The organism is Zwartia vadi (genome assembly GCF_030410375.1).
GTDB classification, from domain to species: Bacteria; Pseudomonadota; Gammaproteobacteria; order Burkholderiales; family Burkholderiaceae_B; genus Zwartia; species Zwartia vadi.
The window spans coordinates 1-57,671 of record NZ_JAUHHE010000010.1; the positions used below are offsets into that span (position 1 = coordinate 1).

Here is a 57,671-nt window from a genome sequence, read left to right on the forward strand (position 1 = left end):
ATTCACTATTACAACAACGACCGGATCAAGACAAAACTCAAAGGGCTGAGTCCTGTGCAATACAGAACTCAACCCTTGAGGCCCTAATCCGCTTTTAAACTGTCCAACTTTATGGGGTCAGTTCATTAGGGCTGCTTTTTTTTGGGCAACAAACTAAGCGGTGCTTGCTTTGGTACGGTTAAAACCGCTGTAAATATAGTTGCCCTTGAAAAATTCTTATCGATTATTTAATTTCGATTGGAAATGCGTTGATCTCGGTCATGGCTTTCATCCATTAGTTATTTAGCGCGTGTAGACCCTTAAACCCTTGCATTGATAGTGCCCAACATTTCAATCAGTGAACGCAAGGTGTTTTTTATATCGTAGAACTCTGGCTTGATTTCCAGCGAGGTCTCACACATGTAGAGTTTGCGGTTGATTTCAATTTGAATGCTGTGGCAATGCTCGGCAGGGCGACCATACTTCTTGACGATTTCAACCCCTTTGTACGGGTAGTTGTAGCTGACCGTGTAGCCTTGATCCCGAAGGTGTTCACAGATGCGCTGACTCAAGTGTGGGGCAGCCGTAGTGCCATCGCGATCCCCAATCACAAAATCAGAGTGAACCATACCTGGAAATTCCGTGGCGTGGCTTGAAGCTATAGCTGGCATTGAATGGCAATTGATATGTATGCAATACCCATGATTGCTTAGTGCCTTGTTAATCGCTATGGTCAAGGCTTGGTGATAAGGCTTCCAACAGGTGTCTATACGCTGCTGAACTTCGCTGACAGTCAAAAGCCTCGCATAGATCGGCTCCCCCTCATCGGTCAGCCGCCAGATCAAACTTTTGCCAAGTCGAACTTTGACGTTGGTGCTCGCCGGGTCAGTGGGATAGGGCCATTCGGCATCGAGCAATTCAGGGTCAATCTCGGTCAAGCCGCGATTGGCATCCAGATAACTACGTGGAAATAGAGCCTCCACCCAAGCGGCTCCCACTTCACGCGAAAAACTGTAAAGTTTCTCGACGTGCGTATCTTCGGCCCGCCGGAGCGTCATCAAATCACACGCGTGAGAAAAGTCCTCTGGGTAGGTAGTGCCGCTGTGAGGAGAGTCAAGTACCAGAGCACTTACTCCTGCGTGTGTTTTGATCATTGAATTTTCGTCCAGACTTTCGGCCAAAGACCTGTTATCGCGACTTTGTATCAGTTTCAAAACGGGGTGCATCGAGGTTCTCGTTCAATTTAGGGTAATGTTTGCAAACTTACTGATGCGCTTCATTTTGTCGACCTCTTTGTTAATTTGCGCAGCAAACTCTTCAGGCGTTGAGCCTGATGCAAACAATCCTTGCTGAGCTAATCGCTCTCGTACAGTGGGATCTTGCAGTGCCTTGGCCACAGCCATTTGAATACGCTTCACAACGGTGGGTGGCGTACCCGCTGGGGCGACAAGTCCAAACCAAGAGGGGTCGTTGTTTGATGCCAACCCCAATTCCGCGAAAGTTGGAACCTCAGGTAATTCGGATATGCGTTGAGGCCATGAAACAGCCAGTGCCCTGATCTTGCCTGAACGGATATGTTGCAAGGGTGTCGTCACTTGATCAAAACTTGCATCAACTTGTCCCGATAGTAAATCGATGAGCGCCGGACCTGCACCACGGTAGGGGACGTGTACCATATCCGTATTTGTCGAGCTCTTAAAAAGCTCTCCCCACATGTGCCCAATAGTGCCGTTGCCAGGAGACGCGTAGGTGACCTTGCCGGGATTGGCTTTAAGATAGGCAACGAAATCAGCAAAATTTTTAACCGGCAATTTGTCATTGATCAACAGTACGCCTGGAGCCTTTACAATTTCCGTGACTGGTGTGAAGCTCTTAATGGGATCGTAAGGCAACGTTTTGTAAACAGCCGGGTTTACACCATGGGTTGATAAAGTCGCTACGCCCAAGGTCATTCCATCAGGTGCTGATTTAGCTACTTCGGACATGCCAATCGAGCCACCTGCGCCTGCTCGGTTTTCGACAATAACCTGTAACCCCAGCAATTTTGAAAGCGGTTCGCTCAACGTGCGCGCGGTCACGTCTGTGGCTCCACCAGGAGGAAATGGAACAACCAGCCGAAGTGTTTTAGACTGTGCCAATGCAAGCCCTGGGAGGATTGTAGTGAAAGCCAGTGCGAGTAGATAATTGCGTCGATTCATGTCAGAACTCTTTCTAAGTGGAAGGGTGATGAGACAGAGCTTTTGATGAATTCTGCAACTGCTGTACTTTCAATGAAAGCGAATGGTTGCTATGATTACATTCCATTATGGAATGTATTGCCAAAAAGGTTTTGATTGCGACGACTCACGCCTCCTTTGCATTTGCTGCGCGCATTTGCCACAACCGTAAGGTTTGGCAGCATTACGCGTGCAGCGGAATCACTTCATTTAACGCAAAGTGCGGTCAGCAAACAGATATTGGAGTTAGAGCGCTGGGTTGGTGTGACACTCTTTGAGCGAATTCGCAAGCGCCTCAGTTTGACGCCAGCTGGTATGCGTTACGAAGCCACTATTCGCCCATTGTTGGTGCAGCTCGAGGAGGCAACTTTGGATCTCATCACCAGTATCGATGGCGGCGGAGTATTGAATTTATCCACTTTGCCGACATTTGGCGCTAAGTGGCTCATTCCTCGCTTGCCGACTTTTCAGGCCGCCTACCCCCAATTAACCTTGAAATTTGTGCCTTACGTTCAAGGTTACGACTTTCATCGTACTGACTTGGATTGTTCCATTTTATTTGGAGATGGACATTGGCCTGGCGTAATGTCTGATTACTTAGTTGGACAAGAAGTTGTGTTGATTGCCCCACCTAGGGCATTGCTAAAATCACCATTAAAAAAAGCATCTGACATCGCCAAATTTGTGTTGCTACAGCATGTCACGGTCCCGCAAGCTTGGGTGCGGTGGTGTCAGTTGCACGAAGTTCATGGAGTGAACCCGCTGGCTGGACCACAACTTGATCAATATCACAGCCTGATCCGGGCAGTTGCTGCGGGAATGGGTGTGGCGTTGGTGCCGCGTTGTTTAGTGAATGACGATATTGCCAATGGTCTTGTCACTCTACCACTGGATGATGGGTATTTAGGCGACATGGGTTATTACCTTTGCTATCCGGAGTCACGTGGTCACCTAGAACCATTAGTCAACTTTCGCAAATGGTTGCTAAAGGAATGCGGCGCTGTTTAGTGCTCTGCTGCATTGGTGGGTATCGTTTATCGTTGGCAGGAATTTGCTGATCATATTGCTGGTGTCACGGCAAACGTTAATAAAGAAACGGAACTAGCTTTTGCGGGTGGCTATCACTCTCCTTGAGCGTACCAGCTAATATTGCATTTATTCGTAGTATCACGCTTAATCAATATCGCCGCTTATTACACGTTTCATTGCACGGTTACGTAATTGATAGGTAACGTTTTGAAAAATAAAAGATAATTTGAAGCAACCTACGCTGTTAATCCGCAGGTAGCTGGTCCAACAGCAAAATATTTAAAATTTAAAGGTCACTGCAACAGCGGCACCAAACATATTCAAGTCAACATTTGTATTGTTAGGCTTGAACTGGTAATACACATTTTTAGCAACAAGTGATAGATCGCCCCAGTTGTATGAGCGACCAATTCCCAGATATGCCTGACTGGTAAAGCTTGAACTTTGCCCACCGCCAACATCGACATAAAAGGGAACGAAATAGTTTGAGTCACCCAGATTCCATCGGCCTTTGAGTCCCGCAATGGCGGCCGTAATATTTTGTGTGCTGGTCTGCTTGAATGACAGGCCGAATGCTGGATCAGATACTGTGGTGCTTGCATTGAGCCAAAGATATCTAGCACCGATCAATCCATCTACATATGAAGTCTTCGAGCTGTACAGATTGAAACTTGGTGCTAGAGTGAAGATTGAAAGTTTTGCAGTCGTATTGGCGTTTAGATCTGCGCGTCCGATCACCGCAGAGGAGTTTTTGCCAAGATCTCCGTACATCGCATCCAGATAGACGCCAAATTTATTACTGCGCGCCTCAGCAACGACCATGGCTGCCATTTTGATATCAGACAAAAGATCACCTGGTGTCAGCTTGATCTGACCTGTTGACAAATTATTGTGAGAGAGTGATCCCCTGACGCCAAGCGCCCAAACGTAAGGCGTGATGCTATAGGTCCATTGGTCTTTTACTGAAGATGAATTTGCTTGCAAACTAGCAACAGGCTGCGCACTGGCAAATTGGGCTGACATGAGTCCAGTCAAAAGTAAGGCAAGGGAGAATTTCATTTTGTACATTCCAAGCTAAATCAACAATAAAAAAACGAGCATTTCTGTTGCGAAATGCTCGTCACTCACTGAACGTCTATGTGTTATTTGATGATTTCATAGGTTGTTGTGCCCTTAAGTTCCCAAGTTTTGAGCGTTTTGGCATTCAAATCATGATCCATAAGGTTGAATTTTTTGACATTCATGCCACCAAAAGGTCTGACGTAATAGGCTAAATTTTTTGAGTCAACAACCACGCTTTCTTGCGTTTTCTCCCATCCGGCTACACCACCTGCATAAGCGTCACCTGCTGGAATCATGACTGCACCGGGTGGCATGTCAAACATGTTCAGGATGTGCCAAGCAGTTTCAACTTTGGGTCGATCTGCTGCATATTTTTGTGCAGCTTGAGAGAAAATGAATGCCCGTACAAATCGGCTTGAACTCAGGAAATCTCCGGGAAGTCCGTGCAAGCCACTACCAGAGCTGGGAGGTGAAAAGGTTTGACCATCAATCGTGATCGGTGGTTTTTCAAGAGGGGAAAGATTGACGTAGTTGCCAAGATTGGCAAATTGCCAGGACATCGGGGGATCATTCGCCATGGTGCCAGCTGGGTTATCAGTAATCGTGAGCTTGCCACCTAAGTACTCGATAGTGATACTTTTCCCGGTTTTATCGTGAAGCGTCACATGTATCTTGACGACCCCATTCCATTTACCCAATGTTGAACTATTCACAAAAATTTTAGGTAATGCGGCTTTGACTTCATCGGTCGTGGCAAAGTTGGACAGAATCCACGAGAGTATCTGGTATGAGGCGATACTATTCTTGCCTTCGGCTCCAGTCGGGTTTTGATATTGGGCGAAATTAGGCTGGTTCAACATACCACCGCTCAAGCCTTTTTCATTCATCCCATCAACAAGTATTTCTAGTCCAAAGGCATTGACACCGACTGCCGCATACTTACCGGTCCAGTTCAGACCTGATCCGATCGTGCCATCTGGACCAACACCTTTGTATTCAAAATTTCTTGGAAAGAGAACGAGTCTTTCTTCAATAGATTTGCCGAACTCAAATGTTCGTGCATAGACGTAGTTGCCATCTTTCTCTTTAAGGGTAAAACTTGTGCAAGCATGACTGACCATTGGTGCAAGTGCCATGACCCCAATTTGAAAAGCACAAATTAATTTTAGAACGCTACGTTTCATGGATACTCCTGGTGAGTTGCAAATTTTGATGGATTTATTTCGGGAAAATGAAAGTCATACTTGCTCGACCCCCCCAGCCGGAGGGACCTCCGGGGACGCTGCTTAAGTAATAACGTGCGCCTATTTGAAATGAGACAGGTACTTCACCAATTTTGACCAGTTTCGAAACTGTTGCGTTCAAGGGGTTTTCTGCGCGTCGAGCGTCCCAGTTAAAAGTAGACTGGGTGTTGAGCGAATAGGTCCAGGCGCCTGGCGTAACGTAAGAGACAAATGGCTGATAAAAAAGATTATTAGCCGTGCCATTGACCGCGCTGCCTCCAGCATTCCATGTGTTGTACGTGAGCAAGCCTACCGTCCATGGCGACTTCATCACTAAACCAACCGCGCTCACGCCGACACCCGTCTGTGAAGTGCCGAAATTTGAACCTGAAAGAGATGGGGTGCTGACAACAGGACCAACGCCCCATATCAATCCATTAGAAGAGTTGGGTGAGAAAAAAGTTTCTACAACAATAGGACCGGCTCCAGTGCCGCTATATCCATTGACATTGTTGAGTGACTCGAAGGTCATCACCGGTCTAACAATGTAGTTCCAGCTGCTGTTGAGCTTAAGGGGAATAACTGGCTGAACGACCAAGCTATTGCTCGTGCCTTTTTTGTCTAGCCCAATATTTGCATCGTAGTTGTATTGAAAAGGTACGGATATTAACGAAGCGACAGGGTTGGTTAATTTTTTTGCAAGATCGCTTGTTGCAGTATTAGCGGGCTGTGCGAACGCTGAGCATGAAATGAGTCCGCATAAAAATCCTGACGCAAATAGATGAGTTTTCATGGTTTCGCTATTTAATATTCATTTAACAAAGATGATGAACATTAAACGAGCCAGATTTTCGTTGCCTACGAAAACCTACAAAACCTACAAAGCCTATCTGTTATTTGCCTCAGACAATTTTAATGCGCGGCAGTAATTGGTAGCCCTCTCCTCTGATGGCACGGATCCCTTTACCTTCAATCCCGGCATCGTTGAGCTTTTTGCGAAGACGAACCACGCGGACTTCGAGCGCGGCTTTGGATTGCTCATGCATCTCTACCTCGCCGCAAAGTTCTAACAATCTGAAATATGGAAGATTCCCATTTGGAGATTCATTAAGCGCTTTCAGGATCACTATTTCCTGTCGACTCACTTCGACTGTTTTAACACCAGTCAAGGTCATCATTCGCGGATTAAGGATCACATCTTGCGCGTCATGTTGTTTCAACAATCGTCTGGCAACACTGCCTATGGCTGCCATCAACTCAACACTCGATATCGGTTTGGTGAGGTAAACATCCGCTCCGGAATCATATCCATTGATTCGATCCGATTCCCTACCGCGGGCGGTCAGCATGATGATGTATAGATCTGGATTCGAACGCTTATATCGTCTAGCAATACTCAGACCGTCTTCACCGGGAAGATTAAGATCTAGGATCAGCAGGTCAATGTGGGTATGTGTGACGAGATCATCCAATTCCTCTGCTGATTCGGCAGCATGAACTGTATAGCCAGCCTTTGAGATGTCTCTTTTGAGAAGATCCCTAAAATCATCATTGTCTTCAACCAACGCAACTTTCAGCATGGAATCCATAATTTAAAAATAACTTTTTGATGTTGATACTGATACGAAACAAGACCGCCGATTAACTGAATCAGTTCATAAACAAGATAGAGACCTAGTCCTGAGCCACTAATTTTAGTGGCTGATGAATTTCTGTAATATTTTTTGAAAACATGCTCAGGATCTGGGGCGCCCATTGAACCCACATCATTGATAAATTGAATTTGTACGCCAGACGCACCGTTGACATTTTGATTCCTTGTCTCGATATAAATCTGTGATTCCTTGGGTGAATATTTGATGGCATTTTCTAAGATATTTGAAACGATGATGCGCAAGATATCTTGATCTGTATGCACAATTGGATTGTCATGGTAGGTAAGGGAAGTATGGTTTTTAGTTTTAAATTCGCTGATTATGCTGTTTATAAATTCATCGATCCGGAATGTTATTTTGTGAACTTGCATCGACTTTGCATCGATTTTTCCGAGTTGAAGACAACGCTCAATAATAAAGTCGATATTGTTAACCGCACGGTTTGCATGACCCTCGAGATCGGAGCCAGAAACCTTTTCATCCACGACAAGTTTTAAGACAGAAAGCGGCGTCTTGATTTCATGAGACAACATGGCCAACAGCATGGATTGTTCTTCACGTTGCTGCCGTTCGTGATCCGCCTCTGATTTGAGTGCGATCGCGCGGCTTGATTCAATTTTTAATAATGCTTTTGCGCGGTACTGAAGCAAAAAGAAAAAGACCAGTCCGCTCACCATGCTATAGATATGAAGTGAATGCAGCGCAAGCTCTCCCCCTGGAAGCCAGCCTTGAAGTGGAAAGATGGCGAGCGTCCAAAGCGTTAAATTGAAAATATAAAAAATACGTAATACATTGATTGGCAAGGCGTCAGCCTTTAAGGTCGATTGATGAATATCCACTCCAAACAGGGAAGCAATAAGAAAGAACAAAATAGTGATAAAAACCAAAAGGCTATTCAAATTGAATGTGAGAGGCTGATTGGTCAAGAAATTGAGAGTAATGACCAAAGCTGAAAAAAAGAGTAATAAGTTAAAGACAGAATTAAACGATCTTTTAAGGCCATACTCTCGCAATAGAAATTTATTAGCCAATATTCCAAAGAATGGATATGTCACGACAAGGAAGCTAAAAAAACTATTCATCCTAATCGGATCGAAATAATCATCGAAAAGGATTTTGAATATTCCGCCATGTAATGACGTGTGAAGAAAAGCAAATATCTGCTGAGCAGCAAATATTCCTAGCACTAACTCGCGATGCAACACCCAGCTGACCAATAGCCATAATGCAATCAAGAGTGTCAGTGTCGAATACGCTGCATAGACCAAAAGTTCTTGGCGATCTTTTTTTTGATATTGTGCAAGAGGCATGACTTCAGCATTGACTAAATAGCTTCGAACGGACTTAATCCTAAGATAAATATCTCGGTCTGCAGGCCGGGATACTAATTCGAAGTTATAGCTGACGGCTTCAATATCGGATGCTTTAAGTGGATATTTATTTCCCACTAAAGGCTTTTGTTGTGGAAGTGCGGAATCGAAAAGTTCGATCTCTTCGATGAAAACAGGTCTGATTTTGAGTATGAGAGGTTGTGTGCTCGCTGCGATTTTTAACTTAAGCCAAAAGGTCCCGGTTTTGTAACCGCCTGTGAGGGCTCCTTGATAGGGAATGAATTCTTTTTGTTCAATCTGTGAGATCGAGAGGGAATTGCTTTTGTCTTCAAAATAAGCCTGACTCAGGAGGTATTGGTCTGAGTTTGTTGCATAGGCAGGCTTTGAACCAAGAATGTTCGCCAGTATAAAAAAAAATATTATTGTCAATTTTTTCATGTCTGAATAATTTTAGGCGAGATTTTTTACTGGGTAGATTTTTTCCATTGTGATGTTCAGGGACGTAACTTGGAATTTTTACGTTCTTGTAGGGATTGGTAGGTTTTTTTGATGGATCTTTGACATCATACGTTTGGCAACGACTTTTTCTTTATTGCTATGCTGTTTAAAAAAAATTATGTGTGAGTTCTAGCTATGTGCATGTGGTGTAGAAAGTCTGCGTTTTCAGAACACTTGACCGCTAATTTTTCAGACAAACGTCGAAAGCTTATGCTTTTTACCGGCGCGGGCTCGATAACATCTGCATTTCATGCCAGTTTGAATGCACAGGATGTCGTTCATCCCGACATGGTGTTCCGTAATGGTTCGATTTATACGATGACAGGTAATGCTCAAAAAGTCGAGGCCCTGGCATTAAGAAATGGAAAGATTCTGGGTACAGGCTCGCTTGATCAGGTAATGAGCTTAACTAAAAATAAACCAACGATCGTAAACTTAGAAGGCAGGACTGTATTTCCTGGGTTTATTGATCCACACAATCATGTCGTGCTCAGTAGTTTGTTTGATCAATTGCTCATCAATGTAGGTTTTGCAAAATATAAGACGAAAGATCAAGTTAAGTCTTTCATGAAAACAACCGCGGCTAAAATGCCGGCGGGTCAGTGGTTGGCTTTCGGCTTTTATGACAATCTGCTTCAGGGCGGAGACTGGTCGATGGCTGAAATCAATGAGATTTCGACGAGCCATCCCATCTTTATCTTGTATGTGAATGGTCACGTAGGGGCCGCCAATTCGTTTGCTTTCTCAAGGGCAGATATTCCTCAAAACGTCGGTATGCTGCCAGGTGGCGGATATTTTGGGCGTGATAATAGTGGCCAATTGAATGGCTTGATTTATAACGAACCTGCCTTGATGAAGTTTGCCGATCTCGCTGTGCCTAAACCTTCCCCTGAATTACTCGAGAAGGCGGTGGTGCAATATGCGAAACAAGCTGCTGCATCAGGTTTGACGACATTGCACGAGCCGGGAACTATCAAGCCTCAATGGGTGGAGTCTCTCGCAAAGCTTTCTAACTTCTTGCCGATCAGGATGAGTGCAAGCTTTAGCTCAGAAGCTGTAGAAGAGAGTAAAAAATATACTTCTCTTGGCCCAGCAAATCGGGCGCGCATCTTGCCAAATAGCCGTTTTTCCTTGTATGGCATGAAATGCTGGGTTGATGGCTCAAACCAAGGTGAGACTGCCGCGCAATCGAAGCCCTATCTGAATACCGATAAAAAGGGCATGTTAGGCTACACGCAAATTCAAATGACTGAGATTTGTAAAAAGGCCAAGGAGGCTGATTGGACAATGTTGGCGCATTGCCAAGGGGATGTCGCTATCGAGGAGTATCTCAATGCACTTGAGACGGTGTATGGCGCGAACCCCTCCATGGGTCTCATGCGCATTGAGCATGCGACCATGGTGCGTCAGGATCAACTTGATCGTATGAAAAAGCTTGGCTATGAGCTGACCTTTATGACCGATTTTGTCTATCTCTACGGATCTGCATATAGAGATTCAATTTTTGGACCGGAACGTGCTGCATTTATGGTGCCATGCGCAGCGGCTCATCAGGCGGGTCTTCAGTACTCAGTTCATTCAGACAACCCCGCTGCAGGCATGCCATTGAATCCCTTGCGACACGTACAGATACAACTCAATCGGCAATGTATCGTAGACGGCTCTGTCGTGGGGCCTAATCAGAGGGTGGATTTGGATACTGCTCTTCGCGCGATCACAATCAATCCTTCTCGACATATTGGCATGGAACATATGCTAGGTACCTTGGAGAAGGGTAAAGAAGCAGACCTTACTATCCTAGAAAAAGATCCCTTCACGACTGGAGTGAGTGCGATGAGTGAGATTAAAGTATCTGAAACATGGGTGGCGGGTCAAAAAGTTTTTGGGTGATCGTACGGGCAGCTTTTCTTTGGCTAAAACCTAAGGCCTCAAGCTTTTGTCAATGCGCTTTAGGATGAAAAGATTTCCCTGGCCTTGCGGTAGCCGCCCATTCGCTTTATGTAGGTCAGTAATTCCGCGAAAAATGGATTGAAGCTAAGTGTAGAGGAGTCGCCGACAAGCAACAACTTGCGGCGGGCTCGGGTCATGCCAACGTTCATTCGGCGGATGTCGGCCAGAAAGCCGATTTCACCATCTGGGTTACTACGCGTTAATGAAATAGCAATGATGTCTCGCTCCTGACCCTGAAACGAATCGACTGTGCCAATACTCAGCATGCTGTTCAGTAGTAATTCGTTGAGTGCGCTGTTTTCCTCGATAGCATCAATCAAATAATTAATTTGGGCACGATAGGGAGCAATGACACCAATAGAGAGCGGTTCATGCTCGTGATCGGTGTGGTCGTAGGGCGCAAGGAGTTGAGTGAGCCGCGCGAGCAGAAAGTTTGCTTCTTCAGGGTTTGCCGTTGAACGACTTTCGGGCAGGGTCACTTCAAGAAAGTTGCAACCGGCTGTATCGAGAAATTCTACAGGGCGGTCGGGAGAAAAACGCGGGTCATAAGCATCTAAGCCGGCATCACGCACACTTTGGTGTGCCACCAATTGACCTTCGTAGAATCTCTCTGAGCTGAAACCCATGATTTGCTCGTGCATGCGGTACTGCACGGTCAGCATACGGGCTGTATCAGGCTGCCGCTTAATGCACTTTTCGAACAGGGTTTCGCGCAGACCTTCGCGGGCGGCTTTTTCACTTTTTACTGTAGGTGGTAGTTGATGGTGATCGCCAGTCAAGATAATCCGGTGGCCCTTGGCAATCGGTATCCAACAACCCGGCTCCAAGGCTTGAGCGGCTTCGTCGATAAAGACTGTTTCAAAGGTCAGGTGTCGAATGTTACGGTTGCTGGCGCCCACCAGCGTACAGGTGATGATCTGTACCGATTCGATTACGTCCTCGGTCATCCAGCGCTCTAAATCGTCCGCTGCCTGAAAAAGTGTTCGTGCCTCTTCCTTAAGCAGCTGCCGCTGCTGCTGCTCTTCAAGGCTATAGCGCCAAGATCGCTGACTGGCGGCTTCACGATTCTGGTCCGCGGTTTGGCGCATCGCCCGCATCTTGCTATAGCTGGGATGGGCCATCAAGCGGGCATCAAGAGTGTGCCCAAGCAGCAAGTCTGACACACGGCTTGGGTTGCCCATCCGAATGACGCTGACGCCGCATTCGGCTAACTTTTCTGTGAGCAGGTCTACAGCCGTATTCGAGGGGGCACACACAAGAACGCGCCTCTCACGCCGAACAGTTTCTAGGATGGCATGTACAAGTGTTGTGGTTTTACCCGTGCCGGGCGGTCCATGGATAATGGCGACGTCCTGAGCACTGAGGACATGGCGTAAAGCTGTTAGCTGCGAGTCGTTGAGCAGGTTGGGGTAAAGAAGATCGTCGGCTTTGTGTTCGCGAAAGCTGGCTTGTCGCACTCCCAGCAGGACATCGCGAAGCTCGGCCAACCGGTTTCCATGTGCACCCATGACTTCATTGAGTGCGTTGTTCATTTCGCGGTAACTCACCTCATCAAAGGTGAGGTCAATGCCCATCTTGCCTCCGTCAAAGACCCAGTCGGGAAGCTCATCTTTGGTGGTGGTCAGCTGTAACTTATTGCGCCGTACACTCGTAATGACACCGCTGAGCGTAGGCCGGTCAGATGCTGAATGTGCTGGCGAATCACTGAACAGAGCGGCATTCTTACCAACCTGAAATAAATGGAGTTCCTGTCGATGAGCAGGGCGTTCTACCTCCAATATCACTTTGCCACCAAAACCAATGTCCTCTTTGGTGATGGTGACCGGGTACCAAGTGAAGCCTCGGCGCCGACGCTCCTTGATGCTGGCACTGGTATTTGTAAGTTTGAATTGAGCTTGGTCTTCCTTTTGCTCAAGTTGCATGAGTGCACGCACGTGGCGGAGTTCACTATCAATAGCGCGAGGATCGGTAGGGATAACGTCGAGATCAGCCAAAGGAATAGAGATTTAACCGTTCAAAAATTTGATTGTACAGATAAGCTTGTATTTAACGTAGACTCAGCGCTTCAAACAAATCGCTAGTGCAGGAGTAACCCTCTCGGGCAATCGTATTCAAAAAATATGGGGCGCAGTCGGCGGTGCTGCGATTGGTGCATTGGGAGGCTATGTCTACGACAAGTCAAACCAACAAAACTCAAGTCGTTAGTTTTCTTTTGCTTGTCGCGACACACTGACTGGTAAGGGGGCGGTCACATTGAGATGAACATCCCGCTGTGGATAGGGGATCGCAATGCCTGCTTCTGAGAGTTGTTGATAGATTATGTGGCGCAGATCGCTATCGACGCTGCGTGCAGCGAGTTTTGGGCCGAGTTCAACCCAATAAACGAGGACCATAATGATAGCGTTGTCAGCAAAGTCTTCAAAGAAGACTTCGGGTGCTGGAGTTTTCATGGTACTCGGGTGGTCAGCAGCAGCTTTTAGCAGTAATTGCTCTGTCACTCTCGTATCCGCACCGTAAGCAATTCCAATCCGCAATTCCCGGCGGATATGCTGGTTGGAATAGGTCCAATTAATGACTTGAGTTTCAAGAAAATTGGAATTTGGCACCAAGGCTTCGACACCATCGAAGCCGCGAACAGTGGTTGCTCGCATATCAACTGCTGTGACATGTCCGATTGTGCCACCCAGTTCGATGATGTCACCGACGCGGATCTTGCGCTCGAACAGAATAATGATGCCACTGATAAAGTTTTTAATGATGGTTTGCGTACCGAAGCCGACGCCAATGGCTAGCGCACCGCCCATGAATGCGAATACAGTCAATGGAATGCGCGCCAGATTCAGCACAAATACAATGAGCCCGATCGCTAATAGAATCATGACCCAGCGACGGATGACCGAGGCCAATTGATCGCTAATCCCAAAGCGACGCACCAAGAATATTTGAAGACCTTGTAATGCTTTGGAAAATAACCAATACCCCAGGAGGAACAGCAGTATCGCTACGACACTCTTGCCAAGCGTCACGCCAAAGCTGACTGTGACCTTCCGACCATCTATTTCCGATACATCATCCACTGCAAATAATTCGAATTGCCAAATCCTTTTTATTGCAGAAAAGATGCTTTCGCCAACTTGGTTTGCCTTTAGACTGATCGAAGCATTGGTCGCTTGAGCGGTGTCGTCGTTCCATCTGGCTAACTGCCGCTCAAAGCGATTGGCAGCTAGTTCAAGTCTGTCATACATGGCGGCTCTTTCATTGAAGAGGGCCAGAATCTCTTTCGCCTGATTGTGCTCAGCCGTATCAGGGGCAAGATTAGCCACGCGTGTTTCCTGCTCGCGAATAGCCCCCTGCGCGTAGTTACGCTGTTCCTGTGACAGGCGCTTTCGGTTGATCAAGCCTTGATAGATTTTTTCCAGGGAAGCTTGCGCCTGCCGTCTTTGCTCTAAATTTCCTCCCGAGAGAATCAGATAACGCTTTTCCCATGCTTCATAGACGACCTGAGTCAGTGTTTCCAGAGCATTGAGACCATCTAGAACGACGCCGTCAGTGATCAACGCTTGATCCAGCACGGCCAGTCGCTGCCCTTCCTTGCTTTCGGGCTGGGGTGAGCTGGCTAAAAGCTTAGTGCGTTCCCGTTCGTGATTGCGTCTGCGCTCGTTTGCTTTGGATGTTTCTTGACTGAGTCGTTTGCGCATGGCAGTCATGCGAGTACGTTGGGTATTAAGATCGGTTTCGGTCAACTGCTGAGCAGAAAGAGCTTTTTTCACCAGGCGTGTGAGCTCATCATTCATCACACGCATTTGTGCTGCCTTGAGCTTAAGCAAATCTTCGTCTATGGACAGCACCGCAAGTTCCGATTCGGCTACCCGCTGACGCAATTCAGCCTGCTCTTGTTCCAACTTCGCCTGAGCTTTGGATTCTTCTCCGCGAACATTTGCAAAACGATCTTGGCTCAGTCGTAGCGCTTCATCGGCGCGACGCTTTTTTTCAAGCTGAGTTTGCTTTTCAACTTCTCTGATTTGAAGGCCGCTGAGTAACCCTTGAAGTTTGTTAAGTTGACCGTCTAGTTCGTCACGCAAGGCATCGACGGCTATGGCCGAATAGGGGGGAAATTCACCGAGTGCCTGGACCTGGGGTAGGCTTGATAAAAGCGGGGGTGGAGTTTTTTCAAGGGAGGCAAGTTCATCGAGTTTTTTAATTCTTTCTGCTTGAATAAAAGCAAGTCGGTCCAATAGTCTTTGCTTGTCTGCCTGACTAACGGCTTCAGCATTAGGCAATTCATTGTTAGTCGATTGTCTGGCATCTCGCTGTCGCTGAGTTTCGGCTAGCTGGGTTTCTACCTTGGCACGCTGTTCCGGAATTCCGCTTTCACTTTGAATAGATGGCTGCTTGGGCTGGATGCCTGGCAAAACGATCTGTCCGGACACCAGATTCGGAAGAAATAAGCACGTGATCATTAAGCAAAGGCTCTGAAGAGCCTTTTGCGAAAAGATAGGGAAGGAGAAACGAGTCATGAGCGATCTCTTGCTTCAGGGAACTGCAGAAACAGCATTTGAATCATCATACTGCCGTTGCTTCAGGGAGACTTTTAACCACTTGTATCGGTATGAAGAGTCTTTCTACTTGTAAGTATCAACCAAATATACCCCAGTACTCCTGAGCATTGCGAAGCGATCAAAATGGCGAACTTGGATGGATTGATCATTTCGGTCTGATTTGAGAATGCAAGGTTGGTGATAAATATTGACATCGTAAAACCAATACCGGCAATCTCACCAGTTGATAGTGATCAGAAGACCATAGCGTCAAGCTTTGATTAATTCCACGACCTTCAGGGCAGCGGGGGACAGGGTTCTATTGGCATGGAAAATGATGTTGCAGCTGAGTTCCGTACCTGCAGGGTATTTGAGAGGTAGCTGAACTAATCGTCTGTCTGCTAGCTCATGGGAAATGACTTCACGTGTGCAGAAAAGAACAACATCAGTGTTGAGTGCTACGTTACGAAGTGCTTCTAGGCTATTACATTCTAGGGCCAGGGGTAAGTTATTCCCATCAGTATCGCCACAGAGTTTGGCTAGAAGACTCCGCGCCCGAGGTGGTAAGTGAGTGGCCGCCAGACGGTACTTTGAGAGACTGTTTCTCAGAGTACGACGCGATGCAGTCAAAAGAGGGTGACCTTGCCTGACAAATAGACCGCCATGTTGCGATGGTAGTTTAATGACTGAGAACTCAGCGGATGGTGGCAAGCTTTGGGTAATGGCGAGTACGAAATCGAGTGTATGACGCTCCAGCATATCCAGCAGGCGTTTCCAGCTTTCAATTTCGACTCGCATGCTGATGCCTGGATAATCTTTAGCTAATTGAGTGAGCAGTGGAGGCAGGTATGTGGCTGCCGGAAAAACACCAACTCCCATCGCGACTTCACCACTCTCCAGGCCGCGAATCATATGTGTTTCATATTCAAGCGCCTGCGTTTGAGCCAGTACCTGCCTGGCTCGAATCAAGACTGTCTCTCCTGATTTAGTTAAGAGCACGCTTGAGGCCGTGCGATCAAGGAGTTTTAAGCCCAAGGCACCCTCGAGAGACTGAATGCTGCGACTCAGTGCTGACTGCGTGAGGTGCAGTCGCGATGCTGCTCTTGAAAAATGAAGCTCGTTAGCGGTCACAACGAAATGTCTAAGCGCACGTAATGTAAGCATCATGAGTTTTTATCATTAATAGTACGCATAATATGCATTTGATTTAAATCAAATGCAAGCCTAAATTGCATTTCAACATTCGTGTTGTTCATGAATGAAAAGAGCTAACAGGTGAACCGGACAAGGATTCGACCGTTAAACAGCCACTTACCAGGAGACGTGATGAAGAAAATGATATTTGTGCGAGCACTAGCCAGCCTGTTTGGCGCACTGGCGAGTATTGCGATGATGAATACTGCTGTGGCATCACCGCCAACCTGGCCAGCCAAGGATAAGCCTGTCACTCTTGTCGTGCCGTTTCCTGCCGGATCGGGGTCCGATGCACTGGCGCGTATGCTGGCAAAAGAGGTAACAGATCAAACAGGTGCAACGGTGATTATTGAAAACAAGCCTGGCGGGGGAACGGTGATCGGGGCACAACAGATCGCTAAAAGCCCGAATAATGGAAACTACCTGCTTTACACGATTGTGGTGACACACACCCAAAATCCCCATCTTTTTGAAAAGCTGCCTTACGATCCATTTAAGGATTTCACGCCCATTATTCAGTTAGTGCGCTCAGCAACTGTTCTGACAGCCAATAAAGACGCGCCATTTAGCCAGACAAAAGAGTTGATTCAGTATGCCAAGGCGAACCCTGGGAAAGTCAACTTTGGTTCATTTAGCATGGGTTCAACTTCTCACCTGAATGGAGAGATTCTTAAGCGAGCAGCTGGGATTGACATCGTCCATGTTCCCTACAAAGGTACAGCGGATGCCAGTCGGGCGTTGATGGCGGGAGAGGTCCAGATTTATTTTGATGGTACAGCGACAGCAGTTGAAAAGTGGCGAGCAGGACAGGTCAAATTACTCGGACCTGCCACGGATAAGAGACTCAGTGTTTTGCCTGACTTACCCACACTTGCGGAGCAGGGTTTAGCAGGTTTGGATATTGTTGGCTGGCAGGGAATATTTGCACCAGGCAACACTCCACCTGAGCTCGCGAATCAAATAGCGGCGGTATTTCGCAAGGCCTTGAATACGCCTAAGATCCTTGAATACATCAAAAATGGCGGTAATGAAGTCAGTGGAGCTGGGCCTCAGGCGTTTGCCAAAATCGTACGTAACGACTACGACAGATGGGGCGAAGTGATTCGAGCAGCCGGTATCCGTCTGCAATAACTAACAACGTGACTGAGATCCAAAAGGTATTGACTATGCATGACCTCGTAATTCGTGGCGGAACTATTGTTGATGGAACTGGCAAACCTGCTTTTACAGGTGATATCGCTATCAGTAAGGGTCGTTTGACTGAAGTGGGCGGGAAAGTCGGTGAGGGTCGCCGGGAAATAAATGCCGAAGGGTGTCTGGTCACGCCTGGATGGATCGACATACATACTCATTATGACGGTCAAGCGACATGGGATCCGTATTTGAGCCCCTCAACCTGGCATGGTGTGACCACTGCGATCATGGGCAATTGCGGTGTAGGATTCGCGCCCGTCAAACCTGAGCGACGGGAGTGGTTGATCAAGGTGATGGAGGGCGTAGAGGATATACCTGGCACGGCCTTGTCTGAGGGCATTCAATGGGAATGGGAAACTTTTCCTGAATACCTGGATGCGCTGGATCGCAAACCCAAGGCGCTTGATATCGGTGCGCAGGTTCCGCATTCAGCGGTACGTGCGTATGTCATGGGTGAGCGGGCGATTAATCACGATGAAGCGAACCCAGCTGATCTCTTGGCAATGCGTAATCTGGTCAGGGAGGCAATTGATGCAGGGGCCATGGGGTTTTCAACTTCAAAAACATTTCTTCACAAATATGATGAGCGAAAGTATCCGCCCGGAACATTTGCGACAGAGGAGGAGTTGATGTCGCTTGGGACGGTGCTTGGTGAAGCTGGCCATGGTGTATTCCAGATGACGGCTAATCATCCCGCGATGGAGATGGAGATTCCTTGGCTCAATGCATTAGCACGTCACAACAAACTTCCTGTTTTGTTCAATCTGCAGCAGACTGACGTCGCGCCTGATATTTGGAAAAGTTTGCTTGTGAAACTGGAGCAGGCGCGAAAAGAAAATGTCCCTTTAATGGGCGGGATCAGCGGTCGTCCCTTAGGTATTTTGTTCTCGTGGCGAAGCAGTTTGCAACCATTCATGGCGCATCAGACGTTTAAAGAATTACAGCATTTACCATTTGAAAAAATGATCGAGCAGCTCCGCAAGCCTGAGATTCGAAGCCGGATGTTATCTGAAAAACCGGGCCTGCTTGATCGAAGAGCAACAACATTATTCAGTAGTTTCAATAAAATTTATCCATTGGGTGACAACCCGGACTATGAACCGTTGCCTGAACTAAGTGTCGCGGCGGTCTCTGCCCGGACTGGCGTTGCACCGCTGGAAATCATTTATGACATGATGATGGAGCAAGAGGGAAAAGCAATTCTTTATTATCCATCATTCAACTACTCTTACGAAAATTTAGATCATCTCCACGAGATGTTGCAACATGAAAATACTGTAAATAGCTTGTCGGATGGTGGTGCGCATTGTGGCTACATCTGCGATGTCAGCATGCCAACCTTTATGCTCAGTTATTGGACTCGAGACCGAACACGAGGCCCTAAGCTGTCGCTTGAGTTGATGGTCAAGCGTCAAACATTAGACACAGCGCGAATTTATGGTTTGAATGATAGAGGCGTGCTTCGCTCGGGCATGAAAGCAGATATCAATATTATCGATCCTGAGAAGCTTCGCTTATTTTGTCCAGAGATGATCTTTGATTTGCCAGCAGGCGGCAGACGTCTAGTGCAGCGTGCCGATGGTTATGTCGCGACCTTGGTCAATGGAGAAACCATCTTTGAGAACGGGATCGCAACAGGTGCTCTACCAGGTCAGCTCCTGCGCAGCCGGGCTGGAGGCTTGTGAAAAGAGTCGCCAATCAGTCTTACAAGGTTTTTATAGAGATTTAATTTGCTAGTGAAGTTGTTCTTACAGACTATTGCTGAAGACTGAGTACCCAAATGGGCATCTCAAATTGGGAAACAAGTCGGTCGATAAGAAACCATAAAGCTGGGCGGTTATCCAACTTTATGGGGTCAGTTCAGGACTTGAGTTTGAAAAATTACTTTAAAAGCTCTGCTGTTAAATCATTTTTCGGGTAGGGTAATTTATCAATGACCCACGTTCTTGATTTGCCAGATTTAAACACCTGATTGAGATCAATCTCTATAAAGTTTGTACGATTAGCGTAGTTTGTAATCTTCATACGATTATTGTTCAAATCTTTCAGATTTACCCATTGTGTGTAGTCGGAAACAACCTGTTTACCATCTGTAGAACGGGCAACGCCAGCAGCCATGTCAACGTTATTCAAGAAATGCCCAGCCAATTGAACCGCTTCAGTACTATTTGATGCTTGATAGGCAAACTGCTTGAGATAGGCTTGTCTGACAAAACGGGAAGGTGGTGTGTAATCTGCTGGCAATCCCATCAAGCCTCCACCCTGTCCAAGCTCCGTCACATTTGTGCCGTTTACTTGGACAGACGATCTTGCAGTAGAGGTAAGAGATATATAGTTTCTAACATTGTTAAGATGCCAGTCATAGGTTGGTGCGTTGGTCAATACGCCCGCTACATTTTCATGAATCACCATTTGACCTTTCACAAACTCGACGATGATGCTGTCACCGGTCCGATCTGTTAATACGTAATGTAACCATGGAGGCGTTGGAATACCTTTGACCTCGCTTGCGTCATACCAGACTTTATATTTTGGAATCTCAGTGCGCAGCTCTTTTACTGATCCAAACATTCCCAAGATAAAGCCTCCAAAATTAATCACAGAAATATAATTTTTATCTTGGGGGGTAACGGTTTGGTACTCAGTAAAACCAGGTAAAAAATTACCGCTGATGGCCAGGCCCGCCTCATTTTGTCCTTCTAAATATGCAGGTGAACCCTCCAAAACCCCAGGGGCAACTCCAACGAAAGCATACTTGCTAGGTAAGTTTTTTGCGGGTAGTTTCATTGAAGCTGGCGCAGTCAATGGGATGTTCGTTCCCTTTGGGTTTGCAATCAGCTCCCACTTCATATCAAAAGCCCACTCCATTGTTCTTCCTGCAACAACAGACCCATCTTTTGCGATGACATTAACAGCCGTACATGCATTGCCAATCATTGGAGTAAAAGCGAAGGTCGTTGCAACGAATGCCGCGACTAATTTTTTGATCATTTGTTGTTTCATAGAAAATCCTTTAGGCGGGTGGAGTTGGAACTCAAAATAGTATCGTGAAAAAATTTAGTCATGATTTAAATCACTTAGGAAACGCAAAAGTCGACCCCGTAATGTCCATACATTCACCGTTCAAACCGGATAACTTTTAATCACCCAGGGTCGCCCAGTCACGATATAGGTTGTAAAGATCGATCATGTAGTTTTCGACGTTTGAAAAAGCAATGATTATTTTTTGATTCTTATGATTCCATCCTATTCTTTGTCCTCCATGACCGATTGCCCAGTAGCTATCTCTTAGTCTGAGATTATCTGTCCAGATAAAGTACCCATAACCATCAAAGGATTGCCCTGTTTTCTTTGACTTATTTTCAATTTGTGTACGACTAGCTTGACGTACATAATCACCAAAGCAACCACTCGACATCTCGTTACGTTTGACCCAAACAGCCAATCTAACCCAGTCATTCATAGTTAATGCAATATCTCCAGAAGCTCTTCCAAAGTTAAATCTATCTTGCCCGATAATCGCCGTCCCTTCTATTCCTGCAGGCAAAAGAACATTATTTTCTAACCAGCGTGCATAACTCATGCCAGTAGTTTTATTTATGATGACTCCGATTGTGAAAGGATCCGTACTTCGGTAGGCGAAGTATTCGCCCGGTTTTCTGCTGACACTTAAAGGACCGATATGCGCCGAATTTACTAAGGGTGTTTTGAGAACATCAAGTAGACTTATTCGACCGGCATTAATATCTGCATTTTGATTTTTTGTTGTAACAGTCGAGTCAGAGTTTCCCTCCCAAGTTCCAGACGACATCATTAAAAGTTGACGAACCGTTGCTTTTCCTAGATCGGTGCCTTTAAGTTCGGGAACTAAATCTTGTGTGACTGAACCTAAACTGAATTTTTGGGCACAAATTGCTTTGCCCACAGCCATCGATGTGACTGTTTTGGCAACGCTGTAACTCATAAACGTACTTTTTTCATCACTCCCTCCTTTGTATCCAACCCACACAACCTCATTTCCATTGATAAGAGCCATTGATTTAGCTGACGATCTTTGGAACAAATGAATTGCTTGATCAATGATCGGTTGTTCTTTTTCTGTAGGATTTCGAAAGGTCAAGGAAGCCGGCTCAAGGGAAGCAGATGTTCGGTAGAACCAAGTCGGTCCTTTCGACAACAACCAGCTGTCAGGTGCGGCAGCAAAGCCTCCCACCGTAGGCATCTGAGCACCGGCAATCTCAATCAAGGAAAAAAAAAGTAAAACTAGTGTTGATGTTTTAATCATTATTAAATTTGGTGGTTTCAAGTATGCAGTGCAACGTTGATTCGAGCCAATATCATTTTAATTAATAGGGTCGTTTTAACTGGATGCCACCCAATACATTATCGTGACACCAGCTTGATAAAAAATACCAGTTAGGTACTGCATGAGCAGAGATATTTGTCAGAACCGCCAAAACCGGATCGTTTGCAAGCAATGCTGGATTTAATTCCTCTTTGAAAGCTGCAGAGTTTGCAAATGAACTCGGAGATATAAAGCTGTAAAGTAATAAAACAATAAAAAGACAGCTGGTCACTAACCGAATTTGTAAAGAAGATATGCCTAGTCTTGATTGAAAAATACGCAAATTCATGCCCAGCCACTGTGCCAGATTCAACAGCGCAAAAAAGATTGATATCCCGAGCGTCAAGGGTGGAATAATCAAGTTGCGGTATGCATTAGAAAGACGAACTTCGGAGTCATTGAGCGCTAACAAACCCTTGATTTGGCCTGGACTCATTTCACTCCACGTCGAGACTTGTTCTATTCGATTTGGAGCATACAACGCAAGGGCTGGAAATAAAGAAGCGGCGATCTTGCGGTCTTGTTCTTGCGCAGGTTCAGTAAAAAAAGTATTAGCTGCTTTTGTTTTTAATTTTCCCTCTGCTGCTTTTGTGCTGAGCATGGCCAGTATTAAGGATACTTCTTTGTCTTCGATTGATGCCTGAGTCACGAGATAATCAGTGATCCATTTTTGAACATGCCACATTAGTGCGATACCAATCACCAGACATAAGGCATAACGCAATCCATTGGAAATCTTGACTGCGGTTGAATTTCGATAAAGGACAAGGCTTAGTCCTAAACCTGAAAGGATGCGTCCCCAGAACTCCAGTCCAAGCAAAACATCGTCAGAGACCAGATCAACTGAAATATTTAAAAGCTGAAAATTGAAGGCAAACTCAACGCTTGTATATGCCAATGTAAAGAAATATAGCAGCCACCAGTTTGAAGTAACCTTGGAAGAAGGTGATGATGAGACTCTCATTATGAATGTAACAATTCGTTATCGGTCGCTGCAGTTGGGGCATTGATATTCAGCACTGCACTTGTACAAATCTGACCCTCGAAGCCGAGCCGGATGATCAATCACTATGCGCCGAGAGGATTTGGTTATACGATCGCAAGACCGATGACGTTCGACTAGCTGGACAGGCACTTTAACAACCCATCATAGTTGAAAGTCTGGCAGTTGCCTACGGAACGTTGGTGTCTAACGTTGTTGCAAAAGCTAGTCCTGACGGTTATACGCTTTAAATCGTCAAGCTTGTTTAACTCCCCGTGGACTAAAATTACTTCTTAAGATGTTTTCCAAAAAATTCACAGGGATCGATTGAGTTTTTATGAGTATCCATTCGCTCTATGAGGCCGTTATTGATGCAGGAAGTAGCGGAACTCGAATTTATCTCTATCAAATTACCCTTGACACAAGTTACCCGGAAGTCACGCTTCTTGCGCAAAATGAATTTTCCACAACGCCAAGCGGCAACAAAGAAGATGGGATTAACAATTACATTCATCCGACTCAGCCCCGACTGATTGATGACGTATGTGGGGAGGTGATCGAACCTCTTTTAAATAGTCTTGATCCTTATTTGCAAGAATTGCGCATATTTAGAAATGATGTCGTTGTTAATTTGTTTGCAACCGCAGGAATGCGTTATGCAGAACGTCACTTTGGTTCTGGCGCAGTAGGTGATCTCTATCGTCGAGTTAAAGATTTTGTTGCCCAATCCGGATTCAAGGTCGGTGAAATTCGAACCGCAGATGGCAATAGCGAAGAGGGGATCTGGACCTGGGTCAACCTAAACGACGTGCACAGAAATATTTTCAATAGTTCCACGTCGCCGCTCGGGGTCATCGAAGTCGGTGGGTCTTCGGCTCAATTAAGTTTTCCTGTGGGCGATGAGCAGCTCTTTGAGGACGTGTATCCAATCAGAATCAATGACCGGGAATATCGCGTCTTTTGCAAAACCTATCTCGGACTGGGTCAAGACGACGCGCGTAAAATGATGCGTCAATCCCTTGGGCCGGTTGGTTCCAATGTCTGTTTTCCAAAAGGATTTCCCAGTCATTGTGACTTGGGAGATACCTTGGATGGATTTGGAAGTCTAAAACTTGAATGTGATGGCGGTTATGACTTTGATGCGTGCATTGATTGTTATGTCAAACTAATTGCTGACGTCACTCGAGACCGTCCGTTACCAGATATCCACAAATACCCTGTTGAGTTTGTCGGAATCGACGGGGTTTTCCATGCATTGAAATTCTGGAATATTCAGGACAATCCTACCAAGCTCGCTGATCAAATTAAAAACCGGGTGATCGACTGTAGCGATTTCGAAAATATTTTTGAAAATGAGTATGTGCAAGCACAAAGCGCGAATGCTACATACATTCACGCGTTGCTTTTTGGCGTTAATGGGTTGTTGAAGGATAATCCTCAAAAAATGATATCCGCTTTACCGAACTCCACAGATGAAGGCAAGACATTAACTTGGACGAGAGGATTTTTATTGCTCAAATATGCGAGCACTTGAGGATCTTAGTGTTTATTATCTTTTATGCTCCAGAGTACTACGTTGCTCTGAATGCTTGCTTCATGCATTCCACAAAAAAATCCGTATGTGTGTCTCTTGGGGCCAATTGCGGTCTGAGCAAATAGCTCTTAAAGAGAATATCAGGCTTAAACGGTACGGAAACAATACTTGGGAACTTTGTGGCTCGGCTCACGATGGGGTTCACAAGACTGACTCCCAGCCCCTCATTGACCATCCTGCATATCGTCACTGCGTAAGCTGTCTCAAGGGTCATGATTCGCTGAACAGTCCCAAAGACCGCATCGATCGAAAGGCGTGAATGGCTTCCTGAAGGAAGAGAAATAAAGCGCTCCCCCTCGAGATCCTTTGGGACAAGGTATTTTCTTTTAGCTAATTTGTGTCCCATAGGAACAACGCACACTGCACTCTCGGTGTGAATCAATGACGGGATCACGCCCGGCTTATCATTCACATAAGCCACAAAGCCAATGTCGGAATATTGGGTCGCGACCCAATTCGCAATAACGGAAGACTCATTGGTCTGGACGACAACCCTAATGCGGGGATAACGCTCATAGAATATCCGTATCGCAATCGGTAGAGCACTCATGGCAATGGATGCTGCAGTTGCAACCCTCAGCACTCCTTGGCCCAAATCTTTAATTGCTCGAGCAGACTCGGCCACGCTGTCCAGCCCCATGAACGCTCTTTCTACCTCTTTAAAAAAAACTTCGCCCGCCTTTGTAGGTTGAATGCGACCTGCAAAACGATCAAAGAGCTCAAAACCAATTTCAGTTTCCAGTTTCCCGATGACACGACTGACATTTGGCTGCGAAGTATGAAGCTGCTTAGCTGCGATCGTCATTGACCCAGTGAGCATCACCGCTCTGAAAGTCTCTAGTTGCTTGAAATTCATAGGCTTCCTTTTTGGCGATGAAACACAGACTTCAGTGCAAAGCAATACTTTATGTCATATCAAAAATTTATGGAATAGCTAATTTATTTGATTTGACCGGTATGAGTTCGGCTTGGATACTGAAAATATCGTAGACGGAGCGTTGGACATGGAATCAAAAGTAAGCAGTCGGCTCAAAGAGCCTCTTGCAGCAGAAATCTGTGAACTCATTTACGCACCCCGCCTCGCACGTGATTTTCTGAAGCAATTTCCCCACATCACACAGGTGAACAAGGCGCACCTGCTGATGCTGCATAAGACTGGGTTGCTTAACGATGAGACTGCCAACAAGCTCGCCAATGGCCTAAAGCAGATGGAGTCCGAAGGTCCTTCAGCAGTCGAGCTAGACCCTTCAAGAGAGGATCCCTATTTCAATTATGAAGCGAAATTAATATCCATCACTAGCCGCGATATTGGTGGAAGGCTGCACATGGCGCGTAGCCGAAATGACATGGGCGCAACCATAGACCGGATTCGGGCACGAGACGTCGTCTTTGATACCTTGGAAGCGGTCGGTCGTGTTAGGAAAACCATACTTGAACGCGCAGACATTTTTGCCAATACCGTCATGCCCGGGTACACCCATCTGCAACCTGCGCAGCCCATCACTTTTGGTTTTTATCTGTCGGGAGTCGCTGAGTCTTTAGGGCGGGACATGGATCGCCTCCATAACGCCCTAGTTAGAATCGATATGTGTCCGCTAGGTGCTGGGGCATTTGCAGGAACACGATTTCCCATCGACCGAAGTATGACTGCGAGACACCTTGGATTTACAGGCGTAGTAGCAAATGCGCTGGATGCGGTTGCCTCTCGTGATTTCGCATGGGAGGCGATGTCTGCAATGGCCATGTTGGCCGTGACCTGGGGACGCGTTGCTCAAGACCTTCATATCTGGTCCTCCCATGAGTTCGGTCTTGTGTCTTTCCCGGATCGCATCGCCAGCACGTCAAGTATCATGCCGCAGAAAAAAAACCCAGCAGTGCTGGAGTACCTGAAAGGAAAGAGTGCACACGTCCTAGGCTTGCTCAATACAGCGCTGGTAACCGTGAAAGGTACTTTTTTTTCGCATGCGGGTGACAGCAGTCGCGAAAGCATGAGAAATTTCTGGGAATGCTCTGAAGAGGTCATACGGAGCCTCTCTCTGTTCGATCTGATTATTGCTAGCGTCGAGCCACGCAAGCAAAGCATGCTTGCACACGTTAGTCGAGATTTCTCTGTGGCAACAGACTTGGCTGATGGCTTAGTGCTTGACGCCAACATACCCTTCCGTGAAGCACATCATATCGTGGGTACGCTGGTACGTATGGCCTTGGATGCGGACAAGTGCGCAACTGAACTGACTAGCGACATGCTGGATCAGGCGTCCGTTGAGGTAATGGGCATCAAGCTCGGTTGGTCTGAAACTAAGCTGAGTAAGTACATAGATCCGACTGAAAGCGTCAATGCTCGTCAGTGGGGAGGGCCCGCACCCGATGCAGTTCGTCAATCGGTTCAATCGCAGCTACAACACCTAGACAACTCACTGTCTGTTGTCGCTGCATCAAAAGTAAGAGTTGAAGTAGCCAGCCGGACAATGGAACAGGAATTCGACACTCTTGCTTCTCTCTAATCATCACTAAAAAGTTTTGGAGGAACACAACATGAGAGCACTTGTAAAAATATTTTCCGCTGGTATGGCAATTGCTTTTACTTTTGGATCTGTAATTGCATCTGCATCTGCGGAAACGTATCCAAATCGATCGATTAGACTTATTGTGCCATTCGCCCCAGGCGGTACTGTGGATATACTGGGTAGAATGTTGGCCGACAATCTCTCTAAAGCCTTTAAGCAACAAGTCATCGTCGAAAATAAGCCAGGGGCCGGCGGAACTCTGGGAGCAGACATGGTCGCTAAGTCGCGCCCTGATGGCTATACGTTATTGCTAGCTTCGTCTGCCCATCAGACCTTCCATGGTCTGTTGTATAAACGATTGCCCTATGATCCACAAAAGGATTTTGTTCAAGTCGCGCTATTTGCCACTGTGCCCAATGTTCTTGTCATTTCTAAAAAAACACCAGCAAACAGTGTCAAAGAATTAATAGCCCTAGCCAAGTCTCGTGAAAAAAATCTATTTATGGGCTCATCTGGGGCAGGAGGTGTGAATCACCTGATAGGCGAATATTTTCAACTCAAGACAGGCACCAAATTTGAACACGTTCCGTACAAAGGTGCCGGCCTCGCCAATAATGACCTTATTAGCGGCCAAATCGATCTAATGTTTGTGAACATGCCCACTGTCCTGGCTCAAATAAAGGCAGGTAAACTTCAAGCATTGGCCGTTGCCAGCCAATCGCGGTCGGCACTGCTTCCCGAAGTGCCTACAATGGCCGAGGCTGGGATCCCCGATTTCATTGTTGACTCTTGGTCAGGCATTTTGGCACCAGCCGGTACGCCTTCGTATATCGTAGAAAAGCTCGCCCAAGCCATCATTAAGATTGCAAACAGCAAAGAGATCGCTGAAAGCCTCGCAGGTATCGGAGCAGAGCCTCGTCCGGGTAACAGCCAGGACTATCACGCTTTGGTCGACGATGAAATGAAACGCTGGAAGTTCGTCATTCAGAATTCAAGCATCTCACTTGAATGACGCCTTTCCGAAATCTTAATAGTTGAGTCCAGCTCGGGGATCCGAGTTCACGAATAGCAGCCTTCGGGCTGTTTTTTTTACTAAAAATTAATCTGACGGTTGTTATACAGCCAAGTTCATGCCTAATTTTCTGATGAATTAGTTTGCGATCGGCGCCGGCGTGACGCGCATTGGCTTACTTTTAAACTGGAGATCAGCTTGCCAAAGGTCGTAAGCGGATTGCTGCGCTAGCCATAGACGCGCTTCACCACCCCGTTCGATGCCAAGCCACGCCTCGATGCGTAGCGCCATTTCGGGTGAAATCGCTGCATGTCCGTTGATCATACGAGAGAAGGCTACGCGCGAAACACCAAGTTGTTCAGCTGCCTGAGTGACGTTTAGACCTAGTGCAGGTAAAACATCATCCCGAATAGTGAGCCCTGGGTGTGGAGGATTATGCATACGCTTCATTTATCTTTCCTAATATTGATGCAGGATGCTACAAGTTTATTGAGTATCCGAGGTGCAGTGAATCAGAGAGTTACTTCACTGTAAGAGCAGGGAGATCGATAAAATATTTTCAAAATTTGGTTACAGTGTTCAGCTAAGTTACCAAATCATTTTTGCTCACCGGAGTCATTGCTATGCGCTTAAAATTTGTTGTCCTGCTTGGTAGCTGCATCGCGCTGTTCTCTCCTGCACACGCACAGTCAGTTGATTTCACGCATTATGGGAATTTCAAACACATGATGCACACGGGTGATACCAAGGGTCAGGTGCTGTTGTCCGCAGTTCCAGCCGTTCCTGGCGTATGGGGCGTGGGAGCTTTGGCTGGGCTGAAGGGGGAAATCATTCAGGTCGATGGCAAGCTCTTGGTGAGTTTGGGCACTGATCCCAAGGGGGCTGTCAATCCTCCAGCTGCTTCAGATTCTGCTGTACTCTGGGCAAGCGGTCAGGTGAAAGATTGGGATTCTGTGAAAGTGCCAACGGATATGACACAAGCGCAGTTTGAATCCTTTTTTACGCAGCAGGCGACTGAGAGAAAAATTGATTTGACCAAGCCCTTTATGTTTAGGGTGACAGGAAGCTATGCCCACCTCATCTGGCATGTCGTGACGGGAGAAACGCCTTTTGGCGCACATGGTGCGAATAGTCAGCATGGTTCTACTTCGGGACAAACCGGACATGGAGCACATGGCGGTCATGCCAATCAAAAATCAGGAATGAAACTATTTCGTCAACCTGTGGCAACGGGTCAATTGGTAGGTGTATATAGCGGGGACAAACTAGAGGGTGTTGTTTCTCACCCAGGTGAAAAGTTTCATGTTCACTATATTGATAATGATTTAAAAGTCTCTGGTCATGTGGATCAATACAACATAAAAGCGAATTCAGTGCTTTTGTTGCCAAAGTAGTTATATTGAGTAAGGTTGTATTTTTACTAATTTGCGTGCGCTATATTGTCAGACTAAAACGGTCTTAAACCGCCGCTTCAAAACATCACCTTACAAGCTCCAAAGGAACACCTCGATGTCTGACCATGTTGATGGACCCAGAACCATGTCAGATCCATCAATCGATTTGACAGACATATTCGCGTTTACGAGCCCTGAACATCCAAATCGAACGGTACTTGTCGTCAATGTTTTCCCTGGAGCAGGGGAATCGGCATGGTTCTCAAATGCAGCGTATTACAGCGCAGTATTAAAAAAAATCAACATTGAGGGAATCGGTGCCAAGGCAAATTTCAAAGCCTACGGTGATGAAATTCGATTTCAATTTAAATTTGATCGCTTACAGCGCACTCAAAATGGGGGCAGGCCGTCTCAGACAGGCCATTGCACAATCCCAGGTGGCGAAGTTTTGACTGTCAAAGTAGGTGACATCCAAGGCTCTACCTCCTCGAATGGAAAGGTTCGTGTTTTTGCAGGTCTACGCTCGGACCCATTTTTTATCGGATGGTACAACTCGCCTACCTTGCAAGGTGGGAAAAACCTCACACAAGATGACAATGTGTTGGGGCTAGTCGTTGAGTTTGAAACTTCCTCATTCTTACAGCCTGAGAAAGGGTCACTTTTCGGTGTGATTGGCGAGTCTACGCCAGTCGATACGACGCCAACTCTCAATAGTATTCCGCGCTTTGACTGGGCGGGGCGCCCCGAACTCGCTAACTATCTCATCACAATCCCGGGTGAGGTGAATCTATTGGATCTTTGGAACCAACAAACTCCTTTTGCTGTGGACCCGGCTGTCTTACCCATATTCCGCGATCGGTTGGCTCGACATTTACATATTTGGGATATGAAAGACGGCAAACGAGACTGGTCCGACGGAGATATACATGCCAATGTAAACGTTTATCTAAACGATTTTTTATTAATTGATGTGTCAAAAAAAATCGATGACCAAAGTCATCTTGAAATTGAAAAAAGTGTCATCAATGGTCAGCCACATCAAACGGGTGGAGGCAGGACGCTCGACGCCAACGCAGTCGACATCCTATTGACATGGATTATTAATCGTGATCATGGACCTTTTTTGCAAAGTCCAGCCACGCAAGCCACAAAAAAAAGCACTCAAGCATTTCCCTACATGGCTTCACCCAATGTCAGTTTATTAACCATAGATAAAAGCATTCGGGTTGCAGCATCAGCAGACGAACTTTGGGCTATGGTGGGAAACTTTGACCAGCCATGGACGCCACTCGTTGTAGAAACAGAGATGGCAATCGCTGGTGCAGAGCATGTACGTACGACGCGTTTGATTGACGGAAAAGTCTTAGTTGAGCTTTTGCTTGAAAGAGATCCGGTGCGTAAATTTTTAAAATATAAATTAATCAGTGGCATCTCTGCACAACCCTTGGTGACAACACTTCATGTCAGACCGGACGGTCTAGGTTCAGAGCTCTCATGGAAAATTGAATATTTACCTGATGGGCAAGGGGAGTTATTTGTAGGCTTGATTCTTAATACTCTTGTGGATGTCGGCATGACTGACATTAAAAGAAAATTCAAGCACAGGAACCCTAGCTGATGAAGGGCATGTTTACTCGACTCCCCCCTGCGACCGATGGCGAACTGGCAAGATTGAATCATGAAAGCATTCTTAGACGGTGTCGAAATATTTTGAATGTATCTTTCGAACGTACGGGCGTCCTTGAAGCATTGATTGACGAAGAACAGAAGCGTATTCAGTTTTTGGGTGATTATGCGGCATTAGACCGACTTTCAATTCTGTCCAAGGAAATCCTTTCAAGCGAGGGCGTGACTGGAAACCACTATTTGGCTGCCGCGCAGATTGCTTCAGCGAGACATCATTTTTCCGATTCAGTAGACTTGTTGAGTTTGGCGGATCGTCACGGGATTGATTCTGATCTGATCATCCCTGTTAGTCTAAGCATTGATCAGGCGACAGGAAAAAATCTGGATTCTGTTCTCAGCACGCGCATCGCTCGAGCCAATCAAGAAAGTAGTATTCAAAATCTGGTGCCTCTGGCTGCCTTGTATGCAGATCTAGGGGAGTATGACAAGGCACATCTTACGTATTTGAAAGCAATACATGAGTATTCTGATTTATCTCCTTTTGCCTTGGCCTGGGTTTGTTTTCACTTAGGTATGCTGCATGGTGAAATCGTTCCTGAACCGGACTTAGATGAGGCGGCGGGTTGGTATCAGGCCGCGATTGCTTACATTCCTGATTATGTTCATGCAAGAGTTCATCTTTCTGAAATCTATATTGAACGTAACATGCTGGATCAGGCAGCAGCTTTGCTTAATCCAATTCTCGATACGCATGATCCTGAGGTTTTTTGGCGTTATGCACAACTTCAGGAGGGGTTAAACAACCCTGTTGAATGCGATAATTTTTTGCTTAAGTCTAAAGAAAGATTTCAAGATCTCACCAGTCAGCATGAACTTGGGTTTGCTGATCATGCGGTCGAATTCTATCTAGGCACCAATCAGGAAAGTGAGCATGCAATCGAATTGGCGAATAAGAACTTACGTAATAGGCCTACGTTGACCGCATTTGAAGCAGCGTATGCTGCGGCTCTTGCTGCCTCAAAACGCGATGACGCCAATACCTTAGCAGCGCAAGCCCGAGAAAAGTGGGGTTCAATACCAGCGTTTAAGCACTCTATTTTTATGACGGATGAAGGTAAAAATGAATGATCAGCCGTAGAACCTTTATGCTTGGCTCAGGCTTGGCGGCTGTTGCTCCGCTTGGCAGCCTGATGCACGCTTCTGAATATACCTCAGAGCGTGCAACGGGCATCAATCTGCTCGTTGATCCAACGTTGGATGTGATTCAACAAAAATATCCCTATGCCTCCACAGCAATATTGAAATTAGCATGTTGGGACGATTTTCTTGATTCTGATAGTCCCACTTCGGAGGCATGCCAGTTGGTGCGTGTCTCCACAAGTTGGAAGATCGTTTGAATGATTAACGGCCATAGGGATGTTTGGTGTTAAACCATTTGGGATCTTCATTTGCAATCAATGGATTTGCGGGACCACCAAACGGCGTGACACGACCTGGGACATCCGGTATGGACTTGAGATATTCAATCAATGAGAAACGTTCATCGGGAGTGAGCTCGGGACCAATGATGCCTGGACCCTTGCCGTTAGCAAACAAATGACCTTCGTTTGAGTTGCCAATCAAACTGGTGTCAAACAGAAAGCCTGTTTGACTTTTCTCCGTATCCAGACCAAGTTTGACTGGATCAAATTCACGATTGATATAGAACGTTTTGGATCGCTCGGATTGGGGCGATAGTAATTCGTACATATTGGGTATGGAACCATTATGTAGAAACGGAGCTGTAGACCATGCACCGTCACGCGGAGCAGCTTTGTAGCTATTAATGGGCGCTCTTAAGTCAACGCTTGCATCGATATAGCCATTCATGTCGAGAATTTCGTCAGGCGTGAAGGGACCCGCTTGCTTTAAAGCATACTCAAGCATTGGTTTTTCGAGCGCATCGAACAACTCTACGGCTGTCACCGCTGATTTACCCTGTAATTTATCTGCAAGGTGCTTGGTCAGTATCGTTGGCTTTTGATTGAATAAGATACCCAATAAGTGTTGTTTGTCAGTACCCACTATGTCTTGCGGAACCATGGCATTTTCAATCATCCTGACACCCTTTGCGCGCGGAGCACTCCAGCGATAGGGATAGACTGTATGGCACTCGATGCAGTGCTTTTGAAACAAGTTAGCACCATCTTTCACACGGGCTTGATCCAATTTTCCTAATATTTTCTCTGGCCATGCGGGTGGTGCAAGGCGCCGAATAGATTGTTCTATTTCAACGAGTCCTTTTAGATCAATGGTGGATTCAACTTCACTGAAGTTTTTTTGAGATGCAGAAACATCGTATCTGGCAAAGACACCAAGCACTTCACTGAAATTTCTGACAAGAGGATTGAGTGCAACGCCAGACCATTCGACCCATGCAGATTGCGGGGTATTCCATAAGAAGGGTGGTTTTACTGGAGCCAATGCAGGTCGGGCATTTTCACTGATCCCGGTGTGAATCGCGATGACTGTATTGCTTTCTTCTGTGAAGGCATCCGTGCGTCCTGGTCCAGGTGGATGTGGAACGATAAATGACTCGCTTAATTGAAGTCTGATGAATTCAGCATCCGCTTTTAATCTGGCTTTTAAATCTGCTTCGTCAACAGGACTACGTTCTCTGACGCGAGAAAGTAAAGAGGCAAAAAGTTTTGGGTCATTTAGCGGCGCATCGACAGAGCGCGAAAGTGTTTGCAGCCATAGTAATAAGTCAAATCGGCTAGCGTTACCGCCATCGATTCTAATTTGTGAGCCTTTATATTGAATCTGGTTGGTATGACAAGCTGCGCAAGTCAATCCTGCGTAAGTACCTTTTAGTGATCCGGAAGTCACGACTGATTTCGCGACACCAACCGGCAGATCGTCTGGATTAACTTTTTTATCGATCGGCTCTAACAATAGCCCCATTCGATCGGAATTGGCACGGGAATTAAATAATTCATTTGTGCCAGGAAGTGTTAGCGCAAGATATATATCGTAAGAAAGTAGTGCGGATCCCTGCGGTTTCCAGTAAAAATTTGCCCGGTCTTGGGCGCTCCATGCTTGATTCAGATAAATGATTTCAGAGGATGGTTTTTTTTCCTGAGCACTGGCAGCGAAACATGGCAAGAATAGAGAAAGGACAATCGCAGTAAATTTAAAATTTAAAAAGTTATTTTTAGTGCAAGTAAACATTAAAAGATACCTGTTGATTAGTTTTTTTCACGGTCCGCACGTTTCAAGCCGATGAAATGTTCTGGCAATCTGCACTTTTTAAATCAAGTGAGTTGATGCAACCTCGTAGACCGTAAATTACAGGTTTTTGATTAATTAAGTAAGCTTTTTTGTGATTCACACATGATTTTCACAAAGTAAATGTGCGTTCTCGTACAGACAGATACTTTTCAAATAAATAAAGTAAGGTTTTATTTGGGAGTATCAGCATGTCACTCGCCACAATTATTCTGATCGTAGTCGTGTTAATGCTGGTTGGCGTGTTGCCTACTTGGCCCCATAGCGCGAAATGGGGCTATGGGCCGAGCGGTCTATTGGGCATGCTTTTGATTGTCCTGCTTGTTTTGATTCTATTGGGCAAACTATAGCCCCACTTTTTTAAAGCGCGGTTTATTTAGCGACTTCGTGACCAACCACGCCGCCAACGGCTGCACCGCCAATTGTGCCCAGAGCACTTCCGCCTGTTAAGACTGCGCCACCAACTGCTCCGACACCTGCACCAATGGCGGTGCTTTTTCCCTGCTCAGACATGCCAGAACACCCGTTTAACACAATGAGTGTAATGAGCGCGATCGTTGGAATAAAAAGATATTGATTTGATTTCATGATAGTTCCTCGAGTCGATTCAAATCAGTTTGATTTGAACAATTCAAATTACTGCAGTTAAACGAGGAAGTCTGTCTGTTGATCCACATATGTATCTGGTTGATCTATCGCTCAAAGTATGCGGCCTGTTCGTGCGAGGGAGCTCAGCGTCGCGCCCAAGATCAAGAGCAAGCCCAGCCCGATCAGGAGCGCCGTGACTTCAGTTGATTGATGCTTCTGTACCCGAACGGTAGTTGATAAAGATTGATAGATTTTTTTTAAGTCAACGCTGTTCGATGCGCGGTAATATTCGCCTAGAGTGATTTCAGATATTTTTTTAAGTGTCGACTCGTCAAGTTTGACCCGCATCGACACGCCTTGCGCTTTTAAAATGGTGCCCTCTGGCGTGCCAATACCCACAGTATGGATCCGAACCCCAAAGTCGGCAGCGAGTTGCGCCATTTTGATTGGATCGGGCCCGAAATTGCTTTGCCCGTCGCTCAGCAGCACGATTGCCGAGGACTTGTTTGAACCGGGTGCAACTCTAGCTGCTGCATCGGGACGTCTCGTCATGTCCAGAGGTCGTCCCGTATCGGTAGGTGGTGAGGGACGGTCCGCTTCAGTCAAAATCTTTTGTACATCGATGCCTGTGCCTGGGATGAGTTCGGTGAGTGCGATCAGAATGCCGCTACCTAGAGCAGATCCCGTTTGTAGGGGGAGGCGTTCGGCAATACTTTTAAGGTGGTCTTTATCGGTTGTAGGCGCTTGAGCGAGTGCGGCAGTACTGGCAATGGTCACGATCCCAATTTTGACCTGTGGAGGTTGCATTGCAATAAATTGATTGATCGCTGATTGTGCGGCTTCGATTCGGTTGGGTGCAATGTCGTCAGCACCCATGCTGCCAGAGGTATCGACGGCGAGCATGATGCTTTCCATTCTGGTTGGCAGCATTAAAACAGCTCTGGGTCGCGCCACACTAATCAGCAGGCAAATCAACCCAAGCAGGAAAATCATCGCCGATACATATTTTTTCCAGTTTTTAGACTGTTTGATCTTTGCATTCAGTGCGATATTCAGTCGTGCGGCGCGCGTTTGACGCAAGGCGAGAACGAGATATAGGGCTGCAAGCACAGGAGCTAGCACCAGAAGCCAGAGCATGGAGGGCCAGATAAAACTGATTGATTGAAGCGTCGGCATATTCAGCTGTTTTTGACACGGGTGGATTGTGTCGAGAAGTGATTGAAGGTATTACCTTGCCTGACCTGAGCTCTTTTTTTACGTAATCGTAAAAAGCGGAGCAACGAGCGATCAACGGTTTCAGTGGTGTCGAGCTCAATACAGTCAATGCTAGCGTTATTAAATACCTCGTAAAGAGCGTGTTCGACTGCTAAAGCTTGTTCAGCATAACGTTTGCGAAATCCAGCATCGTCTGAATCCAGTAATACCTGTTCGCCTGTTTCGATGTCTTCGACCAACAGCATGCCATATTCTGGCATCGCCCCTTCCATTGGATCCATGAGCCTCGCTGCGATCATATCGTGTCGACTCGCTAGGGGCTTGAGTGCCGACTCCCACCCCGGGACACTGATGAAATCAGAGATTAAAAATACCGTCGATCTTCTTTGGATGACGCTTTGGGCGAGTGCGAGCAAGTCTTTGAGATTCGTTTCACCTCGTTCCTTCGTCACACTTTGCTTTTGCATGCGGTGAATCAAGTGCAAGATATGTGCGCGACTGGAGCGAGGGGCGATGATGCCGCTCGAGAGCGAACGAGGGCCTTCATACAAAATCGCACCGACACGATTGCCATGGCGTGTAAAGAGGCGCGCCAACGTCGCTACATAATTCAAAGCCAGCATCCGTTTGGTGACGGTACCCGAGCCAAAGTTGATCGAACCTGTGAGATCGACAAGAAACCATACTGTGATTTCACGTTCTTCCAAATGCTCACGAACAAAAGGTGTGCGCATTCTTGCGGTCACATTCCAGTCGATGTGCCGAATATCGTCGTGGGCTTGATACTCTCGCAGATCAGCCAGCATCAAACCCGAACCTCTAAAAAGGGTTCGAAAATCTCCCTGGAGTTGCCCGTCAAGTCTGCGGATGGTCGTCCACTCCAGTTGTTTCAATAAAACCTCTGGCTTTAAAAGAGGTGTTGTCCCTGCAGTCACATTGGACTGAGAAACAGGCGAAGCCGACTGTATGCCGCGTTTAAGAAATTCGAACATGACTCTCCAGTGGTTTGTCAGGCACTGGTATGGTCTTCATGATCTGATGGATGATTTCATCGGCGGTCAGACCCTCTGAAAGAGCTTCATAGGAAAGGACAAGTCGGTGCCTCAATACATCGGGTACGAGATCCAGGACGTCTTGTGGAAGCGCATAGGGCCTTCCTCGTAAAAAACCGAGTGCACGCGCACCTTCAATCAGTCCAATTGTTGCGCGTGGACTGGCTCCGAAGGTCAAACTATCCGCCAGGTGTGGAAGTCCTGCGCGTTCCGGGTCTCTGGTCGCTGCGACGATCTTGACAGCATATTGGATGAGGGCTGGATCGACATAACCTGAACGAGACTGTTTCTGGAGGTTTTGGATTTGTTCGATTGTGGCGACTGGCTTGATATCGATTGAGGGACCAATCACGCGTTGAACGATGACAAACTCTTCGTCGTCCTTGGGATAATCGATCAGTATTTTCATCATGAAGCGATCGACTTGAGCCTCAGGAAGGGGGTAGGTACCCTCTGTCTCGATCGGATTCTGTGTGGCCATTACCAGGAATGGCGCAGGTAATGGATGGGTATGACCTGCGATAGTGACCTGGCGTTCCTGCATCACCTCAAGCAAAGCGCTCTGCACTTTGGCAGGCGCGCGATTGATTTCATCTGCCAGGAGTAAATTCGTGAACACGGGCCCTAGCACTGTGCTGAATTCGCTGGTTTTTTGATTGTAAATCTGAGTGCCCACAAGATCAGCAGGCAGAAGATCGGGTGTGAACTGCACGCGCTTAAAGGAACCCTGAATGGCTTTTGCGAGAGTGTTGACTGTGAGGGTTTTAGCAAGACCAGGCACACCTTCAATTAAGAGATGACCCTGCGACAGTATTGCGATCAACATGCGCTCAAGAAAGACATCCTGACCGACTACGACACGTTTGACTTCATACAGGACACGTTCCATCAATGAGGCTGTTTGCGTTGAGGACTCTAAAGCTCGACCGCCAATCCAGGCTTGTGTATCTTGCATCGTTCGACTCTCTCTACAAGGTTAAAAAGGCGGGATGCCCAGCGCGCCACCAGCGCTTTCAATCGTGACTGCGAATCCGATACCGATAAAAGTGTTCGTTTGACTGGGGTTCATAATTGCAGTCACTATTCCGAGCACCTCGCCGGCCATGTTGATCAGAGGACCTCCAGAGTTTCCGGAATTGGCGGCTGCATCGAACTGAATGAGGCCTTTTAATACGGGACCTCCCTCTGGTTTGTATTCGCGATTAAAGCCAGAAATCACACCAGCAGAAATCGAGGGACCGTATCCAAAGGGAAACCCGATCACAACCACCTCATCGCCTACGCTAGTGCCCTGACTCGAGCCCAGGGTGGCGGGTTCAAGATCATCCGGTATGAAAAGAGGCTTGATTGTGGCGAGGTCTTTATCCTTTTGAGCGGATACTAATTCAGCGGGTGACTCCAAACCGTCAGCGAACGTGACGATTAGACGTGGCGCGTTTTCGACGACATGAAAATTTGTCAGGATCGTCCCGTCCTCCTTGATCACGACGCCTGTACCAATGCCCAGATTGCTATCGGAAATTTGAGTGCCGCCCAGAGACGAGAGGATATCCGTGCGGATGCGAACGACTGCCGGGGCTGCGATCGCGGCTGCCTTTGCCGCTCGGGAGGGAAGGTCTTTGGAGGAGAGCGTGTGCAGAACAGCCGCATCAATCTGTTCTTGCGAGACACTTTGCGAGGCTGGAGCGTTTAGATTGAGTGCCAAGAAAAAAGCAGCGCAGATCGCTACGCCTGACACTAGCATGACGAGTCGTTCCGTCAAGCGCCTGTTGAAGCGCGTCTTTGAGTTTCTATGGACAGGGGAAACGATTTGGGCTTGCGTGTCAGAAGGGCGAGCTAAGTCTACCTCAGTGTGATTGGGGGATGAAGATTTGCGACGACTGTAGAGTGCAACGCGTTTCATCTTGAACTCATTATCAGCAAGCGGTGATAAAGTGTGACTTATCATAACGCTGAGAACAGATTCATGCGCCTTATTTGGCCAGAATTTTTGTGGTGTTTTGTTTTGATCCTGCTTGTGCTGCCTTTGGCCTATATTTGGCTCTTGAGGCGTAGGCGGCGGGTGGCGTTGTCTTTTTCTAGCGTGACTGTCATCCGACAAGCGCTTGGCCCATGGGGCGTATGGCGCCGTCACATCCCACCTGTTTTACTGTGGCTCGGCCTGTTGCTCGGGACCTTTAGCCTCACGCGTCCGACTGCGCAGATCACGCTTCCAGCGGATTACATGACGTTGATATTGGCTGTGGATGTCTCGCGGAGCATGCTTGCCGAAGATGTCGAACCTAATCGCATCAAAGCCGCTCAAGCGACAGTCAATAGCTTCTTGCAAGATTTACCAAGCAATATTCGTGTTGGTATCGTGACCTTCGCGGGTACCGCTCAGCTCGTTCAGCAAGTCACGGATAATCGGGATGACTTAATTGAGGCGGTAGATCGTATTCAAGTGCAGAGGGGGACAGCGACAGGTAGCGGTTTGTTGTTAGCACTCGCTACGCTATTGCCTGATTCTGGTGTGAATGTTCAGGCGGCGATTTATGGAGGCGATTTCGCACGAAGGGGAATGAGTGGCGGTTTGCCTTCGGCGCCTGTTCCTCTCGCGCAAGATGCAGGTACGCCACGTGCAGTGGTGCCCCCGGGATCTTATGCCAATGGTGCGATTATTTTATTGTCTGATGGTCGACGAACGAATGGTCCCCATCCTCTGGCTGCAGCGAAACAAGCCGCTGAGCGGGGCGTTCGTGTCTACACGGTCGCCTTCGGGACGCCGCATGGATTTATACCGGGTTGGGATGGGAATAATTTTTATACCCGAGTAGATGAGCGATCTTTACAAGCGATTGCGGCGCTCACAGAGGCTGAGTTTTTCCGCGCTGAAAATTCGAAATCGCTCGAGCAAGTGTATAAACACTTGTCGAGTAAATTTTCCCTCGAGCGACGAAATACCGAGGTGACGGCAATCTTTGCCATAGCAAGCCTTTTATTGATATTGCTCGCGGCTGCACTATCGCTGATCTGGTTTCGCCGAGCGGGCTGAGGCGAGTGAATTCTCGCCTCGTTTAATTCAACGCTTAATTAACGATCGAAATTAAACTGCTGTAATCGTCTTTCCATAGTTTAAAGTTTTTAGGTGCCTCGATGTTTGTAGCATCAACGAGTTGCACGTTCTTGAAAAAGTTTTTGTCCTTGCTGATCAAGGCCCATTCGGAGCGATAGCCCTCGTTTCCGTCTGTGCCTTCATGCGTGACAACTTTGATGTCTTGACCAAAGGCATCCGCTGCGGACTTCACTACCGGTCTCAAATTCAAAAAACGATTGGTAATATGAAGAGCCAAGACCCCATCAGGCTTGAGATGTCTGAAGTAGTGGCTAAACGCTTCCTGGGTCAAGAGGTGAACGGGGACAGAATCTCCCGAGAATGCATCGATCACGAGCACATCGAATTTTTGCTCAGGCTCTTGCTCGAGTTGAAGGCGTGCATCACCTAAAACATACTCCATTTGCGCAGGGCTTTTAGACAGGAAAGTGAAGTTTTGCTTGGCAACTTCAATCACTTTTGGGTTGATTTCATAAAAGCGATACGTGTCTATGGATCTACCGTAACCGGCAAGCGTTCCAACCCCAAGACCCACCACACCAACTTTTATTGGATTCGAGGAGTCTGATTTAATGAGGATTGCTTTGCCGACTCCACTTTCACGAACATAGTAGGTTGTGGGTTCGAGTGCTTTCTTAGGATCAATGAACTGGCTTCCGTGACTGATTTGACCGTGTTGCATGGTTTTATAGCCACTTTTTTCATCGGTATACACTTTCAACGTACCGTAAAAGTTTCGATGACTGAGTTCGATACCAGTCGAGTCATGCATATGATCATTGATGCGGATTGCGCTGATCAAGACTAGAAAGCCCATCATGCCTAAAGCGGAAGCAGCCCACAAGCGTGAATCTTTGAAATTCTTTTTTGATAAAAATACGAGTGCGATCACCAGACCGGATAGGATGATTCCGATCGACAACTCATAGTTTTCGGTGAAAAAAGAGGGCGCAATGATCCCTACAAAGAAACCGCCCATGACGCCGCCTACTGCCAGCATGAGGTAGTAGGTGGTCAGATAACGCGAGTTTGGTTGCTGTCTGGCAAGTTCGCCGTGGCACACCATGCAGACAATAAAAAATGAAAAGAGGTTAATGCCCATCGACGCGAGCACGGGCAACTGATTCAAGCCCATTGTCGGTAAGTATGTGAGTACAAACAATGCCGCGACAAACAAGGGTAGAAAAATTTTACGCTTGTACCAGCTGCTACTTTCAAAACAGATTATGAAAGACAGCAGGTAGAGGGCGAGCGGTGCAACCCAGATCATTGGGATCGGCGCAATGTTTTCCGTTAGAAAACTCGTATCTGCCACCATCAGGATGGATGGACATGCCGCCAGCAAGACCCACATCGTTAACTGTGAAGCTTTAGGTGGGGGCGAATGGTCAGAGTCTGTTTGAACCAGAGCCTTGCTGTTGCGATTACGCCAAGCCAGCAGGCCGCATGCTGCAACAAAGATTAAATACAAACCGGACCAACTGTAGGACTGCCATTTTGTTGGCAGAGCGGGTTCGAACGCAATTGGGTATGCAAGCAAGGCGAGCATGGAACCAAAGTTTGAAAGTGCGAATAGTCTGTAAGGAATACCTCCAGTTCTTTCTCTTGCAAACCAGGCTTGAATCAGAGGGCCTGTTGTAGACAGAACAAAATAGGGTAGACCAATCGACACAAGCAATAAGCCAAGAATTTGAAGGGTCGGGTCTTCGCTGCCGTCTGGTTTCCAGAGCTCGCTGGCTGCAAGAGGAAGAATGCTCAGGCTGACTAAAAGTAAGGTGATGTGAAGAATACTTTGTTTAAATGGACTCAGTGCTTTAACGATCCAGTGGGAGTAGACATAACCGAAAAGTAAGATCGCTTGGAAAAACAACATGCAGGTCGTCCAGACTGATGCCGATCCGCCAAACCATGGCAAAATCATTTTGCCAATGAGAGGTTGGACTTGAAACAAGAGAAAAGCACTCAGAAAAATCGTCAAACCGTAATGGAATGTCAGTCGAAGGTTATATTTCATTTTTATTTTTTACATTCAATTTGCAAATTTAAGGGACTCTGGCAAAGGATACTCATCCTCATTACAGACTTTGCCAGTTAGAAGCGAAAAATCCTTTCGTGGTGGTGCGAAAACCTCAACAAGCCTGGTTGGCGCCTGGCCAATGGCCTGACTAGTATGGATCACTTTATTGGGAATGATAGTCATCGAAGGCGCCTCGAACAGCAGGTGTTGATCCTCTTTCCAGTCCGTATAGTCGGGTGTCCAGGGATAGCGCAGATGATGGACGTGCTGACCGGCAAGTGTGATGGCAGCTTGTTCAAAATCAGCATGGGCATGCGGAGTCATTTTTCGCAGGTCCCGAGGCTTTGTTTGCGTGGTGAAGGCATTGATCATCAGGCAACGGGTTCTGAAAAGCCTCATTTTGTCATCAGGCTTGATGTAATCCGGTAGGTGATATTGGCGCAAGCGGTAGCCATTCACCGGCATCGGCCAGTCTTCGAGTGGGGCTACATCAGGAGCAGGCTCAGAATACCCGTCATGATTGATTGCGATGTTTGCCAGGTCAGTGCTGCGCGAAGTAAAGAATCTATAGAGGTAGCCCTCAGACAACATTTCGATGCGGCTGTTGCCTGGCGGAACAATGAAAAGATCGTCACCAGTCGATTCGAGCGCATCTCCGCTCGCACTAATGTGCGCTGCAACATTTTCAGGTAATAGAACAACATGTTCGTCTGGATCATTTTCACGTAGCAAAATGCTGCCCGCATTTGCATGCGTCACAACAACAATAAAGTTATTTGCTCGAGAAACCCAATGCTTGATGCCTGACTCGACCAGTGTTGGCGGAGTGTCGTAACACGCATGTGTATGAGCGGTCCGTATTGGTTGCGACATTGTGCGTTGTCCTATATTTGAAAACAGGATAAGGTAGAGCAATGGATTGTCTAATCATCGCCCCGGCAAAGCAAGCGACAAGTCCGACCTCTAAAAGGAAAATAAATGAAGTCAAGATTTGCTTTAACTTTTCTAGCAGTTTTGAGTGTATTGGGTGTAAGCAGCGCAACAGCGCAAGCGCCTGCAAAAGAACCGATTCGTTTAATTGTCGGCTTTGCACCCGGAGGACCTTCGGACATTGTTGGGCGAATTGCGGCTGAAATATTGAGTGCCAAACTCGGGACAACGGTTGTCGTTGAAAACCGCGCCGGAGCAAGTGGTGCAATCGCTGCGGATGCGGTGGCCAACGCCAAGCCAGATGGTCAAACGCTTCTCGTGAATGTCACTGCAGATATCGTGAATCCCGTGATCAATAAAACCCCCAATCAATTTATCAATAAACGTTTTGAACCTGTCGCGTTACTTGCCACGGCTCCCAATGTACTGGTAGTCCACCCAGACGTTCCAGTTAAAACGGCAAATGAATTGATCGCTTTTTTAAAAAGTGACAAGGGTAAAAATTCATTGAGTTACGCTTCGGCGGGCTTGGGTACCGTGAGTCATCTGTCCGGATTGCTGTTTGCGAATGCCGCAGGCGTTCCGATGGTCAATATTCCGTACAAGGGAACAGCCGCCGCACAAGTTGATTTGCTAGCGGGTAGGGTGCCGGTTATGTTCGACAGTCTAAGCAGCGGTTTGGTGAACGCAAAAGCAGGTAAGGTAAAGGCGCTGGCGGTGACATCACCGAAGCGTTGGCCGTTGGCGCCTGAGCTGCCTACGCTCGAGGAAGTCGGTCTGCCTGAAACTGACATGATGGCGGTGTTTGGTTTGCTTGCGCCAGTCGGCACACCCAAACCTGTGGTGGACAAAATTTCGGCTGCACTTCTGGAGGGGATGCGTTCTCCAGAGGTCCGCAAAAGAATCAACAATATGGGAGCTGAGCCTGGTGATTGGAGTCCACAAGAGTATGGTGCTTATTTGAATAAGCAAGTCGATCGCTGGCAATCATTCGCGGCACAGGGCAAGCTTGATATCAATAAGTAGTCCGAACTGATTGAGGCAAAGTGTGCGGCAATGATTAAGATTTGAACCTGAGAGGAATAACTGGCATGACAGGGCTGGTAAGATCCTTGCAAGGCCGACAGTTCCGTAGGTTATTTTTAAGTTTTTTTGGAGAATATATGTTTAGTCACGTAATGGTAGGCACCAACGATTTAGATGCGTCGAGAAAATTTTATGATGCCGCTTTGGGCGCCTTGGGTATCAAGCCTGGTGCCTTGAATCGTGATACGCGATGCTTTTATAGAAGTCCCACAGGCGTATTTGCCGTGACGTTACCTTTAGACAATAAACCAGCTACTGCTGCAAATGGCGGCACAATCGGTTTTGCTGCCCAGTCTACCGAGCAAGTCGATGCTTTTCATGCCGCGGGAGTGGCTAATGGTGGCGTCACTTGTGAAGATCCCCCAGGTTATCGTGAGGGCCCTGCCGGCAAAATGTATCTGGCCTATTTACGAGATCCGGCTGGAAACAAAATTTGTGCGATGTTCAGAGCTCCTAAATAATGAAACCAAGGCGCAGCTCAATTAGATTGTTGCGCCTTGCACCTGAATTAAATCGCGTACATTAAATTTTTAAATCCATAATCTCCAGCCTTATTGCTGCTGTTTGAGCAAAGGAATATTGGCATCTTTCAGTACTTTCTTTGAGGTCGCCAATTCAGTATGGACAGCTTGCGTCAGTTGTTGACTATTCATCGGCTCCGCATTTAAAAATGCAGTCTCAAACTGACGTTGCAAGGAAGGTTGCTGCAGCGATTTTTCCAGTGCAGCGCCCAGCTTTTGTAAAATTGGTTTTGGTGTGCCAGCCGGCGCCATGATGCCGTTCCAGACGTAAAAGTCGAACCCGTTCAAACCCGCCTCACTCAAGTCAGTGAGTTTGCGCTGATCCGTAATAGGCGTTTTGCGAGTCGTGGCTAAGATTTTCACTTTATTACTGTCCGCCAGCGGAAACGCGAGTGAAGGGGCAACCAACGCCATATCCAGTCGACCTGCGCTCAAATCATTGATCACTCCTGCTGCGCCTTTGTAGGGGATGGGTGTGATGTCCATTTTTCCTAAACTACTCATCCAGGCCAGCGCGATTTCATTACCAAAGCCCACACTCGCGGAGTTTATTTTTCCGGGATTGGCTTGAGCAAAGGCAAAAAGCTCTTTCGCGCTGTTGAATTTGCTATTAGCAGAGACAATCAGGACGTGTGGATAGCCCGCAACGCCACCTACTGGAGTGAAATCCTTGTCATAGTCATAGCTCACAGACTCGTAGCGAGCCGGCCCATGACAGAAAAAAGAGTTGGAGGCTAAATATAGGGTGTATCCATCAGGCTTGGCGGCCATCATTTCTCTTGCAGCGATTAATCCACCCACGCCGGGCTTGTTAGAGATGATGACAGGCTGGCCGAGTTGCTTACTCATTTGTTCGGCAACTGCTCTGGCCGCGCTGTCAGTCGGACCGCCTGCAGAGAAACCAACGAGAAGAGTAATGGGTCGGGTCGGGTAGTCTTGTGCATGGACCAAGTTAGAGGTTGTCATCCCGGTAAAAATAGTACCTGCGATGCCCGCCCATAGAACCATCCGAGAGAAGTTGCGTCGTGAAGTCATACATTGTCTCCTGTGTTTTTAGATAATTTAATACGGCTCCTCGGATTAGTCCATTTGTTCCGGTAATCCCCAAGCAGCTTGATATTTTTGGTATTCGGCCCGGGGTAGTAATACGTAAAGCGGACGTTTGTCAGGGTCTAGCCAAGACATGATCTGGTCAAGCTTGTGGGCATCCATTGCTGTGCAGCCAAGAGTCATCCCATTGGGCTGGCTCCAGACATGCATGAATACGCAGCTACCAAGTCCCGATTCGTTTTTAGGGTTTTGCTGAATCACCAAGCCTTTGACATATTGCTGGTCGCCTTTGTTGGTCAGATCCAGGCGCATCGGCTCGGTGCTGCCTTTGATCGCCTCAAGTCCAACTTTACGAGTGTCGACTATGGTGTTGTAGAGGGGAGAACCTATTACATCGATGCAGTAGTTTGATGACTCCATACCCTGATAGGGCATCTTTGTCTGAGCTGTGGCAGCGTATCCAAATGCCAAACCAAAATCAAAGATTCCGGCGGGCGCTTTGCCGTCACCTTCACGCTTGAGGACACCCATGGGTTCTGGGTGTAGGCCGCGACCCCAGGCGCTGCCACTTTTACCCAGGATAACTGGAACACCATCCATTTTTTTAACCCACTTTCCACCCATACGTTCGTATGTTGAAAGAATGGCTTTCTTGGACTTCCAGTCGGGAGCTGTCGCGATGACTAATTGGAAGCTACCTAAGCGATCGACTAACCGAGCAGGATTGTTTGATAAAAAGTCGAAATACTGATTGGGAAAGGGCTCGTTTTTAAAACTAAAGTGCCACCACTCTTTGGAGTAGGGCGTAAAACCATGTTTGACCATTACCTCGCGCAGTCGCTGTCGATTTTTAACTTGGGTTGGTGTCAGCGAGGGATGTTCGGCACCTGATTCAGGTCCAAAAAAATCAAAGACTGAACCCATATCAAGCTCACCATCAGGAGCGTTTTTTGCAAATAGCGTCAGGTCAACTGTGCTGCCACGGCTGTGCCCCGATCTGCCACTGATATAGCCTAGCGCACGAAGATCTTTTTTATCCAATGCAGGATAAAAAGTGGCTTTGGCTAATTGATCGTTCGGATCGGCCATCCACCGCATAAAATGCTCGACCGCTCTTTTAGGGCGATAGGTATCAAATATCAACAAGCCATAACCCTGCCGATCCAGATCTTGTTGAACCTTTGCAAGTGCGAGCGTGGCAGGTCGTGTCAACACTGCCCTCGCATCCGCATAGCCATCGACCGGTGCGCCAATGAAGTTATTTTTTGAGGAGTAACGCAGGTCGATTTTGAGTGCGGGAATCCATTCGTCTAGATAAACAAATTCATCCGGCATAGTTGTCTGAGCAGCAACCGCACTGCTGAACATCAAGCACAATCCAGTCAGTGCGCCGAACAGTTTGTTAAGCAAATGAAATTATTCCTTTGAGGGTGTGAGTCTGACGCCGCGCAAATTTGTTTCTATCTTGGAAAAAATCAATAGTAACGCGAGCGACATAAAAACGCCGAACGAAATCAGCGCGCCCCACAACATTTGCACCCCTTCCATTCTTGTTGCCATGGCGCGTTCTTCTGCGGCCCTCTCTTGGCGAACGACACGGTTTTGTTCTTCGCGGTTAAATTTGGCGGCGGCCTCAACAGCGTCCGCCCATTCTTCCACGTGCCAATTCAACGCACCACTGAAAACACCGCCTCGACCTTGCTTGTCAATACAGATTTTGATCACGCTTGGATTGGCAAGCACAGTGCTGATGAACTTATCCTGTGACTCTGCAAAGTTTGGCCCGAATTTACGAAACCAGTTACGAAAAGAATTTCGAGGAAAATCGGAGGTCATAAATCCGTCTTGTTCGATTTTGTTTGGCACATTGCAAGCCTTTTGATATGCGTCGTAATAGCCCCATGCCTTAGCAAGATGTGCTGCTGCGAGCTCATCCATCGGATGTGCACGAGGCGCTTGTGGAGCTGGTGCGGCGGGTGTCGGGGCAGGTGGCTCATCACGCTTTTCAAGAGCCTTGATGAATGCATCGACGTCCACTTTAGGTTCTGGTGCAGTCTGCGCTGGAGCAACGGGTTCAGGTTTGGCGCTGAAGTCTACAAGCCCTTTTATCACCGTCACAATTGCAGCCAACAAAGCAAGCGTCAGAATCAATAGCAAGACGATTTTGAATAGTTTTAGATAGGTTTCTTCAATTTTTACTAAGGCGCTCATTTTGTTTTCCTTGAGTTACATACTTAAGATCTGTTGATTGGTTTCGCGTTGCTTGCGTAGTTTTTCTTGCCGCTCTTTTTCGGCTTTATCAGCACGCACTTTGTTGATTGCAGCTAGGCTGCTTTTAGCCAGTGAATTTCCCTGATCAGCCGCGAGTTTGAACCATTTCAGCGCCTCGTCTTCATCGGCAGTGACGCCCAGACCAAACTGGTAGAGCTGTCCCATATTTGATTGCGCAGTGGCAAAGCCTTGGTCGGCCGATAGCTTGAACCATTTATAGGCTTGCGCATAATCACGCTCGACACCCTCGCCAATCTTGTATTGCTCACCAAGTTTATTTTGAGCAAAGCGATTACCTTGTGCTGCAGCCAGCCTGAACCACTCGATTGCCCGGTTGATGTCTTTTTCAACGCCTTGTCCCGTCATGTACAGCATACCGAGTCCGACCTGAGCATCGGCATCGCCTTTTTCAACAAGCTCTTTGTATGCCGTAGCGGCTGTTTTATAGTCTTGCCGCTTAAGAGCCTCAAGCGCTTCAGCAAGTGTGTAAGGCTCAGTGCGTGGTGGAGGCGGTGGTGGGGGAGGTGGTGGCTCTGGTGCGCGAACCGGTTCGGGTCCTACCTGCGGTGCTGCTGATGGTGGAGACGTGATAGGTGCCACAGGCGCTGCGGAAGTGGCAGGCATCTGAATCCTATCCATGGTCCACGTTACGTTTTTATCGCCTTGAAAGAAGAGTCGACCATCGGGGCGAAGTGAAGCAATCACTCGATAAAATTTACCATCGCGATATATTTGTTTGCCGACATATTCTCCTGGTGCAACGTAGGTAAGTTCTATGATTCGGTCGCCAGGCGCAAAGTTTGGACTGTTACTTTGGGTCGCAATACCTATGCCGTTTTTGAGCTCGTAACCATACTTCCATTGACTGCTGTACCAAACGCCATCGATCGCTGCAATTCCAGGTGGGGCACTGGCAGGTGGATTGGCGCCGCGGGCTGAAGCCGTCCTTTGTTTGAGCTGATTGAGGTTCGCGACACCTTCAGGAAAGTTCTGAGCAGCGGAAAGTGAGAAGTAGGTTTCGGCAAGAGGGAGATTGCGGGCGACGCCTTTGCCATCGCGATACAGCTCGCCCAGATTATTCAGCGCACCGGGGTGATTGAATTTAATTCCTTCGCGGTAGCTCGTAATCGCATCATCGAGTCGATTACCTTTTTCTAGCGCGCGACCAAGCTGAAACCATAATTGACCATTTTGTGGTTCAGCGCGAACAGCCGCAATACAGGCGGCAATCGCTTGCTGAGCATTGATTCGGTCGTAAGGCACCCCAGCCGCTTTGCGATTGGGATCGGATGGTAAAGCTGCCAGTGCATGGCAAGTGCTGACTTGAGCATATGCACTCGCCATCATGCCTAGTGAGAGCGAGTTGAATATTACTAGCGCAATAAGTAAGCGTCGGAGGACATGAGGCATTTTGACTCCTGATTTTATCTATATGCCAATTTTGAGATGATAATCTAATTGACATATAAATAAATCTGAGTCCTTGCGCTTGCCCAGCAAAAATAACGACTGGGCAAGTTTTCCTCTTAAAACTTAATCAACCTTCATATTTGAAGATTTAACGATCCCGGCGTATTTGGCTACCTCTTCACGCAAGTGTTTACCAAACGCATCGGGTGTTCCACCGATAATTTCAATGCCGCGTTCGGCTAGATTGCGCTTGACGGCTGGATCTTGGAGCGCCTTGTTCAAGGAGGCATTCATTTTATCGATCGCGATTTTAGGCGTTGAGACTGGAGCGATGATTCCATACCAGGAGTCAGTCTCGAAGGTCGGTAATCCTTGCTCGGCGATCGTGGGGATTTCGGGTGCGAGGGGCGCACGCGTTAAATAAGTTGTGCCAAGCGCCTTGATTTTCCCGCTACGGATGTGGGGCATGAAATCAGGCAGGTTTCCAAACATCAAATCAATATTGCCAGCAAGCAGGTCTGTTAACGCAGGTCCTTGCGCCTTGTATGGGACATGAACCATATCGATGCCTGCCATGGATTTGAGCATTTCACCGGCGAAATGCGGTGTGGTGCCATTGCCAAAGGAGCCATAGGAAAGTTTTCCTGGATTTTTCTTTGCGTAAGCGATCAGTTCCTGGAGATTATTGATACCGAGGCTTGGTTTGATTGCCAGTACGTTAGCTGTTCTGGCGAGCAAAATGACCGGTGCCAGGTCATCGAGGGTTTTGTAAGGGAGTGCTTTGACAAGTGTCTGATTAACCGTAAAGCTGTTTGCGACACCACCAAAGGTGTGTCGATCGGTCGCTTTCGCCACGGCGTCAACACCAATCACCGTTCCTGCACCGGGCTTGTTTTCAATAATGACGGGTGTGGCCAAGTCTCGATTGACCTCTGTGCCGAGTAAGCGTACGACCGCATCGAGCGTACTGGCTCCGCCGGGGAAAGGCACGATAATCCTAATCGGTTGAGTTGGCCAGTTTTGCGCCGGGGCGTTCTGAGATTGGACGGGTGCTAAACATGCTGCAAATAAAGCGAGCGAGGCGATAAAAAATCTGTTCGTCATTGCATTTCCACCGTATAAAAGAACTTGTTATTTGGGTCGAACATCACAAAACCAAATAAATGTAACAGCTAAGTCAGACTAATTGCTAGTATGAAGGCGTCGCTCGGAGAAGCGATTTTGAAATTTTAAAAAGGGTGAGACATGAGACACATTGATATGTATTTGAAGCAAATGGGTAGAAGTTTTGTCAAGATGACTTCTATCGCTTTTCTTGGAGCTGTTCTTTTATCAAGTCCTGATGCGACACAGGCTGCTGAGGTATTTCCTAATAAGCCAATCAAATTCGTTGTGCCTTATGCCGCGGGTGGTGCCACGGATACGACTGCACGGCTGATTTCAAAAGAGCTCACGTCCATATTAGGGCAGCCTGTTATCGTAGAAAATAAGGCAGGTGCCGGTGGAAATATTGGTACGGATTCAGTTGCCAAGTCGGCTCCAGATGGCTACACGATGCTCTTGGCATACACCGGCCCGATGGCCATTAATCCATCCCTATACGACTCACTTCCCTTTAAGCCCAAACAGGATTTCGCACCTGTCACGCTACTTGCTCAAGCACCTCAAATTCTAGGAGTGCACCCCTCCGTGCCTGTGACAACAGTTGAGGAGTTGATCACTTACGCAAAAGCCAATCCCGATAAATTATTTTTCGGTTCATCGGGAAATGGTGGCGCGGATCACCTTGCTGGCGAGCTTTTTAAAATGCGGACGGGTACAAAAATTACCCACGTCCCATACAAAGGTGGGGCGCCTGCGCTCGCAGACTTGGTCGCTGGACGCACCCAGATGCAGTTCATGACGATTCCTGCGAGTATTGGGCACATTCAGTCAGGACGCATTCGACCGTTAGCTATTCTCAGCAAAGAACGCTATCCGCTTTTTCCTGATGTACCAACCATCTCGCAAGCAGGTGTAAAAGATTACGACATCAATAATTGGTATGGTGTTGTCGTAGCTGCCGGAACACCTCCTGACATTGTTAATAAACTCAATGGTGCTTTGATTAAGGCTCTTAATTCCGAAGAAGTTCAGACGCGCTTCAAAGGTCTCGGATTGGTGCCTGTTTCAAACAGTCCAGAACAATTCAAAATTTTTATCGATAAAGAATCAGATCGTTGGGCGGAAATCATTCGCGTGTCAGGCGCAACATTGAAATAGTCTGGATGTATACGGACTATTCTAAGACTTGACATCTCCTGATCGCTGACCTACTGTGGAACGCAGACACTTGCACTGAAAAAAACTTACTGTTTCAGTCAGTGCAAGTGAGACTATAAAAAAATACGGAGAAGACAATGAAAGTGATGAATCGATTGATTCAATCGGCTATGGTGGTGGCGCTTTCTTTATCAGCATTGCCACTCGTTGCTTCAGCACAAAAATTTCCCGATAAGCCAATCAAAATTCTCGTACCGTTTCCTCCCGGAGGTGGTACAGATTTTGTATCGCGTATTGTGGGTACGAAATTGGCCGAGCTAACGGGCTGGCAAGTGATTGTTGAAAACAAGCCCGGCGCAGGGGGAAATCTGGCGATTGAATTCGCATCCAAAGCTCCTGCAGACGGCTACACACTCGTAATGGGCCAGACTGACAACATGATGCTGGGACCTTGGCTCTATAACAACCTGACATATGACAGCGTCAAGAGTTTCGCGCCCGTTATCCAGGTCTCCGTGACACCTGCGGGTATTGGGACCTCACCTTCATCCGGAATCAAAACACCTCAGGACCTTGTGACCAAGGGTAAATCCAAAGAGGGCTTGCGATGGGGAACGGCAGGACTGGGTACCCTTGGACACATCATTGGCGAAGATTTTAAAAAGCGGGCTGATATTAACCTTTTACAAGTGCCCTACAAAGGCGCGGGTCCGGCCATTATTGATGTAATGGGGGGTCAAGTTGATATTTACATCGGCACGCTTGCGTCACTTGCACCACACGCCAAAAGTGGCAAGCTAGTCGCTGTCGCAGTGTCTTCCGCCAAGCGATCATCGGAGTTTCCTGATGTTAAAACTCTCGATGAGACTGTAGCGAAAGGTATGGACTTCAGTATCTGGACGGGTCTGTTTGCTCCAGCAGGTACACCTCCCGCCACGATTGCGATTTTGAACAAAGAGCTTAATCGAGTGCTGGCGTCACCTGATGTCATCGCAAGGATGAAGGCTGGTGGTGTCGACCCTGGCGGTGGCACGTCAGCCCAGTTCGCTGCTTTTGTCACAAAAGACTATGCGAATTGGGGACGTATTATCAAAGAGTCAGGTATCAAGCTTAATTAAGAAAATCGTGTCCTCGGCCAGACATTGACAGGTAAAAAATGAAATCAAATATTCATTCCATCAGCAAGTGTCTGGCCGTTTTATATGCTTTCACATTTGCTTCAGCCGTTTGGGCATTAGAGCCGACAGTCAAAACTCCTCAGGTGGATACGCCGAAGCGCGTACTCTTAATCGGCAACAGTTACCTGTATTACGGAGATAGTTTGCACAACGTTTTACGTAATCTCGTTGTGGCGGACAATCCTGAAATTTCGAAGTCATTGCAATACAAGTCAGCAACGATTGGTGGTGCAAGTCTCGATCATCACAACATTGATTGGTTAACCAAGCCCGGGCAGATTGGTGTCCAGGAGCCTTTCGAGTTGGTCGTTTTGCAAGGGCACAGCGCTGCGGCAATTCAACCTAAACAAGGTGAAACTCATATCAAGGCGGCAACGCAAGCGGCTGCCTTGATTGCCGAGCGGGGCGGGAAAGTAGCGCTGTATATGCCGCATTCCTACGTCCCTCCCCACAAGCAAGCTGCGCCTGAAAACGTTCAAAAGAATCGTGATTTTTACGTCAAGCTCGGCAATGATTTGAATGCGCTCGTCATACCCGTTGGATTGGCATTCGATTTAGCCTATCAACGCGATCCAACTCTCAAGCTGCACAAAGCTTACGACGGAAGCCATCCTTCTAGAGAAGGAACCTATTTAGCTGCTGCCACTGTTTACGCAGCCTTGTATGGTAAATCTCCCGTGGGTAATACCTTTGATGCGTTTGGAGAGGTCGACCCCAAAACAAGACTGCAGCTGCAGCAAGTCGCTTGGGATACGGTCAAACAGTTTTATGGACGTTGACCCATTTTTTATAAAAATGTGAGATAGGAATTAAATGATTAATCTAGTCTTAAGTGCATTGATCCCTGTAGCGTTTGTCGTGTTGCTCGGATGTCTTGCTGGTCGAAGTAAATTGATTGGTGCGGAGGGGGCGAAAAGCTTGTCCACGCTGGTTGTGAACTTTGCGCTGCCTTGTATTTTGTTTGTTTCCGCCTTTGGTTTCAGTCCGACTCAGTTTGAAAATATTGATTATGTTTTAACTCTGCTGATTGGTCTGACCATTCCTTTCTTTGCCGCGCTTTTTCTTGCGCGATTCATTTGGAAAAAAGAATCGGGAGAGGCTGCTTTGTTTGCCAGCAACAGCGGCTTTCCTGACATGGCTTATTTCGGAGTGCCAGTCGTGCTGACTGTGTTGGGTCAGCAAGGTATGCTGCCTGTGATTGTGGGCAATATTATCAGCAGCATCGTCATCGTTCCTGTGGTCATGGCGATGTTACGCAATTCGCGAAATGACGCACAGTCCCCAGGTGTGTTTTCCATTATTCTCAATACGATCCGTCAACCGATCGTATGGGCACCGCTGATTGGTTTGTTCCTTGTTTTATTTGGAGTCAAGCTGCCTGCTCTGGCAGAAGAGTCTTTAAAGCTGTTAGGCAATGCATCGGGAGGGGTCGCATTGTTTACGCTTGGAATTTTATTGTCCGCTTTAGCGCCGCGAATCGATCTCGAGGTGATTGTCGTGGTCATTGTGAAAAACTTCGCGATGCCGGCACTCGTTTTGATGTTGGTGCTGCTGTTCAAACTCGATCCTGTTTTGGCTAAAGGAGCGATTATCATTGCTGCATGTCCTGCAGCGACAATGGGCGCACTATTTTGCGCGCAGTTTGGGGTCGCCCAGGACAAAATCCCAGGTCAAATTTTGGCGAGCAATATCGTCGCTATTTTCTCGATGGCGATGTGGATCGTCATCGCTGAAAAGCTCTTTTAAGACTATCTTGTTTTAGCCCGGCATGCAGCTTGCATGTCGGGATCCCGAATAAAGCCGCACTGGCCTGAGCCGCCTCCTGTCTCGGCGCGGCACATTGCTTGTAGATCACTGTTGCGAATAAAACCGCATTGACCGCGACCCCCGCCTGTCGTGGCTCGGCAATAGGCTTGCCTGTCAGGATCCCGAATAAAGCCACACTGTCCTGATGGGCCGCTTGATGAACTACTCTTTTTTTGAGTGCTTGCCCGACATGCGGCTTGCATGTCGGGGTTTCGGATGAAGCCGCACTGACCAGATCCGCCACCTGTTTCCGCACGGCAACGGGCTTGAAGATCATTATCACGGATAAAGCCGCACTGTCCTGACCCACCGCCGTTGATCGCGCGGCAATAAGCTTGCTCGTCAGGATTTCTAATAAAGTTGCAATTGCTTGGCTGCGCTTGAACAAGTGGTGAAAGAAATACTCCGAGGAACCACACGAGAGCAAAAATATAACGTGAGTATTTTAGTTTCATGTCAGCTCCTTAGAAGTTAAGCATTTCTCATCCACCTTAGAGCAATCTTTCCATCCATTCTCTGGTATCGGGAACCAAGCCGTATTGAATATCCGTAAGTTGTTTGCGCAACCCGAGCGTGATGGGACCGGCTGTTTGGTTTTGAACGTCGTATGAAAAATTACCGCTTTTTAATGTGCTGATTGGAAAAATGAGTGCAGCAGTGCCGCACGCAAAGATTTCTGTGATTTGTCCTGAGGACAGTCCGTCACGGACCTTATTGATGCTAATTGGCCTTTCTTCAACGTGATGGCCGCCTGCGCGAGCAAGCTCGATGACGCTCGCTCTTGTGACGCCAGGCAAGATGCTGTCAGAGAGTGCTGGTGTGATGAGTGTTCCATTTTTTTGAACGATAAAAATATTCATCCCGCCAAGTTCTTCTAAAAACTCTCCATGCTCTGAGTCGAGAAACAACACTTGAGGACAACCGTTACGGCGAGCTTCGTTCAAAGGAGCGAGTGATCCGCCGTAATTGCCGGCGCATTTGGCATAGCCGGTACCGCCACGGGCTGCACGGGTGCGTTGGGTCGACACCCAAATCGGCACCGGACTGACACCGCTTGCAAAGTAGGGGCCGGCAGGACTGCCGATCACATAGTAGGCAACCTTGTCGGCTCCTTTGACGCCAAGAAAGCTCTCGTTCGCCATCATGAACGGCCGCAAGTAGAGACTACTTTCAGGTGCGCTCGGTACCCAGTCATGATCCATCTGAATAAGCTCTTTAAGCGATTGCACGAACAGTTCTTTGGGTAGTTCGGGCAGGCCCAAGCGTTCAGCGCTATTGATCAGGCGTTGCGCATTGATTTCGGGTCTGAAAGTCCAAATTGAGCCGTCCGGGTGGCGGTAGGCCTTGAGCCCCTCGAAAACTGCTTGAGCATAATGCAAGACGAGCGAGGCTGGGTCGAGTACGAGGGGGGCATAGGGCACCACTCTTTGGTCGTACCACCCTCGGTGTATATCCCAGTCGATCGCAACCATGTGGTCGGAATAGTATTTTCCAAAGCCTGGATTGTTGAGAATGGTTTGACGTGTCAGAATAGGGGAGGGTGATTGAGCGCGAGTTTGAGTGAATTGCGCGATCTTGGCAGTGTGCATAACTGAATCGGTATCCAAATTGCTGAAATGAAATATTAGCTTTTGATGACTGTACGCTGCTTTTCATTATCCTGCAGTCTTTCTAAATAATACTCAACGCACAGAGATACTCATGAAAAAAATTTTTATCTGTCTTTTTACAGCGCTGGCTACGCTGTCCACGGCATCTTTCGCCCAGAGCTCTCAGGGCTATCCAAATCGCCCGATCAAACTGATTGTGCCTTTCCCTGCTGCGGGTGGAACGGACAACGTGGCACGAGTCTTTGTACAAGAAGTTTCTCAGCTATTGGGTCAACCGATTGTCATTGAAAATCGTGCGGGCGCTGCAGGCATGATTGGTGCGGATCTTGCTAGCAAGGCCGAGCCTGATGGTTACACCTTGCTCATGACCACAAACAGCACGCACGTGATCGGTCCGCTGCTGAATCCCAAGACACCTTACAATCCGGTTAAAAGTTTTACTCCGATCATTTACCTTGTGCACTCGCCCTCGATCATGATCGTCCCTTTAAACTCACCAGCGAAAAACGTTGCTGAGTTTATTGCACTCGCAAAAGCAAACCCTGGCAAACTGAATTTTGGTTCTGCCGGTATCGGCGGTATTCCCCATTTATCCGGTGAACGTTTCCAAGCTCTATCTGGTGCGAAAATGACGCATGTTCCATACAAAGGAACCGCTCTGGCGATGCCTGATTTGGTGGCAGGCCGTCTGGACGTGATTTTTGATAGTTTCTCTTCAGGCTACCCGCAGGTGCGTGACGGTAAAGTTCGCGCGTTAGGTGTTTCATCGGCCGAGCGCTCGCCACTGGTGCCTGAATTGCCAGCAATTTCTGAACAGCTGCCAGGTTTCGTTTCCTTAACCTGGTTTGGAGTGCTTGGACCTGCAGGTTTGCCAGCACCGATTGTTGAAAAGCTCAGTGCTGCCTTCAACACCGCAGTGAACAACCCAAAGATTCGCGCGCAGCTTGCTGGGATGGGGATTGATGCTGTGGGCGGCACACCCGCT

Annotated in this window: 52 protein-coding genes (1 of these 52 running past the window's edge); 21 read left to right on the forward strand and 31 right to left on the reverse strand. The window is 47.4% G+C overall.

Annotated elements, in window-relative coordinates; translation table 11 throughout:
• Positions 1-87, forward strand: an 87-nt coding sequence (locus tag QWY27_RS09745; protein WP_290195450.1) for an IS3 family transposase, incomplete at its 5' end; no start/stop codon positions are given.
• A 212-nt stretch (positions 88-299) separates the two neighbouring features.
• On the opposite strand, the gene QWY27_RS09750 is transcribed toward QWY27_RS09745, so the two are convergent.
• Both QWY27_RS09750 and QWY27_RS09755 read right to left on the reverse strand, forming a co-directional pair.
• Positions 300-1,205, reverse strand: a complete 906-nt coding sequence (locus tag QWY27_RS09750; RefSeq protein WP_435433475.1) for an N-formylglutamate amidohydrolase — start codon at positions 1,203-1,205, stop codon at positions 300-302.
• Positions 1,206-1,217: 12 nt separating this feature from the next.
• Positions 1,218-2,177: a tripartite tricarboxylate transporter substrate binding protein BugE gene (locus QWY27_RS09755; RefSeq protein ID WP_290197149.1), complete on the reverse strand. Its 960-nt coding sequence runs from the start codon at positions 2,175-2,177 to the stop codon at positions 1,218-1,220.
• 135 nt (positions 2,178-2,312) lie between these two features.
• On the opposite strand from QWY27_RS09755, the gene QWY27_RS09760 reads away from it, so the two are divergent.
• The gene (locus QWY27_RS09760) at positions 2,313-3,203 is read left to right on the forward strand and encodes a LysR substrate-binding domain-containing protein (RefSeq protein WP_290197151.1); all 891 of its coding nucleotides are present in this window, start codon (positions 2,313-2,315) and stop codon (positions 3,201-3,203) included.
• 300 nt (positions 3,204-3,503) lie between these two features.
• Here the strand turns inward: QWY27_RS09760 and QWY27_RS09765 are convergent, their stop codons facing one another.
• The 5 genes from QWY27_RS09765 to QWY27_RS09785 all read right to left on the reverse strand — a co-directional run bounded on the left by QWY27_RS09765 (position 3,504) and on the right by QWY27_RS09785 (position 8,933).
• Positions 3,504-4,283, reverse strand: coding sequence for a hypothetical protein (locus tag QWY27_RS09765; protein WP_290197153.1), 780 nt, complete (start codon positions 4,281-4,283; stop codon positions 3,504-3,506).
• An 83-nt stretch (positions 4,284-4,366) separates the two neighbouring features.
• Positions 4,367-5,470 carry a linear amide C-N hydrolase gene (locus tag QWY27_RS09770; protein WP_290197155.1) on the reverse strand — a complete coding sequence of 368 codons (1,104 nt, stop codon included), beginning with the start codon at positions 5,468-5,470 and terminating at the stop codon, positions 4,367-4,369.
• Between the two features lie 34 nt (positions 5,471-5,504).
• A complete protein-coding gene (locus QWY27_RS09775) occupies positions 5,505-6,302 on the reverse strand; it encodes a transporter (protein WP_290197157.1) in 798 nt (265 codons plus the stop codon).
• A 109-nt stretch (positions 6,303-6,411) separates the two neighbouring features.
• A complete protein-coding gene (locus QWY27_RS09780; protein ID WP_290197158.1) occupies positions 6,412-7,089 on the reverse strand; it encodes a response regulator transcription factor in 678 nt (225 codons plus the stop codon).
• A complete protein-coding gene (locus QWY27_RS09785) occupies positions 7,083-8,933 on the reverse strand; it encodes a sensor histidine kinase (RefSeq protein WP_290197160.1) in 1,851 nt (616 codons plus the stop codon). Before QWY27_RS09785 ends, QWY27_RS09780 begins: the two co-directional genes overlap by 7 nt.
• Before the next feature lie 270 nt (positions 8,934-9,203).
• On the opposite strand from QWY27_RS09785, the gene QWY27_RS09790 reads away from it, so the two are divergent.
• Entirely contained in the window at positions 9,204-10,883 is a 1,680-nt protein-coding gene (locus QWY27_RS09790; protein ID WP_290197162.1) for an amidohydrolase, read from the forward strand.
• A gap of 59 nt (positions 10,884-10,942) precedes the next feature.
• Here QWY27_RS09790 and QWY27_RS09795 read toward each other — a convergent pair whose 3' ends face one another.
• From QWY27_RS09795 to QWY27_RS09815, 4 genes are all read right to left on the reverse strand, one after another.
• A complete protein-coding gene (locus QWY27_RS09795) occupies positions 10,943-12,865 on the reverse strand; it encodes an AAA domain-containing protein (RefSeq protein WP_290197164.1) in 1,923 nt (640 codons plus the stop codon).
• A gap of 279 nt (positions 12,866-13,144) precedes the next feature.
• The gene (locus QWY27_RS09805; protein WP_290197166.1) at positions 13,145-15,460 is read right to left on the reverse strand and encodes a mechanosensitive ion channel domain-containing protein; all 2,316 of its coding nucleotides are present in this window, start codon (positions 15,458-15,460) and stop codon (positions 13,145-13,147) included.
• 74 nt (positions 15,461-15,534) lie between these two features.
• Positions 15,535-15,717 carry a Na+/H+ antiporter NhaA gene (locus tag QWY27_RS09810; RefSeq protein ID WP_290197419.1) on the reverse strand — a complete coding sequence of 61 codons (183 nt, stop codon included), beginning with the start codon at positions 15,715-15,717 and terminating at the stop codon, positions 15,535-15,537.
• A 34-nt stretch (positions 15,718-15,751) separates the two neighbouring features.
• Positions 15,752-16,648 carry a LysR family transcriptional regulator gene (locus QWY27_RS09815; protein ID WP_290197168.1) on the reverse strand — a complete coding sequence of 299 codons (897 nt, stop codon included), beginning with the start codon at positions 16,646-16,648 and terminating at the stop codon, positions 15,752-15,754.
• Between the two features lie 159 nt (positions 16,649-16,807).
• On the opposite strand from QWY27_RS09815, the gene QWY27_RS09820 reads away from it, so the two are divergent.
• Entirely contained in the window at positions 16,808-17,806 is a 999-nt protein-coding gene (locus QWY27_RS09820; protein ID WP_290197170.1) for a Bug family tripartite tricarboxylate transporter substrate binding protein, read from the forward strand.
• Positions 17,807-17,841: 35 nt separating this feature from the next.
• The gene (locus QWY27_RS09825; RefSeq protein ID WP_290197172.1) at positions 17,842-19,554 is read left to right on the forward strand and encodes an N-acyl-D-amino-acid deacylase family protein; all 1,713 of its coding nucleotides are present in this window, start codon (positions 17,842-17,844) and stop codon (positions 19,552-19,554) included.
• A gap of 196 nt (positions 19,555-19,750) precedes the next feature.
• Here QWY27_RS09825 and QWY27_RS09830 read toward each other — a convergent pair whose 3' ends face one another.
• The 3 genes from QWY27_RS09830 to QWY27_RS09840 form a co-directional block, all read right to left on the reverse strand.
• Positions 19,751-20,872: a choloylglycine hydrolase family protein gene (locus QWY27_RS09830; protein ID WP_290197175.1), complete on the reverse strand. Its 1,122-nt coding sequence runs from the start codon at positions 20,870-20,872 to the stop codon at positions 19,751-19,753.
• A 136-nt stretch (positions 20,873-21,008) separates the two neighbouring features.
• Positions 21,009-22,175 carry a serine hydrolase domain-containing protein gene (locus tag QWY27_RS09835; RefSeq protein ID WP_290197177.1) on the reverse strand — a complete coding sequence of 389 codons (1,167 nt, stop codon included), beginning with the start codon at positions 22,173-22,175 and terminating at the stop codon, positions 21,009-21,011.
• 40 nt (positions 22,176-22,215) lie between these two features.
• Positions 22,216-23,178: a hypothetical protein gene (locus QWY27_RS09840; protein ID WP_290197179.1), complete on the reverse strand. Its 963-nt coding sequence runs from the start codon at positions 23,176-23,178 to the stop codon at positions 22,216-22,218.
• A gap of 355 nt (positions 23,179-23,533) precedes the next feature.
• On the opposite strand from QWY27_RS09840, the gene QWY27_RS09845 reads away from it, so the two are divergent.
• On the forward strand, positions 23,534-24,730 hold the full coding sequence (locus QWY27_RS09845; RefSeq protein WP_290197180.1) for an acetate and sugar kinases/Hsc70/actin family protein: 1,197 nt from the start codon (positions 23,534-23,536) through the stop codon (positions 24,728-24,730).
• 37 nt (positions 24,731-24,767) lie between these two features.
• Here the strand turns inward: QWY27_RS09845 and QWY27_RS09850 are convergent, their stop codons facing one another.
• A complete protein-coding gene (locus tag QWY27_RS09850) occupies positions 24,768-25,646 on the reverse strand; it encodes a LysR substrate-binding domain-containing protein (protein WP_290197182.1) in 879 nt (292 codons plus the stop codon).
• A 148-nt stretch (positions 25,647-25,794) separates the two neighbouring features.
• Here QWY27_RS09850 and argH point away from each other — a divergent pair, with 148 nt between their 5' ends.
• Together argH and QWY27_RS09860 are read left to right on the forward strand one after the other, a co-directional pair.
• A complete protein-coding gene (argH, locus tag QWY27_RS09855; protein WP_290197184.1) occupies positions 25,795-27,294 on the forward strand; it encodes an argininosuccinate lyase in 1,500 nt (499 codons plus the stop codon).
• A 64-nt stretch (positions 27,295-27,358) separates the two neighbouring features.
• Positions 27,359-28,309, forward strand: coding sequence for a Bug family tripartite tricarboxylate transporter substrate binding protein (locus tag QWY27_RS09860; RefSeq protein WP_290197186.1), 951 nt, complete (start codon positions 27,359-27,361; stop codon positions 28,307-28,309).
• A 138-nt stretch (positions 28,310-28,447) separates the two neighbouring features.
• Here the strand turns inward: QWY27_RS09860 and QWY27_RS09865 are convergent, their stop codons facing one another.
• Entirely contained in the window at positions 28,448-28,759 is a 312-nt protein-coding gene (locus QWY27_RS09865; protein WP_290197188.1) for a HigA family addiction module antitoxin, read from the reverse strand.
• 173 nt (positions 28,760-28,932) lie between these two features.
• Between QWY27_RS09865 and QWY27_RS09870 the strand changes: the two genes are divergently transcribed.
• The 4 genes from QWY27_RS09870 to QWY27_RS09885 all read left to right on the forward strand — a co-directional run bounded on the left by QWY27_RS09870 (position 28,933) and on the right by QWY27_RS09885 (position 32,726).
• Entirely contained in the window at positions 28,933-29,703 is a 771-nt protein-coding gene (locus QWY27_RS09870; RefSeq protein ID WP_290197190.1) for a hypothetical protein, read from the forward strand.
• A 115-nt stretch (positions 29,704-29,818) separates the two neighbouring features.
• Entirely contained in the window at positions 29,819-31,321 is a 1,503-nt protein-coding gene (locus tag QWY27_RS09875; RefSeq protein ID WP_290197192.1) for a DUF4331 family protein, read from the forward strand.
• The gene (locus QWY27_RS09880; RefSeq protein WP_290197194.1) at positions 31,321-32,457 is read left to right on the forward strand and encodes a tetratricopeptide repeat protein; all 1,137 of its coding nucleotides are present in this window, start codon (positions 31,321-31,323) and stop codon (positions 32,455-32,457) included. The genes QWY27_RS09875 and QWY27_RS09880 overlap by 1 nt, the downstream gene beginning before the upstream one ends.
• Positions 32,454-32,726, forward strand: a complete 273-nt coding sequence (locus QWY27_RS09885; RefSeq protein ID WP_290197196.1) for a hypothetical protein — start codon at positions 32,454-32,456, stop codon at positions 32,724-32,726. Before QWY27_RS09880 ends, QWY27_RS09885 begins: the two co-directional genes overlap by 4 nt.
• Before the next feature lie 4 nt (positions 32,727-32,730).
• Here the strand turns inward: QWY27_RS09885 and QWY27_RS09890 are convergent, their stop codons facing one another.
• The gene (locus QWY27_RS09890; protein WP_290197198.1) at positions 32,731-34,539 is read right to left on the reverse strand and encodes a di-heme-cytochrome C peroxidase; all 1,809 of its coding nucleotides are present in this window, start codon (positions 34,537-34,539) and stop codon (positions 32,731-32,733) included.
• Between the two features lie 248 nt (positions 34,540-34,787).
• On the opposite strand from QWY27_RS09890, the gene QWY27_RS09895 reads away from it, so the two are divergent.
• Positions 34,788-34,946 (forward strand): DUF3309 family protein, encoded by a 159-nt coding sequence (locus tag QWY27_RS09895; protein WP_290197200.1) that lies wholly within the window; start codon positions 34,788-34,790, stop codon positions 34,944-34,946.
• Positions 34,947-34,968: 22 nt separating this feature from the next.
• Here QWY27_RS09895 and QWY27_RS09900 read toward each other — a convergent pair whose 3' ends face one another.
• The 5 genes from QWY27_RS09900 to QWY27_RS09920 all read right to left on the reverse strand — a co-directional run bounded on the left by QWY27_RS09900 (position 34,969) and on the right by QWY27_RS09920 (position 39,354).
• Entirely contained in the window at positions 34,969-35,184 is a 216-nt protein-coding gene (locus QWY27_RS09900; RefSeq protein WP_290197202.1) for a YMGG-like glycine zipper-containing protein, read from the reverse strand.
• Positions 35,185-35,295: 111 nt separating this feature from the next.
• Positions 35,296-36,360 carry a VWA domain-containing protein gene (locus QWY27_RS09905; RefSeq protein WP_290197204.1) on the reverse strand — a complete coding sequence of 355 codons (1,065 nt, stop codon included), beginning with the start codon at positions 36,358-36,360 and terminating at the stop codon, positions 35,296-35,298.
• Positions 36,361-36,362: 2 nt separating this feature from the next.
• Entirely contained in the window at positions 36,363-37,391 is a 1,029-nt protein-coding gene (locus QWY27_RS09910; RefSeq protein WP_290197206.1) for a DUF58 domain-containing protein, read from the reverse strand.
• Entirely contained in the window at positions 37,375-38,406 is a 1,032-nt protein-coding gene (locus QWY27_RS09915) for an AAA family ATPase (RefSeq protein ID WP_290197208.1), read from the reverse strand. Before QWY27_RS09915 ends, QWY27_RS09910 begins: the two co-directional genes overlap by 17 nt.
• Before the next feature lie 21 nt (positions 38,407-38,427).
• Entirely contained in the window at positions 38,428-39,354 is a 927-nt protein-coding gene (locus QWY27_RS09920) for a S1C family serine protease (RefSeq protein ID WP_290197210.1), read from the reverse strand.
• Positions 39,355-39,417: 63 nt separating this feature from the next.
• On the opposite strand from QWY27_RS09920, the gene QWY27_RS09925 reads away from it, so the two are divergent.
• The gene (locus QWY27_RS09925; RefSeq protein WP_290197212.1) at positions 39,418-40,485 is read left to right on the forward strand and encodes a VWA domain-containing protein; all 1,068 of its coding nucleotides are present in this window, start codon (positions 39,418-39,420) and stop codon (positions 40,483-40,485) included.
• A gap of 34 nt (positions 40,486-40,519) precedes the next feature.
• Here the strand turns inward: QWY27_RS09925 and QWY27_RS09930 are convergent, their stop codons facing one another.
• Both QWY27_RS09930 and QWY27_RS09935 read right to left on the reverse strand, forming a co-directional pair.
• Complete coding sequence (locus QWY27_RS09930; RefSeq protein ID WP_290197213.1) at positions 40,520-42,559, reverse strand: spermidine synthase; 2,040 nt, start codon at positions 42,557-42,559, stop codon at positions 40,520-40,522.
• Between the two features lie 15 nt (positions 42,560-42,574).
• Complete coding sequence (locus QWY27_RS09935; protein WP_290197215.1) at positions 42,575-43,435, reverse strand: hypothetical protein; 861 nt, start codon at positions 43,433-43,435, stop codon at positions 42,575-42,577.
• 105 nt (positions 43,436-43,540) lie between these two features.
• Between QWY27_RS09935 and QWY27_RS09940 the strand changes: the two genes are divergently transcribed.
• Positions 43,541-44,518, forward strand: coding sequence for a Bug family tripartite tricarboxylate transporter substrate binding protein (locus tag QWY27_RS09940; protein ID WP_290197217.1), 978 nt, complete (start codon positions 43,541-43,543; stop codon positions 44,516-44,518).
• 137 nt (positions 44,519-44,655) lie between these two features.
• On the forward strand, positions 44,656-45,039 hold the full coding sequence (locus QWY27_RS09945; RefSeq protein ID WP_290197219.1) for a VOC family protein: 384 nt from the start codon (positions 44,656-44,658) through the stop codon (positions 45,037-45,039).
• 90 nt (positions 45,040-45,129) lie between these two features.
• On the opposite strand, the gene QWY27_RS09950 is transcribed toward QWY27_RS09945, so the two are convergent.
• The 5 genes from QWY27_RS09950 to QWY27_RS09970 all read right to left on the reverse strand — a co-directional run bounded on the left by QWY27_RS09950 (position 45,130) and on the right by QWY27_RS09970 (position 50,934).
• Positions 45,130-46,134, reverse strand: coding sequence for a Bug family tripartite tricarboxylate transporter substrate binding protein (locus QWY27_RS09950; RefSeq protein ID WP_290197221.1), 1,005 nt, complete (start codon positions 46,132-46,134; stop codon positions 45,130-45,132).
• A gap of 45 nt (positions 46,135-46,179) precedes the next feature.
• The gene (locus QWY27_RS09955) at positions 46,180-47,559 is read right to left on the reverse strand and encodes a M15 family metallopeptidase (protein ID WP_290197223.1); all 1,380 of its coding nucleotides are present in this window, start codon (positions 47,557-47,559) and stop codon (positions 46,180-46,182) included.
• 6 nt (positions 47,560-47,565) lie between these two features.
• Positions 47,566-48,360 carry a hypothetical protein gene (locus tag QWY27_RS09960; protein ID WP_290197225.1) on the reverse strand — a complete coding sequence of 265 codons (795 nt, stop codon included), beginning with the start codon at positions 48,358-48,360 and terminating at the stop codon, positions 47,566-47,568.
• Between the two features lie 15 nt (positions 48,361-48,375).
• Entirely contained in the window at positions 48,376-49,830 is a 1,455-nt protein-coding gene (locus tag QWY27_RS09965) for a tetratricopeptide repeat protein (RefSeq protein ID WP_290197227.1), read from the reverse strand.
• Positions 49,831-49,953: 123 nt separating this feature from the next.
• The gene (locus QWY27_RS09970) at positions 49,954-50,934 is read right to left on the reverse strand and encodes a Bug family tripartite tricarboxylate transporter substrate binding protein (protein WP_290197229.1); all 981 of its coding nucleotides are present in this window, start codon (positions 50,932-50,934) and stop codon (positions 49,954-49,956) included.
• A gap of 141 nt (positions 50,935-51,075) precedes the next feature.
• On the opposite strand from QWY27_RS09970, the gene QWY27_RS09975 reads away from it, so the two are divergent.
• The 4 genes from QWY27_RS09975 (at position 51,076) to QWY27_RS09990 (ending at position 55,016) form a co-directional block, all read left to right on the forward strand.
• Positions 51,076-52,092, forward strand: a complete 1,017-nt coding sequence (locus QWY27_RS09975) for a Bug family tripartite tricarboxylate transporter substrate binding protein (RefSeq protein WP_290197231.1) — start codon at positions 51,076-51,078, stop codon at positions 52,090-52,092.
• 137 nt (positions 52,093-52,229) lie between these two features.
• Entirely contained in the window at positions 52,230-53,210 is a 981-nt protein-coding gene (locus tag QWY27_RS09980) for a Bug family tripartite tricarboxylate transporter substrate binding protein (protein WP_290197233.1), read from the forward strand.
• 38 nt (positions 53,211-53,248) lie between these two features.
• On the forward strand, positions 53,249-54,049 hold the full coding sequence (locus tag QWY27_RS09985) for a hypothetical protein (RefSeq protein WP_290197236.1): 801 nt from the start codon (positions 53,249-53,251) through the stop codon (positions 54,047-54,049).
• Between the two features lie 34 nt (positions 54,050-54,083).
• Positions 54,084-55,016: an AEC family transporter gene (locus QWY27_RS09990; RefSeq protein WP_290197238.1), complete on the forward strand. Its 933-nt coding sequence runs from the start codon at positions 54,084-54,086 to the stop codon at positions 55,014-55,016.
• Positions 55,017-55,018: 2 nt separating this feature from the next.
• Here the strand turns inward: QWY27_RS09990 and QWY27_RS09995 are convergent, their stop codons facing one another.
• Together QWY27_RS09995 and QWY27_RS10000 are read right to left on the reverse strand one after the other, a co-directional pair.
• A complete protein-coding gene (locus QWY27_RS09995) occupies positions 55,019-55,531 on the reverse strand; it encodes a hypothetical protein (protein WP_290197240.1) in 513 nt (170 codons plus the stop codon).
• Positions 55,532-55,567: 36 nt separating this feature from the next.
• Positions 55,568-56,665 carry a branched-chain amino acid aminotransferase gene (locus QWY27_RS10000; RefSeq protein WP_290197242.1) on the reverse strand — a complete coding sequence of 366 codons (1,098 nt, stop codon included), beginning with the start codon at positions 56,663-56,665 and terminating at the stop codon, positions 55,568-55,570.
• 112 nt (positions 56,666-56,777) lie between these two features.
• On the opposite strand from QWY27_RS10000, the gene QWY27_RS10005 reads away from it, so the two are divergent.
• A protein-coding gene (locus tag QWY27_RS10005; protein ID WP_290197244.1) for a Bug family tripartite tricarboxylate transporter substrate binding protein crosses the window boundary here: on the forward strand, positions 56,778-57,671 show its 5' portion. It continues 78 nt past the right edge of the window; 894 of the gene's 972 nt are visible here — the first part of the coding sequence; it begins with the start codon at positions 56,778-56,780; its stop codon lies off the right edge, out of view.

Excerpts from the sequence above, each read along its gene's own strand:
- QWY27_RS09750 (WP_435433475.1), bottom strand. The coding sequence starts at position 1,205 with ATGCACCCCGTTTTGAAACTGATACAAAGTCGCGATAACAGGTCTTTG.
- QWY27_RS09755 (WP_290197149.1), bottom strand. The coding sequence starts at position 2,177 with ATGAATCGACGCAATTATCTACTCGCACTGGCTTTCACTACAATCCTC.
- QWY27_RS09765 (WP_290197153.1), bottom strand. The coding sequence starts at position 4,283 with ATGAAATTCTCCCTTGCCTTACTTTTGACTGGACTCATGTCAGCCCAA.
- QWY27_RS09770 (WP_290197155.1), bottom strand. The coding sequence starts at position 5,470 with ATGAAACGTAGCGTTCTAAAATTAATTTGTGCTTTTCAAATTGGGGTC.
- QWY27_RS09775 (WP_290197157.1), bottom strand. The coding sequence starts at position 6,302 with ATGAAAACTCATCTATTTGCGTCAGGATTTTTATGCGGACTCATTTCA.
- QWY27_RS09780 (WP_290197158.1), bottom strand. The coding sequence starts at position 7,089 with ATGCTGAAAGTTGCGTTGGTTGAAGACAATGATGATTTTAGGGATCTT.
- QWY27_RS09785 (WP_290197160.1), bottom strand. The coding sequence starts at position 8,933 with ATGAAAAAATTGACAATAATATTTTTTTTTATACTGGCGAACATTCTT.
- QWY27_RS09790 (WP_290197162.1), top strand. The coding sequence starts at position 9,204 with ATGCTTTTTACCGGCGCGGGCTCGATAACATCTGCATTTCATGCCAGT.
- QWY27_RS09795 (WP_290197164.1), bottom strand. The coding sequence starts at position 12,865 with ATGCAACTTGAGCAAAAGGAAGACCAAGCTCAATTCAAACTTACAAAT.
- QWY27_RS09805 (WP_290197166.1), bottom strand. The coding sequence starts at position 15,460 with ATGACTCGTTTCTCCTTCCCTATCTTTTCGCAAAAGGCTCTTCAGAGC.
- QWY27_RS09815 (WP_290197168.1), bottom strand. The coding sequence starts at position 16,648 with ATGATGCTTACATTACGTGCGCTTAGACATTTCGTTGTGACCGCTAAC.
- QWY27_RS09820 (WP_290197170.1), top strand. The coding sequence starts at position 16,808 with ATGAAGAAAATGATATTTGTGCGAGCACTAGCCAGCCTGTTTGGCGCA.
- QWY27_RS09825 (WP_290197172.1), top strand. The coding sequence starts at position 17,842 with ATGCATGACCTCGTAATTCGTGGCGGAACTATTGTTGATGGAACTGGC.
- QWY27_RS09830 (WP_290197175.1), bottom strand. The coding sequence starts at position 20,872 with ATGAAACAACAAATGATCAAAAAATTAGTCGCGGCATTCGTTGCAACG.
- QWY27_RS09840 (WP_290197179.1), bottom strand. The coding sequence starts at position 23,178 with ATGAGAGTCTCATCATCACCTTCTTCCAAGGTTACTTCAAACTGGTGG.
- QWY27_RS09845 (WP_290197180.1), top strand. The coding sequence starts at position 23,534 with ATGAGTATCCATTCGCTCTATGAGGCCGTTATTGATGCAGGAAGTAGC.
- QWY27_RS09850 (WP_290197182.1), bottom strand. The coding sequence starts at position 25,646 with ATGAATTTCAAGCAACTAGAGACTTTCAGAGCGGTGATGCTCACTGGG.
- argH (WP_290197184.1), top strand. The coding sequence starts at position 25,795 with ATGGAATCAAAAGTAAGCAGTCGGCTCAAAGAGCCTCTTGCAGCAGAA.
- QWY27_RS09860 (WP_290197186.1), top strand. The coding sequence starts at position 27,359 with ATGGCAATTGCTTTTACTTTTGGATCTGTAATTGCATCTGCATCTGCG.
- QWY27_RS09865 (WP_290197188.1), bottom strand. The coding sequence starts at position 28,759 with ATGAAGCGTATGCATAATCCTCCACACCCAGGGCTCACTATTCGGGAT.
- QWY27_RS09870 (WP_290197190.1), top strand. The coding sequence starts at position 28,933 with ATGCGCTTAAAATTTGTTGTCCTGCTTGGTAGCTGCATCGCGCTGTTC.
- QWY27_RS09875 (WP_290197192.1), top strand. The coding sequence starts at position 29,819 with ATGTCTGACCATGTTGATGGACCCAGAACCATGTCAGATCCATCAATC.
- QWY27_RS09880 (WP_290197194.1), top strand. The coding sequence starts at position 31,321 with ATGAAGGGCATGTTTACTCGACTCCCCCCTGCGACCGATGGCGAACTG.
- QWY27_RS09885 (WP_290197196.1), top strand. The coding sequence starts at position 32,454 with ATGATCAGCCGTAGAACCTTTATGCTTGGCTCAGGCTTGGCGGCTGTT.
- QWY27_RS09890 (WP_290197198.1), bottom strand. The coding sequence starts at position 34,539 with ATGTTTACTTGCACTAAAAATAACTTTTTAAATTTTAAATTTACTGCG.
- QWY27_RS09895 (WP_290197200.1), top strand. The coding sequence starts at position 34,788 with ATGTCACTCGCCACAATTATTCTGATCGTAGTCGTGTTAATGCTGGTT.
- QWY27_RS09900 (WP_290197202.1), bottom strand. The coding sequence starts at position 35,184 with ATGAAATCAAATCAATATCTTTTTATTCCAACGATCGCGCTCATTACA.
- QWY27_RS09905 (WP_290197204.1), bottom strand. The coding sequence starts at position 36,360 with ATGCCGACGCTTCAATCAATCAGTTTTATCTGGCCCTCCATGCTCTGG.
- QWY27_RS09910 (WP_290197206.1), bottom strand. The coding sequence starts at position 37,391 with ATGTTCGAATTTCTTAAACGCGGCATACAGTCGGCTTCGCCTGTTTCT.
- QWY27_RS09915 (WP_290197208.1), bottom strand. The coding sequence starts at position 38,406 with ATGCAAGATACACAAGCCTGGATTGGCGGTCGAGCTTTAGAGTCCTCA.
- QWY27_RS09920 (WP_290197210.1), bottom strand. The coding sequence starts at position 39,354 with ATGAAACGCGTTGCACTCTACAGTCGTCGCAAATCTTCATCCCCCAAT.
- QWY27_RS09925 (WP_290197212.1), top strand. The coding sequence starts at position 39,418 with ATGCGCCTTATTTGGCCAGAATTTTTGTGGTGTTTTGTTTTGATCCTG.
- QWY27_RS09930 (WP_290197213.1), bottom strand. The coding sequence starts at position 42,559 with ATGAAATATAACCTTCGACTGACATTCCATTACGGTTTGACGATTTTT.
- QWY27_RS09935 (WP_290197215.1), bottom strand. The coding sequence starts at position 43,435 with ATGTCGCAACCAATACGGACCGCTCATACACATGCGTGTTACGACACT.
- QWY27_RS09940 (WP_290197217.1), top strand. The coding sequence starts at position 43,541 with ATGAAGTCAAGATTTGCTTTAACTTTTCTAGCAGTTTTGAGTGTATTG.
- QWY27_RS09945 (WP_290197219.1), top strand. The coding sequence starts at position 44,656 with ATGTTTAGTCACGTAATGGTAGGCACCAACGATTTAGATGCGTCGAGA.
- QWY27_RS09950 (WP_290197221.1), bottom strand. The coding sequence starts at position 46,134 with ATGACTTCACGACGCAACTTCTCTCGGATGGTTCTATGGGCGGGCATC.
- QWY27_RS09960 (WP_290197225.1), bottom strand. The coding sequence starts at position 48,360 with ATGAGCGCCTTAGTAAAAATTGAAGAAACCTATCTAAAACTATTCAAA.
- QWY27_RS09965 (WP_290197227.1), bottom strand. The coding sequence starts at position 49,830 with ATGCCTCATGTCCTCCGACGCTTACTTATTGCGCTAGTAATATTCAAC.
- QWY27_RS09970 (WP_290197229.1), bottom strand. The coding sequence starts at position 50,934 with ATGACGAACAGATTTTTTATCGCCTCGCTCGCTTTATTTGCAGCATGT.
- QWY27_RS09975 (WP_290197231.1), top strand. The coding sequence starts at position 51,076 with ATGAGACACATTGATATGTATTTGAAGCAAATGGGTAGAAGTTTTGTC.
- QWY27_RS09980 (WP_290197233.1), top strand. The coding sequence starts at position 52,230 with ATGAAAGTGATGAATCGATTGATTCAATCGGCTATGGTGGTGGCGCTT.
- QWY27_RS09985 (WP_290197236.1), top strand. The coding sequence starts at position 53,249 with ATGAAATCAAATATTCATTCCATCAGCAAGTGTCTGGCCGTTTTATAT.
- QWY27_RS09990 (WP_290197238.1), top strand. The coding sequence starts at position 54,084 with ATGATTAATCTAGTCTTAAGTGCATTGATCCCTGTAGCGTTTGTCGTG.
- QWY27_RS09995 (WP_290197240.1), bottom strand. The coding sequence starts at position 55,531 with ATGAAACTAAAATACTCACGTTATATTTTTGCTCTCGTGTGGTTCCTC.
- QWY27_RS10000 (WP_290197242.1), bottom strand. The coding sequence starts at position 56,665 with ATGCACACTGCCAAGATCGCGCAATTCACTCAAACTCGCGCTCAATCA.